Here is a 57,671-nt window from a genome sequence, read left to right as displayed (position 1 = left end):
GGTCACGGGTCTTCCAGCCGTTGCACAGGGTCTGGGCTTCGGGGCCCGCCGCTTCCAACAGGTCGGCGAGCAGAAGACGTTCACGCTTCGCATGGGTCGACATGCCCGCCAGCGTACGACCGCCGCCCCCGGTCCGCCCAGTGGACGGACGACCGGGAGGCCCCGTCCGGCGCGGCACAATGGGCCCATGACCAGCACGCCCGGCTCCACGCCCGCCAGCAATCTCGACCCGGCCGTCGCCGCCCGCCTCAAGCGCGGCCCCGACGGTCTCGTCCCGGCCATCGCCCAGCAGTACGACACGGGCGAGGTGCTCATGCTCGGCTGGATGGACGACGAGGCGCTGCACCGCACCCTCACCACCGGCCGCTGCACCTACTGGTCCCGCAGCCGCCAGGAGTACTGGGTCAAGGGCGACACCTCCGGACACGTCCAGCGGGTGAAGTCCGTCGCCCTGGACTGCGACGCCGACACCGTCCTGGTGAAGGTCGACCAGACGGGTGCCGCCTGCCACACCGGCGACCGCACCTGCTTCGACCAGGACGTCCTCCCGCTCACCGCGCCCCGATAAGGTCAGCCGCCATGGATCTCGACACGTTCCGCAAGCTCGCCGTCGACCGGCGTGTCATCCCCGTCAGCCGCCGGCTCCTCGCGGACGGCGACACCCCGGTCGGGCTCTACCGCAAGCTCGCGGCCGAGCGCACCGGCACGTTCCTCCTCGAATCCGCGGAGAACGGCCGCACCTGGTCCCGCTACTCCTTCATCGGGGTACGCAGCGCCGCCACCCTGACCGCCCTCGACGGACAGGCCCACTGGCTCGGCGCCCCGCCCGTCGGCGTCCCCGTCGACGGGGACCCGCTGCAGGCGCTGCGGGCCACGGTCGAGACCCTGCACACCCCGCGCGACCTGGTCGCCGACGACGGTCTGCCCCCGTTCACCGGCGGCATGGTCGGCTACCTCGGCTACGACGTCGTGCGCCGGCTGGAGCGGATCACCGAGCACGGCGGCGACGACCTGAAGCTCCCCGAACTGACCATGCTGCTCACCTCGGACCTCGCCGTGCTCGACCACGGGAACGGCACCGTCCTGCTGATCGCCAACGCGATCAACCACAACGACCTGGACACCGGGGTCGACGAGGCCTACGCGGACGCGGTCGCCCGGCTCGACGCCATGGAACGCGACCTCTCCCGCCCGGTGGAGAACGCCCCCGCAGCGCTGCCGCCCTCCGAGCTCCCGCCCTACACCGCCCTCTGGGGCGGCCAGGCCTTCATGGACGCCGTCGAGGACGTCAAGGAGCGCATCAGGGCAGGCGAGGCCTTCCAGGTCGTCCCCTCCCAGCGCTTCGAGACGCCGTGCACGGCGAGTGCGCTGGACGTCTACCGGGTCCTGCGGGCCACCAACCCGTCGCCGTACATGTACCTCTTCCGCTTCGACGGTTTCGACGTCGTCGGCTCCAGCCCCGAGGCGCTCGTCAAGGTCGAGGACGGCCGGGCGATGGTCCATCCGATCGCCGGGACGAGGCACCGCGGCGCCACCCCGCAGGAGGACCAGGCGCTCGCCGACGAGCTCCTCGCCGACCCGAAGGAACGCGCCGAGCACCTGATGCTCGTCGACCTCGGCCGCAACGACCTGGGGCGGGTCTGCGAACCCGGCAGCGTCGAGGTCGTCGACTTCATGTCGGTCGAGCGCTACTCGCACGTGATGCACATCGTCTCCACCGTCACCGGACGCGTCGCCGAGGGCCGCGGCGCCTTCGACGTCCTCACCGCCTGCTTCCCCGCCGGCACCCTGTCGGGCGCGCCCAAGCCCCGCGCCCTGCAGATCATCGAGGAGCTCGAACCGTCCCGGCGCGGCCTGTACGGCGGATGCGTGGGCTACCTCGACTTCGCCGGGGACTCCGACACCGCCATCGCCATCCGGACCGCCCTGCTCCGTGACGGCACGGCCTACGTCCAGGCGGGCGCGGGCATCGTCGCGGACTCCGACCCGGTCGCCGAGGACACCGAGTGCCGCAACAAGGCCGCCGCGGTCCTGCGCGCCGTGCACACGGCGAACCGCCTCGGGGCCCACTGAGACGGGTCTCACGCCGCCGCCGGCACCGTGGGGCCCTCCTACCGGCCCCCTTTCGCCGACCGGTCCGGGCCGGTAGGGGATAGTGGGGTACGTGAGTGCTGTCCCCGTACCCCAGCCCCGTTCCCGAGCCGCCTCCGCGCCCGACAGCGCGGCGAGCCGCCGAAGCCTGGCCGCCGGACTGCTCCTCGGGGCGGCCGGCGCCACCGTCGTACTCCTCGCCTCCGGGCAGACCTGGGCGAAGGGCGAGGCGGCCGTCGGCGGCGGCGTCCTGCCGCTGAGCGCCGACGGCCAGGACGTCACCGGCCTCCCGGCGGCCCTGGCCGTCGTCGGCCTGGCCGCCCTCGTCGCCGTCTTCGCCGTCCGCGGCGGCGGACGGCTGGCCGTCGCCGCCCTGCTGGCCCTCAGCGGCCTCGGCGCCGGACTGAGCGCCTGGGCGGGCGCCTCGGACAGCGCGGCCCTCGACGAACGGGCCGCGCAGACCACCGGCGACACCGCGGCCACCGTCGGCGCCCTCAGCCACACCGCGTGGCCCTACGTCACCGCGGCCGGCGGCCTGCTGATCCTGCTCGCCGGGCTGCTCGCCCTGCGCTACGGCAGGCGCTGGCCCGCCATGTCGGGGCGGTACGAACGCGACGGCACCCCCCGCCCCCGCAAGGCCCCCCGCACCGCCCCGGACCCCGAGCGGCCCGAGGAACTGTGGAAGGCACTGGACCGCGGCGAGGACCCGACGCGCGAGGCGTGACCCCCAGCCTCACGTCCACCGGCGCGTACGGGACAATGGCAGCGGGCCTTTCCCACAGCGACACCTTCAGCGCAACACCAACAAGGAGCAACTCATGGCGGGCAGCAGCCACGGACACACCCCGGCCGCCTGGACCGGTGTCATCATCTCCTTCATCGGCTTCTGCATCGCGGGCCTCTTCATGGTCGCGGCGAACACGCTCGGCTTCTGGGCCGGGATCGTCGTCGTCCTCCTCGGGGGTGTCGTCGGTCTCGCCATGAAGCTGGCCGGTCTCGGCATGCCGAAGGAGTCCGAGGAGATGGCGGCCGCCAGGGCCCGCGCCTCGCAGGCCCAGATCACGGCCTGAGGCGGTCCACCGGCAGGTGCCGGACCCCGCACACGACGCGAGGCGCAGCCCGGACCGGGCTGCGCCTCTCCGCGTGAGCGGGGACAATCACCGCGTGGACGCCTCAGCCTCTCCCGCAGCCCCCGGCCCCGGCCCCGTGCCCGGGCTCCCGCCGGCCCCCGCCCGGGCCTCCCTGCTCCGTCGGCTCGCGGTCCCCGCCGGGGTCATGGCCGCCGTCGTCGGGGCCTTCGGCTACGTCGCCGCGGTCGACCCGAACGAGCCGGGTCACTACCCGGTCTGCCCCATGCTCCGGTTCACCGGCGTGTTCTGCCCCGGCTGCGGGGGTCTCCGCAGCGCGTACGCCTTCGCCCACGGGGACCTCACCACCGCGCTCGGCGCCAACGCCCTGGCCGTCGTCGGCTACGCCGTCTTCGCCGCGGTCTGGCTGCTCTGGACGGTCCGCGCGAGCCGGGGCAGGCCGATGCGGATCGGTCTCGCGCCCGTCCACTGGTGGGGCGTCGGCGCCGTCCTGCTGGTGTTCTCCGTGGTCAGGAACCTGCCCTTCGGCTCGGCGCTCGCGCCGTGAATGACCAGGGAGTGGGACGCGAGGCCGCCGGATGCGAGCCCTGAGCCCTCCTGCGGATACCATCGACATGGCTGATCCTGTTCCATCACCGCTTCGGAAGGGGGCCGCTCGCGTGAGTGTGCTCGACGAGATCATTGACGGCGTTCGCGCCGACCTCGCGGAGCGGCAGGCGCGCGTCAGCCTCGACGAGCTGAAGGAACGCGCCGCGCGCGCTCCCCAGGCCAAGGACGGAGTCGCCGCCCTGCGCGGCGAGGGTGTGACCGTCATCTGCGAGGTCAAGCGCTCCAGCCCCTCCAAGGGGGCCCTTGCCGCCATCGCCGACCCGGCCGCGCTCGCCGCGGACTACGAGGCCGGCGGGGCGTCCGTCATCTCGGTGCTCACCGAGGAGCGCCGCTTCGGCGGCTCGCTCGCCGACCTGGAGGCCGTCCGCGCCAAGGTCGACATCCCGGTCCTGCGCAAGGACTTCATCGTCACCTCGTACCAGCTGTGGGAGGCACGGGCCTACGGCGCCGACCTCGCCCTGCTGATCGTCGCCGCCCTCGACCAGGAGGCCCTCGTCTCGCTGATCGAGCGGGCCGAGTCGATCGGCCTCACGCCGATCGTCGAGGCGCACGACGAGGAGGAGGCGGAGCGCGCCGTGGACGCCGGAGCGAAGATCATCGGTGTCAACGCGCGCAACCTCAAGGACCTCAAGGTCGACCGTTCCACCTTCGAACGCGTCGCCCCCGAGATCCCCGACCACATCGTCAAGGTCGCCGAGTCCGGCGTCCGGGGCCCGCACGACCTCATCGCCTACGCCAACGCCGGCGCGGACGCGGTGCTCGTCGGAGAGTCCCTGGTCACCGGCCGCGACCCCCGGGCCGCCGTCGCCGACCTGGTCGCCGCGGGCGCCCACCCGGCGCTCCGGCACGGACGGGGCTGAACCGGCCCGTGTCCGCCGACCGTCCCACCGCCCGCATCCGGCCGGGCCTGCGCCCCGCCGGGGCGAGCGCCCGGGACCCGCACGCGCCGCTGGCGCGCGGCTGTCGCCCCCGCGGCTGCCGCGCGCCCGCCCGGCGTGTGCACGGCCGGCGCGTCCGGTACGTGATCGGCGACGAGCCCGGACAGGTCAACGGCATGCGATGGCGCACGGGGTCCGCGCCGTAGCGAGCCCCGGCCGTCGCCCCCCGTACAGGGGGATCCGCACGACCCACCGCACCGACCGCCCACCGGTCGGCGCGGCGCTCCGCCCACGGCGCATACGGTGACACCACCCGTTGCGATTCGAGGAGCACATCGCATGTCGTCCGACTTCTTCATCCCGGACCCCGAGGGTCTGATCCCCAGCGCCGAGGGGTACTTCGGCGCCTACGGCGGCAAGTTCATCCCGGAGGCGCTCGTCGCCGCCGTGGACGAGGTCGCCGTGGAGTACGACAAGGCCAAGGCGGACCCGGCCTTCGCCGTCGAGCTCAACCACCTCATGGTCGACTACACGGGCCGGCCCAGCGCGCTCACCGAGGTCGCGCGCTTCGCCGAGCACGCGGGGGGCGCCCGCGTCTTCCTCAAGCGCGAGGACCTCAACCACACCGGCTCGCACAAGATCAACAACGTGCTGGGCCAGGCCCTCCTCACCAAGCGCATGGGCAAGACCCGCATCATCGCGGAGACCGGGGCGGGCCAGCACGGCGTCGCCACCGCGACCGCCTGCGCCCTGTTCGGGCTCGAGTGCACCATCTACATGGGTGAGATCGACACCGAGCGGCAGGCCCTGAACGTCGCGCGGATGCGGATGCTCGGCGCCGAGGTCGTGGCCGTGAAGTCCGGCTCCAGGACCCTCAAGGACGCCATCAACGAGGCGTTCCGCGACTGGGTCGCCAACGTGGACCGCACCCACTACCTCTTCGGCACGGTCGCCGGGCCGCACCCCTTCCCGGCGATGGTCCGCGACTTCCACCGGGTGATCGGCGTCGAGGCCCGCCGCCAGATCCTGGAGCGGGCCGGCAGGCTTCCGGACGCCGCGGTCGCCTGTGTCGGCGGCGGATCCAACGCCATCGGACTCTTCCACGCCTTCATCCCCGACGAGGGCGTCCGCCTCATCGGCTGCGAACCGGCCGGCCACGGGGTCGAGACCGGCGAGCACGCGGCGACCCTGACCGCGGGCGAGCCCGGGATCCTGCACGGCTCACGCAGCTACGTCCTCCAGGACGACGAGGGCCAGATCACCGAGCCCTACTCCATCTCCGCGGGGCTCGACTACCCCGGCATCGGCCCGGAGCACGCCTACCTCAAGGACGTCGGCCGCGGCGAGTACCGCGCGGTCACCGACGACGCCGCCATGCAGGCGCTGCGCCTCCTCTCCCGCACCGAGGGGATCATCCCGGCCATCGAGAGCGCGCACGCGCTGGCCGGGGCCCTGGAGGTCGGACGGGAGCTCGGCGAGGACGGCCTGATCCTGATCAACCTGTCCGGCCGCGGCGACAAGGACATGGACACGGCGGCGCGCTACTTCGGGCTGTACGACGGCGCCGACGCCGTCGTCGAGGCCGACGTGGCCGACGGAGAGGAAGAGGTCACCAAGTGAGCGGCAACCGAGAGCTTCTCGAATCGACGCTGGCCCGGGCGGCATCCGAGGACCGGGCGGCGCTCATCGCCTACCTGCCCGGAGGCTTCCCGACCGTCGACGGCGGCATCGAGGCCGTCAAGGCCGCCGTCGCCGGCGGCGCCGACGTCATCGAGGTGGGCCTCCCGCACAGCGACCCGGTGCTCGACGGACCGGTCATCCAGACCGCCGACGACATCGCGCTGCGCGGCGGGGTCAGGATCGCCGACATCATGCGCACGGTCCGGGAGACGCACGAGGCCACCGGCGCGCCGATCCTCGTCATGACGTACTGGAACCCGATCGACCGGTACGGCGTGGAGCGCTTCACCGCCGAGCTCGCCGACGCGGGCGGCGCCGGGTGCATCCTGCCCGACCTGCCCGTCCAGGAGTCGGGACTGTGGAGGGAGCACGCCGAGAAGCACTCCCTCGCCACCGTCTTCGTCGTCGCCCCCAGCAGCCAGGACGCACGCCTCGCCACGATCACCTCGGCGGGCTCCGGCTTCGTCTACGCCTCCTCGCTGATGGGGGTCACCGGCACCCGCGAATCGGTCGGTGAGCAGGCCCAGGACCTGGTGCGGCGCACCAAGGCCACCACGGACCTGCCGGTCTGCGTCGGCATCGGCGTCTCCACCGCCGAGCACGCCCGGCAGGTCGCCGGCTTCGCCGACGGGGTGATCGTCGGTTCCGCCTTCGTCAAGCGGATGCTCGACGCGCCCGACGAGGCCGCGGGTCTCGCCGCCGTCCGCGCCCTCGCGGGCGAACTGGCCGAAGGCGTTCGAAAGCGCTGACAGCCGTCGTCATCCGTACGGGTGGACCTGGGACCGGGGAGGCGCTCACGCACCTCCCCGGTTCGTTTGCGCGGTGTGAGCGAGAAGAACCGAGACCGAAGCAGAGCCGCGCGCGACCGGCTCGTCCAGCAGCGTGAGCAGGACCGGGCGCGCGAGCGCCGCCGCCGCACGCTGATCGTCGCGACCGCCGTGGTGGGGGTGCTGGCGCTCGCCGCCGTGATCGGCGTGATCGCCGCCAACGCCGGGAAGAACGACAAGGACAGCGAGGCCGGGCCCGCCGTCACCCCGTCCGGGGCGATGGGGGAGGACGGCCTCGCCCTCCAGGTCGGGGCCGACGACGCACCGTCCACGCTCACGATCTGGGAGGACTTCCGCTGCCCGGTCTGCGCCCAGTTCGAGAACGCCTTCCGCGACACGATCACGGAGCTCGCGGACAGCGGGCAGCTCAAGGTGGAGTACCACCTGGCCACGATCATCGACGGCAACCTCGGCGGCAGCGGCTCCCTGCGCGCGGCCAACGCGGCCGCCTGCGCCCAGGACGTCGGCAAGTTCGCCCCGTACCACGACGTCCTCTACCGCAACCAGCCCGCCGAGACCGACGACGCCTTCGGCGACAACAGCAAGCTGATCGACCTGGCCGGCAAGGTCGACGGCCTGGACACCCCCGCCTTCCGCAGCTGCGTGGAGGACGGCACGCACGACAGCTGGGTCGAGAAGTCCAACAAGGCGTTCGGCGAGGGCGGCTTCCAGGGGACCCCCACGGCGCTGCTCAACGGCGAGTCGATCTTCCCGAAGAAGGGGAACGAGCAGATCTCCGAGGCCACCATCAAGAAGTGGGTGGCGGAGGCGAACAAGGGCAAGAAGCCGGGCACCGTCGGGGCCACACCGTCGAAGTCCTAGGCGCGGGGACGCACCCCTGCGGGTACTCCGCAGGGGGTCCCGTTACCCAGAAGTTGCCGGACGGCTTGCCGTACGTCCCGTCCGGCAGGGTAGCGTCGACCCCGTCATGAACCTTGCCTTCATTCCCAGCCCGTCGACCGGCGTGATCGAGCTCGGCCCGATCCCGCTCCGCGGCTACGCGTTCTGCATCATCATCGGTGTCTTCGTCGCCGTCTGGTTCGGCAACAAGCGCTGGATCGCCAGGGGCGGCAAAGCCGGCACCGTCGCCGACATCGCCGTCTGGGCCGTGCCCTTCGGCCTGGTCGGCGGCAGGCTCTACCACGTCATCACCGACTACCAGCTGTACTTCAGCGACGGTGAGGACTGGGTGGACGCCTTCAAGATCTGGGAGGGCGGCCTCGGTATCTGGGGCGCGATCGCTCTCGGCGCGGTCGGCGCCTGGATCGGCTGCCGCCGGCGCGGGATCCCGCTCCCGGCCTGGGCGGACGCGCTGGCCCCCGGCATCGCCTTCGCCCAGGCGATCGGGCGCTGGGGCAACTGGTTCAACCAGGAGCTGTACGGCAAGCCGACGGACGTGCCCTGGGCGCTGAAGATCAGCGAGGGCACGAACCGCGTCCAGGGCACCTACCACCCGACGTTCCTGTACGAGTCCCTGTGGTGCGTCGGCGTGGCGCTCCTGGTCATCTGGGCCGACCGCCGCTTCAAGCTCGGACACGGGCGGGCCTTCGCGCTGTACGTCGCGGCGTACTGCGCGGGCCGCGGCTGGATCGAGTACATGCGTGTCGACGAGGCGCACCACGTGCTGGGCCTCCGCCTCAACGTGTGGACCGCGATCGTCGTGTTCGTCCTCGCCGTGACGTACATCGTGATCTCGGCGAAGGTGCGCCCCGGCCGCGAGGAGATCGTCGAACCCGCCGCCGTGGACGCGACCGGGGACGGCGAGAAGACCGGCCCCACCGACGGGACGGCCGAATCCACCGACGAGGCCACCGGCCCCGACACCGACGAGGCCACCGAGGACATCACCCCGGAGGCGGAGGCCCCGGAGGCCGACGGGACCCCGCAGAAGGCCGACCGGAGCTGACACCCCGCAGACCCGCCGAAGGGGCCGCCGGACCACAGAGGTCCGGCGGCCCCTTCGCATGTGCGCCGGCCTCAGCGGCGGCCGGCCAGCGAGAGCGTGCGCCGCGCGGTCGCCACCACAGCCGCGTCGACGAACCGCCCGTCCGGAAGGGCCTGTGCCCCCGCCTCGGCCCGGGACGCCTCCAGGATCTGCTCCGCCGCCTCGACCTCACGCGCCGTGGGACGGAAGGCGCGTTCGATGACCGGCAGCTGCCGGGGGTGGATCGCCGCCCGGCCGAGCAGACCGAGATCCCTCCCGTGGGCGCACGACGACCGGAGCCCCGACAGGTCACGGACGTCGGGGTACACCGACATCACGGGCGGGTCCAGTCCGGCCGCCCGCGCCGCGATCACCACCCGGCTGCGCGGCCAGTCGAGCCCCGCGTCGCCCCGCACCCCCAGATCCGCACGGAGATCCGCCTCGCCCAGCGCGACTCCCCGTACGGCGTGATGTGCCCCGGCGATCGAGTAGGCGTGCTCGATCGCCAGCGCCGACTCCAGCAGCGGATACAGCGGCACCCCGGGCGCCAGGGCCGCGACGTGGTGCACCGACGCGGCATGGGTGATCTTGGGGAGCCGCATCCCGGACAGTCCCGGCAGCCCCGCCAGCGCCTTCACGTCGTCCTCGCCGTGGACCCGGACGTGGACCGGCACCGCCCCGGGGTCCGTGGTGACCGGGTCGGAGAGGAGCTCGGCCGTCGCCGACCGGGCGTACTCCTTGCGGTCCGGGGCGACCGCGTCCTCCAGGTCGACGATCACCACGTGCGCGCCCGAGCCGAGCGCCTTGCGGACCACCCCGGGCCGGTCGCCGGGAACGTACAGCCAGGTCAGCGCGACCGCCGGGCCGGTCACAGCGCGCCCTCGTCCCGCAGTGCCGCGATCACCGGGGCGGTGAGGCCCAGCTCACCCAGGATCTCCTCGGTGTCCGCTCCGTGCGGCCTCCCGGCCCAGCGGATCGCCCCCGGTGTCTCCGAGAGCCGGAAGAGCACGTTCTGCATCCGCAGCGGCCCCAGCTCGGGGTCGTCGACCTCGGTGATCGTGCCCAGCGCCCGGTACTGGGGATCCTCCATCACGTCCCGTACGTCCTGGATCGGAGCGATCGCCGCCTCGGCCTTCTCGAACGCGTCCACCGCCTCCTCCCGGGTGCGCCGGGCGATCCAGTGGCCCACCGCCTCGTCCAGCTCGTCGGCGTGCTCGGCGCGGGTGCTCCCCGCGGAGAACCACGGCTCCTCGATCAGCTCGGGGCGGCCCACCAGCCGCATCACGCGCTCCGCGACCGACTGGGCGGAGGTCGAGACGGCGACCCAGTGGCCGTCCGCGGTCCGGTAGGTGTTGCGCGGGGCGTTGTTGCGGGAGCGGTTGCCGGTCCGCGGCTGGACGTATCCGAGCTGGTCGTACCAGAGCGGCTGCGGTCCCAGCACGGTCAGGATCGGCTCGATGATCGCCATGTCCACCACCTGCCCGCCGCCGGTCCGGTCGCGTCCGGCCAGCGCCGTCATCACCGCGTACGCCGTCGCGAGCGCCGCGATCGAGTCGGCGAGCCCGAACGGCGGCAGGGTCGGCGGCCCGTCCGGCTCCCCGGTCACGGCGGCGAAGCCGCTCATCGCCTCGGCGAGCGTGCCGAAGCCGGGCCGGTGCGCGTAGGGGCCCGACTGGCCGAAGCCCGTGACCCGGGCGAGCACCAGCCGCGGGTTCACGGCGCGCAGCTCCTCCCAGCCCAGCCCCCAGCGCTCCAGCGTGCCGGGCCGGAAGTTCTCGACGATCACGTCGGTCTCCGCGGCCAGCCGCAGCAGCACGTCCCTGCCGCCCGGGGAGGAGAGGTCCAGGGTCAGCGTGCGTTTGTTGCGGCCGAGCAGCTTCCACCACAGGCCGATCCCGTCCTTCGAAGGGCCGTGCCCGCGTGAGGGATCGGGTTTGCGCGGGTGCTCGACCTTGATGACCTCGGCCCCGAAGTCCCCCAGCATGGTGGCCGCGAGCGGCCCGGCGAAGAGGGTGGCGAGGTCCAGGACCCGCAGGCCGGAGAGCGGAGCCGTCGGCCCCGTGGGAGTCGTCGCGGGAGTGCTCATGCGGCATCGATCTCGCTGCGGTAGGGCATGGACGTCGACGCGCCGTGACGCTGCACGCAGAGGGCCGCCGCCGAGGACGCCCAGCCCAGTGCCTCGGGGACGGACCTGCCCTCGCCGAGCGCCACGGCGAGCGTGCCGACGAAGGTGTCACCGGCGCCGGTCGTGTCGACGGCGGTGACCTCGGGTGCCGGGAAGAGGACCGGTGGTTCACCGCCCCGGGCCACGTACAGGCAGCCCTTCCCGCCGAGCGTGATCACGACCTCGGGGACCTGCTGGAGCAGGACCTCCGCGGCCGCGTGCGGTTCCGCCTGCCCGGTGAGCCGGGCGGCCTCGTGCTCGTTCGGGATCAGCAGGTCGACGGAGTCCAGGAGGCCGGGCGGCAGCGGCTGGACGGGGGAGGGGGTGAGGATCGTCCGTACCCCGTGGGCCTTCGCCGTCCGCGCCGCCTCGGTCACCGCCGACAGCGGGAGTTCCAGCTGGAGGAGCAGCAGCCCGGCCGCGGCCACGGCCGCCCTCTCGCCCGGCCCGAGCGCGGTCACCGTGCCGTTCGCGCCGGGAACCACCACGATCGCGTTGGACCCCTCGTCGTCGACGACGATGTGCGCGGTGCCGCTGGGCCCCGCGACGGTGTGCAGCAGATCGGTGTCCACGCCGGCGTGCTCCAGATTCGTCCGGAGCAGCGAGCCGTACTCGTCGGTGCCGACCGCGCCGATCATCACGACCTCGCCCCCCGCGCGGGCCGCGGCGACGGCCTGGTTGGCGCCCTTGCCGCCGGGGACGGTCCTGAACTCCCGTCCGGTGATGGTCTCCCCGCGCCCGGGTGCCCGGTCGACGTAGGCGACCAGGTCCATGTTGGTGCTGCCGAGCACCGCGATCGCTGTCATGGGCGGTGTACCTCCTGATAGGTCAGTTCCGCGAGGGTGTCGAAGCCGACGGAGCCGAAGCCGGCGACGGAGGTGGCGAGACGGTTCTTGAGGGGGGCGGTCCAGCGGTCGGGCAGCGCGGCGGCGCGCCCGGCCAGCAGGCCCGCGAGCGAACCGGCCGTCGCGCCGTTGGAGTCGGTGTCCCAGCCACCGGAGACCGCGCAGCCGATGGAGCGTGAGAAGTCGCCCTCCGCGTGGGTGAGGGCGGCGGCGAGCAGCGCCGCGTTGGGCAGGACGTGCACCCAGTGGTGGGTGGACCCGTAGGTCTCGTGGAGCAGGTCCACCACCGTGTCGAAGTCCCGTCCCGCGCGGGCCGTCCCGATGCCCAGCCGTACCGCCCGCGCGTACCGGGAGCGGGGCGGCACCACACGGAGCCCTGCCGCGAGACAGCCGTGCACATCCGTCGCGCCGCCCGCGGCCTCGGCGAGGGCGGCGGCGGTGAACATCGCCCCGTACACCCCGTTGGCCGTGTGGGTGAGGACCGCGTCCCGGTGGGCCTGCGCGGCGGCGGCCCCCGGGTCGCCCGGGTGCGTCCAGCCGTGCACGTCGGCCCGGATCTGCGCGCCGATCCACTCCCGGAAGGGGTTGCGCCGGCGGGCCGTGGCCGGGGGCTCGACGCCGTCGAGCAGATTGCGGTACGCGACGCGTTCGGCGGTGAAGACACGGCCCGCCGGAAGCTCGTCCAGCCAGAGGCGGGCCACGTCCGACGTGCTGAAGTCCCGGCCGCACCGCTGGAGCAGCAGCACCGTCAGGAGCGGGTAGTTGAGGTCGTCGTCCTCCGGCATCCCGTCGATGTTCTCGGCGAGGGAGGTGGGCGCCGAGCGGCGGTTCCACGGGTGGGCGGCGGCCAGGCCGGCCGGCACGCCCCGGGCGGTGAACCACGTGGTAAGCGGCCAGTTCCCGGTGGCACGGGCCAGGGCACGGATACCCGCCAGCGGCAGCTTCTCGACCGGCTTGCCGAGCAGGCAGCCGGCGGCCCGGCCCAGCCAGGCCGCGTGCAGACGGTCGCTGTCGAGGGACACCGGAGCACCGGGCGGCGCCGGCCAGCGCGGGCAGGCGGCCCGGATCGCGGGCAGTTCCGTCGGCTCGTCCCCCTCCAACGGGCTCTCCAGGATGTCGAGTTCGTCCAGGAGTCGTTCGGCCAGGGCGCGCAGCCGGGCCGGGGCGGCCGGTTCCGAGGCCCCGGCACGCCCGGGGGCCGGGGCGCCGCCCGCCGCGTACCAGCGCTGTCCGATGTCCCCGGTGTCCCGGCCGTCCTGCGCGGCCTGACGCAGCTCGTGACCCACCAGGTCCTCGGGCTGGACCCAGGTCAGGCGGAGGGTCACCGGCCCTCGCCGGCCAGCTCGGCGAACGCCGCCTCGTGCGTGCGCCGCCGCGCGGTGTCCTGCGCGAAGACCTCACGGGCGACCTCCGCCAGGGCCCGTGCCGGGGCGTGCAGATCGAGACGGCTGGCCTCGGCCACCGTCTTCACCCAGTCGACGGGGATGGCCTGCTCGCCGTGGAGCGCGCCCGCGAGCGCCCCGCTCATCGTGGCGATCGAGTCGCAGTCGCGGCCGTAGTTGACCGAGCCGAGCACCGTGCGACGGTAGTCGCCACCCCCGACGAGCAGCATGCCGAGCGCGACCGGCAGCTCCTCGATGGAGTGGAGCCGGGACGGCCGCCGGGCACCCAGCGAGGGGTCCCGGTAGTGGGGTCCCACCGTGTCGAACGGGGCGACGGCGGCGCGCAGCGGCACCAGGGCGGACTCGAAGTCGCTGTGGCGGGAGGCCACTTCGCACACCGACTCGATTGCCGACCGGGTGCCGTCCTTGGCCAGGGCCAGAGCCGCTTCGACGACGGAACCGGGCGTGGCGCCCGGGACGCACGCGGCGGCGACGGCGCCGGCCAGCACCCCCGCCGCCTCCCTGCCGTACGAGGACTGGTGCGCCCCCGCCACGTCCAGCGCCTCCGCGTACGCGGCCTCCGGGTGGGCGGCGTTCACCAGGCCGACCGGGGCCATGTACATCGCGGCCCCGCAGTTGACGACGTTCCCCGAACCCGCCTCGCGGGGGTCGGCGTGCCCGTAGTGCAGCCGTGTGACGATCCACTTCTCGGCGAGGAAGATCCGCTGCAGGGGGAGCGCCTCGGCCTCCAGCTCCGGGATCCAGCGGGGGCGTGACATCAGGTCGGGTACGAGGTGGTCGGCCACCGCGTACGCGTCGAGATGGCCACGTACGGTCTCGTAGACCCGGACCAGGGCATGGGTCATCAGGGTGTCGTCGGTGACGTGCCCGTCGCCCTTGTGGTACGGGGCGATCGGGCGTGCCGTGCGCCAGTCGTCGCCGTACCAGGGGCCGACGACGCCGGTCACCCGGCCGCCGTGGCGCTCCGTGATCTGCTCGGGCGTCCAGCCCTCGACGGGACCGCCGAGCGCGTCCCCGACGGCCGCGCCGACGAGCGCTCCGGTGACGCGTTCATCCAGGGTGAGCGTCGTGGTGGTCGTGCCGGCCGCGAGCGGTTCGGATGTTTTGTGTGCCATGCCGGAATTGTCCACCCGGGGTGGCCGGTTCCGTGGCTGCGAGCAGCCCGGCGAGTTCGATGAGATCCGTCCCGGCGAGCCGGGGCAGCGCGCACCCGGCCAGCGTGCGGCAGGCCTCCCGCCAGCCCGCCGGCACGGTCACCGAACCACCCAGTGCACCGGTCAGCGCCCCGGCCAGGGCGGGCGCGGAGTCCGCGACCCGGGAGAGACAGGCCGCGGCGGGGACGGCCTGCGCGATCTCGCCCCGGGCGGCCGTCGCCAACGCCAGGGCCACCGGCACGGTCTCGGCGGCGGCGATCCCGTAGCTGTAGACGTGGTCGACGATCTGGTGCTCCAGCACGGGGACGAGCGCGAAGGCGCCCGCCGCCTCACCGGCGAACTCGCGGGCCAGCCGCACGGCGTGGACCGCGTTCCGGGCGATCTCCGTGCCGTCGGGCAGCTGGGCGAGCGCGGCGTCCACCGCCGCGTCCACGTCCGCGCCCGCCAGCGCCTCGGAGACCGCGGCGGCGACGGCGCGCGCGCCGTGCACCCCGTCACCGTCCTGGGTGTACCGGGCGTCGAACTCGGCGAGCCCGGCCGCGGCCGCCGGGTCGCCCGGGTGCACGACCGCGAGCACGGCGGCCCGCACGCAGGCCGCGTCGTCGAAGTAGTGCGGATTGTCGTGGCCGGTGGCGGGCGGGCGCAGCCCGGCGGCGAGATTGCCGAGCCCGGCGCGCACGGAGATCCGGGCCCGGAGCGGGAGGACGGCCGACTCGACCTCGGGAGCCCTGGCGCTCGCCGCCGCCACCTTCGCGGCCAGCGCGTTCCACGCCCGGTCGACCGCGTCCCGCATCCGGTGGCCGGGGGAGAGGTCCGGCGCGTGGTCGGCGGCGGCGGCCAGCACCGTGCGTGCGGCGAACGCCGCCCATTCGGCGTCGTCGGACGGGCCGAGCCGCAGCGGTTCCGGCGGCTGGTTGAGCGCGATCGGCACGGGCAGCGTCGTCGTCGCGTTCTGCTCCGCGAAGGTGTCCAGCTCCCGGGTCAGCCGCCTCGTCCATTCGGGCATCCGCGCGGCCCGGTGGCGCGCGGCCGGCCACCCGGCGGCGTCGCCGGCCGCCAGCCCGAGCAGCAGGCCCTCGATCCTGGTCCGCCTGTCCAGGGTGTCGCGGCCACCGGCGGCAGGTTCCGCCGTGATCCGGATGGCCAGGTGCGGGGCGGGTTCCGCCGGTGCGGTGGGCGCGCCCCGGGAGGCGCGGTCACCGGTCACCGGGCGTCCTGCCGTGCGCCGGACACGGGGGTGCCGGCGGCGGGCCCGGTGCGGGCAGGCGCGTGCCAGGCGGGTGGCTGCCCGCCGGACGGCTGCCCGCCGGACGGCGGACCGGACATCTCGTGCCGCGGGGAGCAGGGCGCGGCGGCGGGCTCCCGGCCCGTCACCGGCGGGGTGCCCGGTGGCTCCTCCCCGTCGTCCGGGGTCAGGAGCTCCGCGATGTCCAGGACGTGGTAGCCCCGCATCGACGGCAGGCAACTGCCCCGCACCGGGCCGATCGCCGCCGCCCACTCCCGGGGGATCGCCGCCGCCCCGTGCAGGGCGCCGGCCAGTGCCCCCGCCACGGCCGCGGTCGTGTCGGCGTCCCGGCCCATGTTCACGGCCGTGAGCACCGCCGCGCGGAAGTCGCCGCGCGCCACCGTGAGCGCGCCGAAGGCCAGGCCCACCGCCTCCGGCGCCAGATCCGTCCAGGGGTAGCCGCCGATCACCACGGCGGAGCGGACCGCGCGCTCCGCCGTCAGCCGGTCCGGGTACGAGCGCTGCGCGGCGGAGACCGCGCGGCGCAGGGATCGGGCCGTCCAGGAGTCCATCGGCACGACCGAGAGCGCGGCGGCGATCACGGAGGCGAGCCCCGCCCCCACCATCGCGGCCGCCACCCCCGCCGCGACCGCCTGGCCGCCGTAGATGCCCTCGCCGTCATGGCTGACCCGCCCGTCCACGGCCACCAGACGGGCGGCCTCCGCGGGCCGGCCCGCGGCGAACACCCCGAAGGGTGCCGCCCGCATCGCGAGACCGTCGCTCCAGGCGTGCCGGTGCTGGGCCGAGATCGGTGCGGCGAGACCGCGCCGCAGGTTCTCCAGGGTGCCGCGCTCGCTGAAACCGGCACCCCGGAAGGGGCCCTCGTCGAGATCGGCGATCCAGTGGTGCCAGGCCCGTTCGACATGCGAGACGGTGAGCGCCGAACCGTGCCTGGCCAGCAGCAGCCCGGAGAAGATCGCGTACTCGGTGTCGTCGGTCCCCGCCGGATCGTCGCTGACGAAGCCCTCGATGCGGCCCCAGCGGCGGCGGATCTCGGAGGGGCGCAGGTTCTCGGCCGGGGCGCCGAGGGCGTCCCCCACCGCGAGCCCCAGCAACGCCCCCCGCGCCCGGTCACCCGTGTCCGCCGCCGGGCTGTCCGCCATGAGCTCCATCGTCTCGACCCTTCGCTCCCACCCGGAACAACCGGATGTGCGAGGTTTCCCCGATCGGGACGAAGAGAGGCCCCTATTTCGTACAAATCGTCCGGCCGGGTGAGGCTCCGGCAGTAGGTAAGTTCGGCCTTCCTTGCTGGCGGGAGCCGTTTTTCGTGCGTACTTTCGACGGTGCGGGGCGGGAGAAGTCCACGGGGTCCGCTCCCGGAAATGGGGAGAGCTGTGTCCATCATCGAGACCGACGCCGTCCTGCACGAGGCCCACCGCGACAACCACACCCACCGTGACGTCAACGGCGGCTGGCTGCGGCCCGCGGTGTTCGGCGCCATGGACGGCCTCGTCTCCAACCTCGCCCTGATGACCGGCGTCGCCGGGGGCTCGGTCTCCCAGCAGACCATCGTCATCACGGGCCTGGCCGGGCTGGCCGCCGGAGCGTTCTCCATGGCCGCCGGGGAGTACACCTCCGTCGCCTCGCAGCGTGAGCTCGTCGAGGCCGAGCTCGACGTCGAGCGACGTGAGCTGCGCAAACACCCCAAGGACGAGATGGAGGAGCTCGCCGCGCTCTACGAGTCCCGCGGCGTCGAGCCCGCCCTCGCCCGGGAGGTCGCCCGGCAGCTCTCCACGGACCCGGAGCAGGCCCTGGAGATACACGCCCGCGAGGAGCTGGGCATCGACCCGTCCGACCTGCCCTCACCGCTCGTCGCCGCCGTGTCCTCCTTCGGCGCCTTCGCGCTCGGCGCCCTGCTGCCCGTCCTGCCCTACCTGCTCGGCGCCGACGCGATGTGGCCCGCCGTGCTGCTCGCCCTGGCCGGCCTGTTCGGCTGCGGCGCGGTGGTCGCCCGGGTGACGGCACGCACCTGGTGGTTCAGCGGACTGCGGCAGCTCGTGCTCGGCGGGGCAGCGGCCGCGATCACGTACGCTCTGGGCACGCTCTTCGGCGTCGCCGCAGGCTGAGGCCCCGACAGGGCGTCCGCGGCGCCCCGGCCCCGGCGGCCGGGACTTCCCGGGCGCCCCGCGGTGTTGCACGGGTGTGACGTACGTCTTGACGCACGTCACTGGGCCTACGGGGTAGGCCCGCCGTAAAGTGAGACGCTATGCAGCGCTACACATAAGTAGCCGTTACTCGGCGGTTTCGATTCCATGACCGCCGGGCAAGAGCCGTAGACACTCGCGGGCAACGACGCCTGCACTCTGCGGTCTCCCCCGGGCAGTGATCCACACGGGTCCTTCCGATCGTGACCCACCGCACCACGACTCCGTGGTGTCCGCATGGTGGAACGGACTATTCGCTTTTTGAGAAGCGTTCCATCATGTAACCTGCACGAAATTTCGCAGAGGGCCAGCGTCGTCCCTCGGCACAGCACATGCCACGACGACGACGGGAGAGCCGATGCGTTCCGACGCCTGGTCGCCCATGGACGGTCGCCCTGTCCAGCAGGGGATGTACGACCCCCGTAACGAGCACGACGCCTGTGGCGTCGGGTTCGTGGCCACTCTGACCGGTGTGGCCAGCCATGAGCTGGTCGAGCAGGCGCTGACCGTACTGCGCAACCTCGAACACCGCGGCGCCACAGGATCCGAGCCCGACTCGGGTGACGGCGCCGGCATTCTCCTGCAGGTCCCGGACGCCTTCCTCCGTGAAGAGGTCGCGTTCGAGCTCCCCGAGGCCGGCTCCTACGCCGTCGGCATCGCCTTCCTGCCCGCGGACGACTCCACCGACTCCGTGAAGCAGATCGAGAAGATCGCCGCCGAAGAGGGCCTCGACGTCCTCGGCTGGCGCCAGGTCCCGGTCACGCCGGACATCCTCGGCAACGGCGCCCGCGCCGTCATGCCCGAGTTCCGCCAGCTGATCGTCGCCGACGGCACCAGCACCGGCATCGCGCTGGACCGCAAGGCCTTCGTCCTGCGCAAGCGCGCCGAGCGTGAGGCCGGCGTGTACTTCCCGTCGCTCTCCGCACGCACGATCGTCTACAAGGGCATGCTCACCACCGGGCAGCTGGAGCCGTTCTTCCCGGACCTCTCCGACCGCCGCTTCGCCACCACGGTCGCCCTGGTCCACTCCCGCTTCTCCACCAATACCTTCCCCAGCTGGCCGCTCGCCCACCCGTACCGCTTCGTCGCGCACAACGGCGAGATCAACACGGTCAAGGGCAACCGCAACTGGATGAAGGCCCGCGAGTCCCAGCTCGCGTCCAGCCTCTTCGGCGACGCACAGCTCGACCGGATCTTCCCCGTCTGCACCCCGGACGCCTCCGACTCCGCCTCCTTCGACGAGGTCCTGGAGCTGCTCCACCTCGGCGGCCGCTCGCTGCCGCACTCGGTGCTGATGATGGTCCCCGAGGCGTGGGAGAACCACGCGTCCATGGACCCCGCCCGCCGCGCCTTCTACCAGTACCACTCCACGATGATGGAGCCCTGGGACGGCCCGGCCTGCGTCACCTTCACCGACGGCACCCAGGTCGGCGCGGTCCTCGACCGCAACGGTCTGCGCCCCGGCCGCTACTGGGTCACCGACGACGGCCTCGTCGTCCTCTCCTCCGAGGTCGGCGTCCTGGACATCGACCCCGCCAAGGTCGTCCGCAAGGGCCGCCTCCAGCCCGGCAAGATGTTCCTCGTCGACACCGCCGAGCACCGCATCGTCGAGGACGACGAGATCAAGGCGTCCCTGGCCGCCGAGAACCCGTACCAGGAGTGGCTGGAAACCGGCGAGATCGAGCTCGAGGACCTCCCCGAGCGCGAGCACATCGTCCACACCCACGCCTCGGTCACCCGCCGCCAGCAGACCTTCGGCTACACCGAGGAAGAGCTCCGCGTCCTCCTCGCCCCGATGGCCCGCACCGCCGGCGAGCCCCTCGGCTCCATGGGCACCGACTCGCCGATCGCCGCGCTCTCCGAGCGCCCCCGGCTGCTCTTCGACTACTTCACCCAGCTGTTCGCCCAGGTCACCAACCCGCCGCTGGACGCCATCCGCGAGGAGCTCGTCACCTCGCTGCGCTCCACCCTCGGCCCCCAGGGCAACATCCTGGAGCCGTCGCCGGCCGCGTGCCGCGCCGTCACGCTGCCCTTCCCGGTGATCGACAACGACGAGCTGGCCAAGCTCATACACATCAACGCCGACGGCGACATGCCGGGAATGAAGGCCGCCACCCTGGCCGGCCTCTACCGCGTCAGCGGCGGCGGCGAGGCCCTCGCGGCCCGCATCGAGCAGATCTGCACCGAGGTAGACGCCGCCATAGAGGACGGCGCCCGCCTCATCGTCCTGTCCGACCGGCACTCCGACGCCGAGCACGCGCCGATCCCGTCGCTGCTGCTCACCTCGGCCGTCCACCACCACCTCATCCGCACCAAGCAGCGCACCCAGGTGGGCCTGCTGGTCGAGGCCGGAGACGTCCGCGAGGTCCACCACGTCGCGCTCCTCATCGGTTACGGCGCCGCCGCCGTCAACCCGTACCTCGCCATGGAGTCCGTCGAGGACCTCGTCCGCGCCGGTACGTTCATCGAGGGCATCGACGCCGAGCTGGCCATCCGCAACCTGATCTACGCCCTCGGCAAGGGCGTCCTGAAGGTCATGTCCAAGATGGGCATCTCGACCGTCGCGTCCTACCGCGGCGCCCAGGTCTTCGAGGCCGTCGGCCTGGACGAGGCCTTCGTCGCCCAGTACTTCAACGGCACCGCCACCAAGATCGGCGGCGCCGGACTCGACGTCGTCGCCAAGGAGGTCGCCGCCCGGCACACCAAGGCGTACCCCGCCTCCGGCATCTCCGCCTCGCACCGCGCGCTGGAGATCGGCGGCGAGTACCAGTGGCGCCGCGAGGGCGAGCCGCACCTCTTCGACCCCGAGACGGTCTTCCGCCTCCAGCACGCCACCCGCAACCGCCGGTACGACATCTTCAAGAAGTACACCGGCCGGGTCAACGAGCAGTCCGAGCGCCTCATGACGCTCCGCGGCCTGTTCGGCTTCAAGAGCGGCCGCGAGCCGATCTCCATCGACGAGGTCGAGTCCGCAGCCGACATCGTCAAGCGCTTCTCCACCGGCGCCATGTCGTACGGCTCCATCTCCCAGGAGGCGCACGAGACCCTCGCCATCGCCATGAACCAGCTGGGCGGCAAGTCCAACACCGGTGAGGGCGGTGAGGACGCCGAGCGTCTCTACGACCCGGCACGCCGCTCGTCCATCAAGCAGGTCGCCTCCGGCCGCTTCGGTGTGACCAGCGAGTACCTGGTCAACGCGGACGACATCCAGATCAAGATGGCCCAGGGCGCGAAGCCCGGCGAGGGCGGCCAGCTGCCCGGCCACAAGGTCTACCCGTGGGTCGCCAAGACCCGGCACTCCACCCCGGGTGTCGGCCTGATCTCGCCCCCGCCGCACCACGACATCTACTCCATCGAGGACCTGGCTCAGCTGATCCACGACCTCAAGAACGCCAACCCGGCGGCCCGCATCCACGTGAAGCTGGTCTCCGAGGTCGGCGTGGGCACGGTCGCCGCGGGTGTCTCCAAGGCCCACGCGGACGTCGTCCTCATCTCCGGCCACGACGGCGGAACGGGCGCCTCGCCGCTCACCTCGCTCAAGCACGCGGGCGGCCCCTGGGAGCTCGGCCTCGCCGAGACCCAGCAGACCCTGCTGCTCAACGGCCTGCGCGACCGCATCGTCGTCCAGACCGACGGCCAGCTCAAGACCGGCCGCGACGTCGTCATCGCCGCACTGCTGGGCGCCGAGGAGTTCGGTTTCGCTACCGCGCCGCTCGTCGTCTCCGGCTGCGTCATGATGCGCGTCTGCCACCTCGACACCTGCCCGGTCGGCATCGCCACCCAGAACCCCGTCCTGCGCGAGCGGTTCTCCGGCAAGGCCGAGTACATCGTCAACTTCTTCGAGTTCATCGCCGAAGAGGTCCGCGAGATCCTCGCCGAGCTCGGCTTCCGCACGATCGAGGAGGCCGTCGGCCACGCCGAACTCCTCGACACCGAGCGGGCCGTCACCCACTGGAAGGCACAGGGCCTCGACCTCGCGCCCCTCTTCTACGTGCCCGAGCTCGCCGACGACGCGGTGCGCCACCGCGTCAACGAGCAGGACCACGGACTGGCCAAGGCCCTCGACAACGAGCTGATCAAGCTCGCCGCCGACGCCCTGGACGCCGACAGCGCCGAGGCGGCCCAGCCCGTCCGCGCGCAGATCGCCATCCGCAACATCAACCGGACCGTCGGCACCATGCTCGGTCACGAGGTGACCAAGAAGTTCGGCGGCGCGGGCCTGCCCGACGACACCATCGACATCACCTTCACCGGCTCCGCGGGCCAGTCGTTCGGCGCGTTCGTGCCGCGCGGCGTGACGCTGCGCCTCGAGGGCGACGCCAACGACTACGTCGGCAAGGGCCTCTCCGGCGGCCGCGTCATCGTCCGCCCGGACCGCGGCGCCGACCACCTCGCCGAGTACTCCACCATCGCCGGCAACACCATCGGCTACGGTGCGACCGGCGGCGAGCTGTTCCTCCGCGGCCGGACCGGCGAGCGCTTCTGCGTCCGCAACTCCGGTGCCACGGTCGTCTCGGAAGGCGTGGGCGACCACGGCTGCGAGTACATGACCGGCGGTCACGCGGTCGTCCTCGGCGAGACCGGGCGCAACTTCGCCGCGGGCATGTCCGGCGGCATCGCGTACGTCATCGACCTCGACCTCGACAACGTCAACACCGGCAACGTCGGCGCCGTCGAGACCCTCGACGACACCGACAAGCAGTGGCTGCACGACGTCGTGCGCCGCCACCAGGAGGAGACCGGATCCACGGTCGCCGAGAAGCTGCTGACCGACTGGGACACCGCGGTCGCCCGCTTCAGCAAGATCATCCCGTCCACCTACAAGGCAGTGCTCGCCGCCAAGGACGCCGCTGAGCTCGCCGGTCTCTCCGAGCAGGAGACCACCGAGAAGATGATGGAGGCGGCGACCAATGGCTGACCCCAAGGGCTTCCTGACCACCGGACGCGAGGTCGCCCAGACCCGCCCCGTCGGTGAGCGCGTCAAGGACTGGAACGAGGTCTACGTTCCGGGCTCGCTGCTCCCGATCATCAGCAAGCAGGCCGGCCGCTGCATGGACTGCGGCATCCCGTTCTGCCACAACGGCTGTCCGCTCGGAAACCTCATCCCCGAGTGGAACGACTACGCCTACCGCGAGGACTGGTCGGCGGCGTCCGAGCGCCTGCACGCCACGAACAACTTCCCGGAGTTCACGGGCCGCCTGTGCCCCGCTCCGTGCGAGTCGGCGTGCGTCCTCGGCATCAACCAGCCGGCCGTCACCATCAAGAACGTCGAAGTCAGCATCATCGACAAGGCGTGGGACAGCGGCGACGTCACCCCGCAGCCGCCCGAGCGGCTCTCCGGCAAGACCGTCGCCGTCATCGGCTCGGGCCCGGCGGGTCTCGCCGCCGCCCAGCAGCTGACCCGGGCCGGCCACACCGTCGCCGTCTTCGAGCGCGCGGACCGCATCGGAGGACTCCTCCGCTACGGCATCCCCGAGTTCAAGATGGAGAAGTCCCACATCAACCGCCGCATCGAGCAGATGCGCGCGGAAGGCACCAAGTTCCGCACGGAGGTGGAGATCGGCAAGGACATCGACGCCGCCAAGCTCCGCCGCCGCTACGACGCGGTCGTCATCGCCGCCGGTGCCACCGTCTCCCGCGACCTGCCCGCCCCGGGCCGTGAGCTGAACGGCATCCACTTCGCCATGGAGTACCTGCCGCTCGCCAACAAGGTGCAGGAGGGCGACCTGACGGTCTCCCCGATCACCGCCGAGGGCAAGCACGTCGTCGTCATCGGCGGCGGCGACACCGGCGCCGACTGCGTCGGCACCGCCCACCGGCAGGGCGCGGCCTCCGTCACCCAGCTGGAGATCATGCCGCAGCCGGGCGCGGACCGTAACGCCAACCAGCCCTGGCCGACCTTCCCCATGCTCTACAAGGTCACCTCCGCGCACGAGGAGGGCGGCGAGCGGCTCTACTCCGTCTCCACCACCCACTTCGAGGGCGACGAGGACGGCAACGTCCAGTCGCTCCACCTCATCGAGGTGGAGTTCAAGGACGGCAAGCTGGAGCAGAAGGCCGGCACCGAGCGGGTCATCCCGGCCCAGCTCGTCACCCTGGCCATGGGCTTCACCGGCACCGACCAGGCCAACGGCCTCGTCCAGCAGTTCGGCCTCGACCTCGACGAGCGCGGCAACATCGCGCGCGACGAGAACTACGCGACCAACGTCGACGGCGTCTACGTCGCCGGTGACGCGGGCCGCGGCCAGTCCCTCATCGTCTGGGCCATCGCCGAGGGCCGCTCCGCGGCACGCGGCGTGGACCGCTTCCTGACCGGGACCAGTGCCCTGCACGCCCCGATCCGCCCGACGGACCGTTCCCTGATGGTCTGACCACGGCACACAGACGTCCCGTACAACGGCGTACGGAACTGAACGCGGCGCTCGCCCCGTCCCCGACCGGACAAGGCGAGCGCCGCGGCGCGTCCGGGCCCGCGACGGCCCCCGCGCCCGGTCAGCCGACCAGCGCCAGCGCGCACACCGCGGCCAGGGTGCCCGTCACCGCGAGCACCAGACCGGTCCCCATGAACCGGCCCAACGCGATCCGCGTCCCCTGCCAGCGGCACCGCTCGAACCACAGCAGCGTCGCCAGCGACGCCCACGGAGTGACGAGCGGCCCCACATTGACGCCGACCAGCAGCGCCAGCAACTGCTGCTGATTCCCCACCGGCACGACCGCCTCGCCCGCCAGATACGCCGGCAGGTTGTTCAGGACGTTCGACAGCCCCGCCCCCACCGCCGCCGTCCGCAGCATCCCCACGAACCCGTCGTCCGTCCCGAGCAACGACTCCAGCAGCTCGTGCAGCCCGTGCGCGTCGACCGTCTCCACCACCAGGAACATCCCCGGGACCAGGACCAGCAGCCGCCACGGCACCAGCGACAGCCGCAGCTCCCGCCCGCGCCGCACCGCGAACGCCACCACGACCACCACCATCGCCGTCAGCGACGCAGACCAGAGCGGAACGTCCGCGACCAGGATCGCCAGCAGGAAGCCGGCACAGGCCACCGCGCAGATCCGCAGCAGCACCGGATCCTCGGGCACCGGAGCGCCCGGCGGGGTGTACCGGTCGGTGCCGCGCCGGCCGCGCCGCCAGTAGAAGACCCACAGGCACGCCGCCGTCACGGCGATCGCCGCCAGCTGGGGCAGCCACATCACCGCGGCGAGGCCGGACGGCGAGAGCGCCACCCGGTCCGCAGCCAGGAGATTGGTCAGATTCGAGACGGGCAGCAGCAGACTCGCGGTGTTGGCGAGCCACACCGTCGTCATCGCCAGCGGCACCGCGGCGATCCCCACCCGGCCGGCCAGCGCCAGCATCACCGGGGTCAGGAGCACCGCCGTGGTGTCCAGGTTCAGCGTGATCGTGGTGAGCGACGCGAACAGCACACAGAGGCCGAAGAGCAGCGGATACCGCCCCCGCCCCGCGCGCGCCACCCAGGCCGCCACCACGTCGAAGACCTGCGCACGGCCCGTCAGTTCGGCCATCACGATCACGGTGCCCAGGAACACCAGCAGCGGCCCGACGCGCCGCATCTCCGCGGCGGCGGGCTCCGGCGGCAGCAGCCCGGTCACCACCGCGAGCAGCCCCAGGACCAGCAGGACGCCCGCCAGCCAGTCGAGCGGGTGCAGCCGCCGGAGAAGGCCGCGCGGTCCCTCACCGGGCCCGCCGGCCCCGGGTTCCCCTGCCGGGAGATCTCTTGCCATGGGACGAATGATCCCAGAAGGCGGACTCACGCCGTGGACCGGCGAGTTCGCCGTCCCCCTCCCGGGAACGGAGGGGGACGGGGCCGGGCTCCGGGGCCTCAGCCGTCGGACAGTGTGCCTCCCAGGAGGGGCAGCAGGCGGTCCCAGTGACGCCGCAGCGCGGCAGGGTCGAAGGCGTCGGTGTCGGACATGGTGAAGCCGTGCACCGTGCCGGGGTAGACCTCGGAGGTCCAGTCGGCACCCGTCTTCTCCAGGGCCCGGTCGAGCTCGCCGAGGGACTCGGGCGTCATGTCGCCCTCGGCGTGCCCGAAGTGGACCTGGGCGGTCAGCCCGGCCAGGCCGCCGGGCCCGTCGGCGCCCACGGGAGCGTGGAACGCGGCGACGGCGGCCACCCGCCCGGGGTGGGCCGCGGCCGTGCGCACCGCGCAGAGCCCGCCGATGCAGTAGCCCGTCACCCCGACCGGTCCGCCGCCGACCTCGGGAAGGGCGTCGAGGAACCCGAGGTATGCCTCGGCATCGCTCAGGGTGCGTTCCGCCGTGTGCGCCTCGATCAAGGGCATCAGCCGGGCGAAGAGCGCCGGCCTGGCCTCCTTCCCGATGTGCTCGGGGAGCTCGACCACCGGTGCCGGGCCCTGCCGGTGGAAGAGGTTCGGGACGAGCACGTGGTACCCGTGTCCCGCCAGCTCGCGGGCCATGTCCCGCACCACGGGCCGGAGGCCGAAGCCGTCCGGGTACATCAGTACCCCCGGGTGCCGCTCACCGTCGTCGGGGAAGGCGGCGAAGGCGTCGGCCCGGCCGTCCGCGGTGGGAATGTGCAGGGTCCGTGTCTCGGTGCGCATGAGTTCTCCTGTCGTGGTCGACGTGTCGAGCTGGGGTCAGCACGACAGGAGGCGGAGCCCGCGCGGCGGCGTCGGGCCCTCGGTCACGGCGCGGGCCGGCGCGGGACCCTTCGTCACGGTGCGGGCCGGCGTCGGCCCGTACGGCGCTCAGGGGAGTGCCGGGTCACCGATCCGTGTGTGGCGCGAGGCCGTCCCGGTAGTCATCGCGCCACAACGTAGTCCACCGGTCAGGACCCGTGCCACCCCCGAAGTTCCCTCGGGCGCGATGCCCTTGTCAGGCCGCACCCGTCAGGGAGGCCGTCCGCGCGGCCACCACCGCGGCCAGCAGCACGACCAGGACCACCCCGCCGGCCAGCTGGGCCCCGGACGTCCGCAGCCTCGCCGGGGCGTACGCGAGCCCGTACGTCACCAGGCCGCCGGTCACCAGCCCGCCGAGGTGCCCCTCCCACGAGGTGAACACGGCGGAGATCACCATCCAGAGCAGGAACCCCGCCATGAAACGGTTGACCGGCCCCATGTCCCGGCCCAGACGACGGTTGATGACGTAGAAGGACGCCGCCAGGCCGAAGACCGCCCCCGACGCGCCGACCGCCGGTGTCTCCGGCGAGAGCAGGTACACCAGCACCGAACCGCCCACCGCGGACAGCAGGTACAGCGCGAGGTACCGCACCCGGCCGAGCTGGCCCTCCACGATCCGGCCCAGATTCCACAGGGCGAGCATGTTGAAGACCAGGTGCATCACGCCCAACGACGCGTCGGGCGGGAGATGCAGGAAGGCGCCCGTCAGCAGCCGGTACCACTCCCCGTCGGCCACCCCCGTCAGCTCGTAGCCGGGCGACGTCCAGCCGTCGTACACGTACAGCTTGCCGTTCCGCCCGACCAGCGCCGCCCCGAGCATCCCGAACCGGTCGACCGTCCCGGACCGCACGACCTCGACGACGTACGCCACGATGTTCAACGCCATCAGCACATACGTCACCACCGGCGTCGCGGCGTTCGGCACCTCGCCGCCGAACAGCGAGCGGGCCCGGCGGACCGAACGCTGACCCTCCTTCACGCACTCCACGCAGTGGTGCCCGACCGACGCCTCACGCATGCAGTCGGGACAGATGTACCGGTCGCAGCGCGTGCAGCGCACATACGCCTCGTACGAAGGGTGGCGATAACACGTGGTGGCGGCGGCCTCCATGGCCGGCTCCTTCATTCGTGGGCGGGGAGGAGGGCCGCCGGGGGCGGCGGCGCTCAAGATAGCGAACGCCCGCCGTGAGCGGCACACCCGGGTGCCGGGGCGTCCTGTGCCCGAAACCCCCACGCGACCAGGGCAGAAGCGACCCGCCCGGACCCCCGGGGGCCGGCCGAGCGCCCCGTCGGTGACGCGGGCTCCCTCCGCGCCGGGCCCCACTGATCGCCACAGGACGCCGCCCGATCCGGTGACGCCCCACGCATCACGACAGAAGGTGTCGTGATTACGGGGTTCGATGGGTCCCATGACACCGAACGTGACACCGAGCGCGTGGCAGGACTTCCACGCGGCGGAGCCCGCCCTCGCCGACACCGTGCGGAAGCGCTTCCAGCAGTACAAGCACCACGTCCTCGCGACCCTGCGCGCCGACGGCTCCCCCCGGGTCACCGGCCTGGAGGTGGAGTTCCGGATGGACGCGATGTGGTTCGGCATGATGCCGCACTCCCGCAAGGCGCTCGACCTGCGGCGCGACCCCCGCTTCGCGATCCAGGCCAACCCGGGGCCCGACGCGGAGATGGCCGACGGAGACATCCGTGTCTCCGGACGGGCCGTGGAGATCACCGACCCCGACGTGCTGGCCCGCTTCGTCGAGGAGGTGACACCGCCCGAGCCCTTCCTCCTCTTCCGCGCCGACCCCGCCGAGGTGGTCCGCACCGGGATCGACGGCGACGACCTCGTCGTGCAGGTCTGGCGGCCCGGCCACCCGGTGCGCACCCTGCGCCGGGGAGCCGACGACAGCCCCGTCCGCGAGGTCTGACGCCCTGACCTGGGGCCACGCGGTGCCCGGTGCCGCGTGGCCGGACGGACAATGGGGGAGTGCCTACCAAGAAGAAGCCCACGGCGACCTCCCGTCCCGGGCGCCGCCCCGAGCTGCTGGCCATCGCCGCAGAGGTCTTCGCCGCACAGGGGTACGACGCCACCACCGTCCGCGGGATCGCGGACGAGGCCGGGATGCTCGCCGGCAGCCTCTACCACCACTTCGATTCGAAGGAATCGATGGTCGACGAGATCCTCTCCGACTTCCTGGCCGGGCTGCGCACCGCGTACGACACCGTGCTCGACGCCGGACTCGGCCCCAGGGAGACCCTCGAAGCGCTGGTCACCGCGTCCCTCCACCACATCGGGCGCCACCGCGCCGCCGCCGCGATCTACCGCACGGAGGCCCCGCGCCTCGCCACCCGGCCCGGATTCCAGCACCTCGCCGACGCGCAGCCGGTGTTCGAGCGGGCCCTGACGCGCACGCTGGAGCGCGGCGTCGCCGACAAGGAGTTCCGCGCCGATCTGGACACCGGGCCCGCCGGGCGCCTCGTCCACGACGCGGTCTGGGGCACCGCCACCTGGCACCGGCCGGAAGGCGGGCCGGGCACGGGGGACGCACCGGATCCTGGGGAGGCACCCGACCCGGGGGACCTCGCACGCCCGTACCTCGCCCTCCTGCTGGACGGCCTCGCGCCCCGCGCCTGACCTCCGCACGGGTGGCCGGGGCCGGGCGGGGTGGCCGACGGGGCGGGGCCCGCCCGGCGGCACCTGATCGGCGTAACGCTGCCAGGAATCCGACCCCCCTCCGGGCAGGCATCCCGGGCCGGCGCCACTACGGCATCCGGGTGAAACGGACTCCCGAACGGCGGCGCCCGACACCAGGACGGCAGGCCCCGTGCCCTCCGCGGAAGATGAGATTCCGGCGCCCGTCGGGGCGGGCACGACCCTTGGGGGAACAGAGCGGGAAGCATCCGCGAACGATTTCGGAACCCGCCGTGAACAGCCTCCGCCACCACCCCGCCCGGCAGACTTTCCGGCGCGCCGACGCCGGTCCGATCTGCCGCCCGCCGACAGAACGTGCTACGGTTGCCGAGTTGCAGTTTTGGTACCCATGAACTTTATGTGCGCCTGACGGGAACCCTCCTCAGGCGCTTTATTGTTTTCCGGCTTTCTCCGGATGGGGCTCAATGCGGCGACTTGGAATTCGTAAAGTGCGGATTTCCGGCACTGCACCTCTTTTAGGAGAATGACATGGCTACTGGAACCGTGAAGTGGTTCAACTCGGAAAAGGGCTTCGGCTTCATCGAGCAGGACGGCGGCGGCGCCGACGTCTTCGCCCACTACTCCAACATCGCCACCCAGGGCTTCCGTGAGCTCCAGGAGGGCCAGAAGGTCTCCTTCGACGTCACGCAGGGCCAGAAGGGCCCGCAGGCGGAGAACATCGTCCCGGCCTAATTGCCGGACGCGTACCTCGCAGCCGGGGCCCGCACCGTGAAGGTGCGGGCCCCGGTTTGTGCTGTTTCCGGCTCGTCCCGTCCTCGGTCCGGCTCCGCCACCGGGACATCTGCTCTGTGCTTGCATCCTGGGGCGCACACCAGCAGACCTCAGCAGTCGGCAGTAACCCCAGGAATCCCCCAGGAGGGCAATTCCGTATGACCCGCTCCGAACGCCAGGACCGTCCGACCCGCAACCGCCCGATAAAGGGCCGCGGCACGGACCGGGCACAGGCGACCAACCGAGGATCCGGCAAGGCACCGGCCCGACGCAGGCCCGCACCCGCCCAGGGCGGCGAATTCGCCCTGCCGGAGACCCTCACCCCCGCACTGCCCGCCGTCGACGCGTTCGCCGAGCTGGACATGCCCGCCGCGCTGCTGAAGACCCTCGCCGCACAGGGTGTGACCGACCCCTTCCCCATCCAGGGCGCCACCCTGCCGAACTCGCTGGCCGGCCGGGACATCCTCGGCCGCGGCCGCACCGGCTCGGGCAAGACCCTCGCCTTCGGCCTGGCGCTGCTCGCCCGCACCGCGGGACGCCGCTCCGAGCCGACCGCCCCGCTCGCGCTCGTCCTCGTACCGACCCGCGAGCTCGCCCAGCAGGTCACCGACGCGCTCACCCCGTACGCCACCTCCGTGAACCTGCGGGTCGCCACCGTCGTCGGCGGCATGTCGATCAGCAGGCAGTCCGGCGCGCTGCGCCGTGGCGCCGAGGTGCTCGTCGCGACGCCCGGCCGCCTCAAGGACCTCATCGAGCGCGGTGACTGCCGGCTCGACGAGGTCGCGATCACCGTCCTCGACGAGGCCGACCAGATGGCCGACATGGGCTTCATGCCGCAGGTCGTCGCGCTGCTCAAGCAGGTCGAGCCCGACGGACAGCGGATGCTGTTCTCCGCGACCCTCGACAAGAACATCGACCGCCTGGTCAAGATGTTCCTCACCGACCCGGTCGTGCACTCCGTCGACCCGTCCGCCGGCGCCGTCACGACGATGGAGCACCACGTGCTCCACGTCCTGGACGAGACGGACAAGAAGGCCGTCGCCACGAAGATCGCCGCCCGCGAGGGCCGGGTGATCATGTTCGTCGACACCAAGCGCGCCGCCGACCGCTTCGCCAAGCGGCTCCTCGCCAGCGGCGTACGGGCCGCCGCCCTGCACGGCGGGCGGTCCCAGCCGCAGCGCAACCGCACGCTCGACCAGTTCAAGAACGGCCAGGTCACCGCCCTCGTCGCGACGAACGTGGCAGCCCGCGGCATCCACATCGACGACCTCGACCTCGTCGTCAACGTGGACCCGCCGACCGACCACAAGGACTACCTCCACCGAGGCGGGCGCACGGCGCGCGCCGGGGAGTCGGGCAGCGTCGTCACGCTCGTGCTGCCCGAGGAGAAGCGCGACATGACCCGGCTGATGCAGGACGCGGGCATCGCGCCCCGCACCACCCGGATCAAGTCCGGCGACGAGGAGCTCAGCCGGATCACGGGCGCCCGTGAACCCTCCGGCGTCGCCATCGTCATCGAGGTGCCGGAGCCGGTGCAGCCCAAGCCGCGCACGCGCGGCGGCGGCCAGGGCTCCGGCGCGGCGGCCGGCGGGTCCTTCCGCTCGGGCAGCCGCGGCCGCGGCCGGCGCGGCGGGACGGGCGCGGGCCAGGGCGCCGCTCAGGGCGGCGCCGGCGGCGCTTCCCGCGGTGGCGGCACGGGCGGCGGCGCACGGGGCGGCGCCGGCGGCGGCGCGGCTCGTGGTGGTGCCGGCGGTGGCGCTTCCCGCGGTGGTGCCGGCGGCGCGGGCGGATCCGCCCGCGGGGCCGGGGCCGGCCGGGCCGCGGGCACGGGACGCGGCAGCGCCCCCGGCCGCGGACGCCGGGCAGCGTGACCACCGGGCGCGGTGACCGGCTCCGGCCGGTCACCGCGCCCGTTCTCATTCCGCGGGCGCGTCCTCGTACCCACCGAGCGCCCGCGCCGCCGCTTCGGCGGCGACCGGGGCCCCGGCCCGGGCCAGCTCCCGCAGCAGCGGGACCGCCCGCGCGGCGAACGGCCTGGCGCCGGCACGGAATCCGAGCCGCGCCAGCACGTCCGCACCGAACGCCTGCCGCAGCGGATCCCCGCTCGCCGTCCAGGCCACCGCCGCCTGGAACGTCTCCTCGTCGCCCCGCAGCCGGAGCGTCTCCGCCGCCACCAGCCAGTTGTCCAGGCCGGGGTCCCCGCCCCGCAGGGCCCGGACGGCCAGCTCCTCGAACGGGGCCCGCACACCCAGCTCGTTCTCCAGCAGCGTCGCGATCGCCCCGTGCCCCGTCTGCAGGTCCTGCGACGCGAACGGCTCCCCGCCCCGCAGCAGCTCGACGGTGACGGTCACCCCGCCGTCCACCCGCGCGCGGCGTACCGCACTCGCGTGGCCCTCGTCCCCGTACGCCCTCCGCAACGCGGCGCGCAACTCCTGCTCGACGTCCAGCGTCAGCATCCGCCTCGCCTCCTCCAGCGCGGGGGAGTGGCCGCGGGCGCCCCGGAGCAGCAGCGCCCGTACGGTGTGCGCCGATCCCCTCCGTGCCGCCACCACCAGCGGGACCTCGCCCTGAGGGCCGGGAAGGTCCGGGTCGGCACCTTGGGCCAGCAGGGTCTCCGCGACCCGCGCATGACCGAGGCCCGCCGCCCAGCGCAGCGCGGTGAAGCCGAACTCCTCGCTCAGATCCGGGTCGGCCCCGGCCGACAGGAGCGCTTCGGCGACCTCGGTGTGGCCGCCGCACGCCGCCCCGCACAGCGGCAGGTCGCCGGCCTCCGGCCCGCTCGCCCTGTCCGGATCCGCGCCCGCCGCGAGCAGCAGCCGGACCGCACCGGGCAGATCCTGCACCGACGCCAGATACAGCGCCGTCGTCCCCTCCTCGTCGCTCGACTCGGCGGAGGCGCCCGCACGCAGCGCTCTCACCACGGCGTTCTCATCCTCGTACAACGCCTCGAAAAGGGCCCTCGCACCCCCAAACTGACCGTTTGTCATACACCGACCCTACGGCCACCCCGGTGCGGGCTCCTCAGGTGTCGCACTCCAGGACCGTGCGGCACAGTCCGCACCGGGCCCGGGTCCGCCCCCGGACCGGGACCCGCACGCGCTGGTGGCAGGTGGGGCACGCGAACGAGACGCGGAGCCCGTCCGCTCCGCTCTCGAAGGCGTACGGGACGGACGGGTCGGCGGCGGACCCCGGGTGGTCCCCGGCATGGCGGCGGTCCCTGGCATAGCGGCGCCTGCCCGCCCGCCCCGCGGCCGTGAGCGGCGGCCGTTGCAGGTCGCGCAGCGCCTCGGCGCGGCCCTTGGTGTAAGCCGTGTACGCCTGGGGGCTGGTGAACCACACGGACGGATCCTCACCGAACACGAACGCCCGCTTGGCGAGTACGTACCCGAACTCCTCGGGTGTGAGGTAGCCGAGCTTCTGGCTGGAGAGGGCGTCCTGGCGGAAGGCGTCCAGCAGCAGCCAGCCCGCGCCGAGATAGGCGGTCACCGTGTCCGTGAGGATCTCGTTGTCACGGGTGCCGGGGAGTTCGAGCCCCAGCCGGTGCAGCAGCACATGGGTGATCTCGTGGGCCAGCGCGGCCCCGATGTCCCTGCGGTGCGTGCGGAAGCGGTCGTTGAGCTCGATGAAGTACTCCGGGCCGGCGGTCAGTTCGACGCTCGCGGCGTGTTCCATCCGCCGGAAGCCCACGACGACACGGGCCTGCGGCAGCCGCAGGTGGTGCACGAGGGCGCCCGCCACCCGCTGGGCACCGAGGTGCAGGTCGTCCACGTCGGAGAAGGCGGCGTCCACCGGGGCGAGGCTCGTCGCGTACGCCCGCACACCGTCGGGGGAGACCCGCCGGTAGAGCGCGGTGATCGCGGACCGCACGGCGTCGAGATGCGGGAAGCCGTGGACGACCGGACCGCCTCCGCCGCTTCCGACGTCGCTCACATCGCTCACGTCGCTCACGTCAGGACCCCCATCCATGGCGCTCAACGGACCTTCACTCTAAGCCGGTCCGAGGGAAACCGGCCGGGATATGGCGGCCGATCTTGGCCGGAATCCCTGTCTTGTGACAGCGGTGATCGCTTCCCGATAATCGGAGCGTTCTTGTCGAGGGCATGCCGAAAATTGACCATCCCGTGCCCCTGACCAGGACACGCACGCCCGCACGCCTGCACCCGCACCCCCCATCACCCCCCACCGAAAGCAGGCACAGCCCGTGAAGCAGCTGCTGCGCACCCTCAAGAGATGCTCCGTCATCGCCGCGGTCGCCCTCGCCACCCTCAGCCTCCAGCCGTCCGGCGCCTCCGCGGCCCCCGCACCCGTCGTCGGCGGAACCCGCGCCGCCCAGGGCGAATTCCCCTTCATGGTCCGGCTCTCCATGGGCTGCGGCGGCGCCCTCTACAGCCCGACCGTCGTCCTCACCGCCGCCCACTGCGTCAGCGGATCCGGCAACAACACCTCCATCACCGCCACCGCCGGCACCGTCGACCTCCAGTCGTCCTCCGCCGTCAAGGTCCGCTCCACCAAGGTCCTCCAGGCACCCGGCTACAACGGCGTCGGCAAGGACTGGGCACTGATCAAGCTCGCCCAGCCCATCAACCAGCCCACCCTCAAGATCGCCACCACCACCGCCTACGACACCGGCACCTTCACCATCGCCGGCTGGGGCGCCGCCACCGAGGGCGGCGGCCAGCAGCGCTACCTCCTCAAGGCCACCGTCCCCTACGTCTCCGACGCCACCTGCCAGCAGGCCTACGGCAGCGACCTCGTGCCCAGCCAGGAGATCTGCGCCGGATACGTCAGCACCGGCGGCGTCGACACCTGCCAGGGCGACTCCGGCGGCCCCATGTTCCGCAAGGACAACGCCGGAGCATGGATCCAGGTCGGCATCGTCAGCTGGGGCGAGGGCTGCGCACGGCCCGGCTACCCCGGCGTCTACACCCAGGTCTCGACGTTCGCCTCCGCGATCGCCTCGGCCGCCTCGACCCTCTGACCCACCTCCTGACCGCCCGGGGGCACCCGTCGTCCTGACGGGTGCCCCCGGAGCCGTGGGAGCGCTGCCAGGTGGGAGAAGAGCCAGGTGGGAAGAGCTCCCTGCACCCCTCCGTCGGGCGGCTCACGACCGGTGCGTCTAAGCTCGTCGACCATGACCACGAGCGACATCGACGAGTACGTCACCGCCGAACTGAACCGGCTGCGCGAGAGCATCGACAACATCGATGCCGCAGTCGTCCACATGCTCGCGGAGCGTTTCAAGGCCACCCAGCAGGTGGGCCACCTCAAGGCCGAGCACCACCTGCCGCCCGCCGACCCGGCCCGCGAGGCCCGCCAGATCGCCCGGCTCCGCCAGCTCGCCGAGAGCGCCAGGCTGGACCCCGCCTTCGCCGAGAAGCTGCTGAACTTCATCGTGGCCGAGGTCATCCGCCACCACGAACGCATCGCGGAGGAATCCGCGACCCCCGACGCCTGACACTCGACGCCTGCCCCCTGACGCCTGACCCCCGACGCGTGCCCTCCGGCGCCTGACCCCCACCGCCCGCGCCGGGAGCCGCCCGGGCCTGGGCCGCGCAGCCCCTGTCGGCTCCGGACCCGGGCCCCCGCGGCCGCGCAGCCGCTTCGGGCCGCGCACCCCGGGCGTCCCCTCGGGACCCACGCACCACGGCCCACCCGGACCCCCGGCCGGACACCCCCGCCGCCCCGCGTCAGCCCTGCGAGAACCCCACTGCACAGCCCCGGACCCGTACGGCAGCATGGGCGCCATGTCCGTACTGACGCGCAACGAAGCGCAGACCCGCGCCCAGCTCCTCGACGTGCACCGCTACACCGTCGACCTCGACCTCACCACCGGTGACGAGACCTTCGGTTCCCGCACCGCCATCCGGTTCACCGCCCGCACGGCCGGAGACACCTTCGTCGAGATCAAGCCGGAAACCCTGCGCTCACTCAGCCTCGACGGACACCCCCTCGACCCCGAACGCCTCGACGGCAACCGCTACCCCCTGGACCGCCTCACCGCCGGCCCCCACGAACTCACCGTCGACGCCACCATGCACTACTCCCGCACGGGCGAGGGCATGCACCGCTTCACCGACCCCGCCGACAGCCGGACCTACGTCTACACCCAGCTCTTCATGGACGACGTCCAACGCGTCTTCGCCGCCTTCGACCAGCCCGACCTCAAGTCCGTGTTCGACGTCACCGTCACCGCCCCCACCGGCTGGACCGTCCTCGGCAACGGCACCACCACCCAGGCCGGCGAAGGCCGCTGGACCATCGCCCCCACCCCACCCATCTCCACCTACCTCGTCGCCGTCGCCGCAGGCCCCTGGCACTCGGTCACCACCACCCACGCCGGCCTCCCCTTCGGCATCCACTGCCGCCGCTCCCTCGCCCCCCACCTCGACGCCGACGCCGACGAGATCCTCGACATCACCCGCGCCTGCTACGACCGCTACCACGAGAAGTTCGACGAGCCCTACCCCTTCGACTCCTACGACCAGGCCTTCGTCCCCGAATTCAACGCCGGCGCCATGGAGAACCCCGGACTCGTCACCTTCCGCGACGAATTCATCTACCGCTCCGCCGTCACCGACACCGAACGCCAGACCCGCGCCATGGTCATCGCCCACGAGATGGCCCACATGTGGTTCGGCGACCTCGTCACCCTCACCTGGTGGGACGACATCTGGCTCAACGAGTCCTTCGCCGAGTACATGGGCTACCAGACCCTCACCGAAGCCACACGCTTCACCGACACCTGGACCGACTTCGGCGTCGCCCGCAAGGGCTGGGGCTACGACGCCGACCAGCGCCCCACCACCCACCCCGTCGCCCCCGACCCCGACGCCGTCCCCGACACCGCCTCCGCCCTCCTCAACTTCGACGGCATCTCCTACGCCAAGGGCGCCTCCGCACTCCGCCAGCTCGTCGCCTGGCTCGGCGAGAAGGACTTCCTCGCCGGCATCAACACCCACTTCGCCCGCCATAAATTCGCCAACGCCACCCTCGCCGACTTCATCGACAACCTCGCCACCGCCACCGACCGCGACGTCCACACCTGGGCCGCCGCCTGGCTCCGCACCACCGGCATCGACACCCTCACCGCCCACGTCGAGAACACCGGCCACAGCTGGAACCTCACCGTCGACCACGCCGGCAACCGCCCCCACCGCATCGCCGTCGGCACCTACGACCACAGCCTCGACACCCAGACCGGCACCGAACAACTCGTCCTGCGCGACCGCTTCGAACTCGACATCCCCCAGAACGGCACCCCCGCCACCCAGCCCGGAAGCCGCCCCGACCTCGTCGTCCTCAACGACAACGACCTCACCTACGCCAAGATCCGCCTCGACCCCGACTCCTGGAACACCGCCCTCACCCACCTCTCCGGCATCCCCGACGCCCTCACCCGCGCCCTCCTCTGGAACACCGCCCGCGACCTGGTCCGCGACGGCCTGCTCCACCCCACCGCCCACCTCACCGCCGCCCGCACCCACCTCCCCTACGAAACCGACCTCGCCCTCGTCCAAGGCGTCCTCGGCTTCGCCGCCACCCACATCGCCGACCGCTACCTCCCACCCCAGGACCGCCCCACCGCCCTCGCCACCCTCACCTCCCTCTGCCGCGACCTCCTGCGCCGCACCGAAGGACTCACCGCCAAGGACTGGGAACAAGGCCCCGCCACCACCACACCCGGCAGCCCCGACCCCGGCCTCCGCCTCACCGCCGTACGCCACTTCATCGACGCCGCCACCCAGCCCGACACCATCCAGGACTGGCTCGGCGAAGGCACCGTCCCCGGCGGACCCGAACTCGACCCCGAACTCCGCTGGCGCATCCTCACCCGCCTCGCCGTCCTCGGCGCCACCGACGAGACCGCCATCGCCCGCGAACTCGACCACGACCCCAGCGCCACCGGACAGGAAGGCGCCGCCCGCTGCCGCGCCGCCCTCCCCACCCCCGAAGCCAAAGCAGCCGCCTGGCACGCCATGTTCACCGGCGACACCCTGTCCAACTACCTCTTCACCGCCACCGCCCAAGGCTTCTGGCAACCCGAGCAGGCCGAACTCCTCCACCCCTACACCGCCCGCTACTACCCCGACGCCATCGCACTCGCCGCACGCCGCGGCCCCGCCATCGCCGAAGCCGCCGGACGGTACGCCTTCCCCGTCCACGCCGTCGACCAGGACAGCATCCGCCTCGGAGAAAAAGCCCTCGACAACCCGGCGCTCACCCCCGCCCTGCGCCGCAAGCTCACCGACCAGATCGACGACCTCCGCCGCGCCCTCGCCGTACGCGACACCCTCTGACCGAGGGGCGAACCCCGCGCCCTCGCCGTACGCGACACCCTCTGACCGAGGGGCGAACCCCGCGCCCTCGCCGTACGCGACACCCTCCGACCGAGGCGCGCACCACCCGCCGGGACCCTCACCCCGCAGCCCCACCACCCGTCACCACCGTGCCCGGCCCCCTCACCGAAGGAGGCCGGGCACAGCCATGCGAACAACGAACGCCTATACCAGGCCCACAACCCCCCACACCCCCGCACCGCACCGCAGTACCCCTTTCGGGTTCAGATCGTTGGGCTCTTCGGCCGCCCCCTCCGCAATCCGGACAAGCTGGCACGACCGCCCCCGCGCACCCGAAGGACCACACCACCCATGCCCACCCCGCCCCTCGCCGGAGGCACCGCAGGCCCCACCCACCTGCGCCCCCTCCTCGACACCGTCCTCGCCGCCCTCCACGACGGCGCCACCCGCCGAGGCGGCCCCCTCCCCGCCGGCGGACCCGACACCACCACCCGCCACCTCCACCACACCACCGGCCCCCTCCTCCCCGACCACGGCACCGGCGCCCACCACGCCCTCCGCACCCTCGTCACCGCACTCGCCGAAGGCGCCGCCGACCCCGCACACCCCCACTGCGCCGCCCACCTCCACACCCCACCCCTCGCCCTCGCCGCAGCAGCCGACCTCGCCGCCTCAGCCCTCAACCCCTCCATGGACTCCTGGGACCAGGCCCCCGCCGCCTCCGCCCTCGAAGCCGCCCTCACCACCGCACTCGCCGCCGAGATCTACCCCCACACCCAGAACCCCGACGCCCTCGTCACCACCGGCGGCACCGAAGCCAACCAACTCGCCCTCCTCCTCGCCCGCGAACGCCACGGCCCCGTCCAGACCATCTGCGCCGCCAACGCCCACCACAGCATCACCCGCGCCGCCTGGCTCCTCGGCCTCCCCCGACCCGTCGTCATCCCCGCCCCCACCGGCGTCATGGACACCCACGCCCTCCGCGACGCCCTCACCCGCCACCACGGCCCCCTCCTCGTCACCGCCACCGCAGGCACCACCGACACCGGCCAGATCGACCCCCTCACCGACATCGCCGACCTCACCACCACCCACAACGCCGAACTCCACATCGACGCCGCATACGGCGGCCCCCTCCTCTTCAGCCCCACCCACCGCCACGCCCTACGCAGCCTCCACCGCGCCCACAGCGTCACCCTCGACCTGCACAAACTCGGCTGGCAACCCGCATCCGCAGGCATCCTCGCCGTCCCCCACCACCACGACCTCGACGCCCTCCACCACCACGCCCCCTACCTCAACGCCGACGACGACACCGACGCCGGCCTCCCCGACCTCCTCGGCCGCTCCCTGCGCACCACCCGCCGCCCCGACGCCCTCAAGATCGCCGTCACCCTCCAAGCACTCGGCCGCGACGGACTCGCCGACCTCATCGACCGCACCATCGCCACCGCCCACCACCTCGCCGACCTCATCGACCAGAACCCCGACCTCCAGCTCTACGACCGCCCCACCATCAGCACCGTCCTCTTCCGCCCCACCCACACCGACGACACCACCGTCGCCACCATCCGCCGCACCCTCCTCACCCAAGGACACGCCGTCCTCGGCCGCGCCCGCACCCACGACGGCCTCTGGCTCAAAGCCACCCTCCTCAACCCCCACACCACCCCCGACGACCTCCGCCGCCTCCTCACCCTCGTCACCCACGCCCACGCAGACGCCACCACGGAAGGCAGCACCCTCCGATGACCGACCGGACCACCCCCGAAGGCGACCGGACCCACGACCTCATCGGCATCGGCCTGGGCCCCTTCAACCTCTCCCTCGCCGCCCTCGCCCACGGCATCCCCACCACCCACGGCCAACCCCTCACCACCGCCTTCTACGAACAACGCCCCGCCTTCCACTGGCACCCCGGCCTCCTCATCGACGGCGCCACCCTCCAAGTCCCCTTCCTCGCCGACCTCACCACCCTCGCCGACCCCACCAGCCCCTGGACCTTCCTCAACTACCTCCGCACCCGCGACCGCCTCTACCCCTTCTACTTCGCCGAGCAATTCCACATCCACCGCGCCGAATACGACGCCTACTGCCGCTGGGTCAGCGAACAACTCCCCACCATCCACTTCAACCACCAGGTCGACGCCATCCGCTGGAACACCGACCGCTCCCTCTTCGAGGTCGACCACACCCAACTCGGCCCCGACGGCGAAGCCCGGACACTCCGCCGCACCCACACCCGCCACATCGCCCTCGGCGTCGGCACCGCACCCTTCATCCCCGAACCCCTCCGCCCCCTCGCCGAAGCCCCCGCCGTCCCCGTCATCCACTCCGCCGACTACCTCCACCACCGCGAAGAGATCCTCCAGGCCGAACACATCACCGTCATCGGCTCAGGCCAGTCCGGCGCCGAGATCTTCCTCGACCTCCTCCGCGCCCGCCCCCGCGGCATCGAAAAGATCCACTGGCTCGCCCGCACCCAGGCCTTCGCACCCATGGAGTACTCAAAACTCGGCCTCGAACACTTCACCCCCGACTACACCCACTACTTCCACGCACTCCCCGAACACGTCCGCGACACCCTCGTCCCCCAGCAATGGCAACTCCACAAAGGCATCGACACCGACACCATCGCCGCCATCCACGACGAGCTCTACCGCCGCACCCTCCACGGCGGCTGGCCCGACGCCACCCTCACCCCCGGCGTCAGCGTCCGCACCGCAGGCCGCCTCTCCGGCAGCGGCAACCGCATCGAACTCCACCTCGAACACACCCAGCAAGCCACCCGCAGCCGCCTCACCACCGACGCAGTCGTCCTCGCCACCGGCTACCGCGAACGCCCCCTCGACACCCTCCTCACCGGCATCGCCCCCCACATCCGCCGCGACACCCAAGGACGCCCCCGCATCCACAACGACTTCCGCCTCGACCTCGACCCCACCCTCACCGGCAACATCTACGTACAGAACGCCGAACGCCACACCCACGGAGTCGGCGCCCCCGACCTCGGCCTCGCCGCCTGGCGCAGCGCCACCATCCTCAACAACCTCACCGGCACCACCCCCTACCCCCTCCCCCAACGCACCGCCTTCACCACCTTCGGCCTCACCCCCCACACCACCCCCGCCGTCCCCGGACAAGGCAGCCCACTCACCCCCCTCGTACAGGGCAACTGACACGACAGAGGCGGCCGCCCCCACCCGAAGGAAAGGAACGGCCGCCGAAGGCACCCCGCGCGCCAGGACGTCAGTCCGTGATCTGAAGACTCCCGTCGTCGACCACCTCCGCGTGACAGCCGAACCTCCCGCCCAGACCGAGACACCCCTCAAACCGCGACCACGTGATCGAAACGGCATACACCCTCATGACGCGAAGGAAGAGCCGGTACCCGAGATCCGGATCGACATCGGAGACCAACCGCTCCAGCGACGGCACCACCTCCGGGACGCTCCGGTAAGGAACGCGGGCCACCGCCACGCGCACCGCAGGGGCCGCCTCCTCGATCCGCGCCAGCACCTCACCCTCCAGCGCCCCGTACACGGAGAGACCCGGCAGCGCAGGCACGAAGGACGGGTCATCCCGCCGCACACGCTCCACACAGACGTCCACGATCTCCCGCAGCAACCTCCGCCCGTCGACGCCAGGCCCGTACCCCCGGCTCACCGCAGCGCACAGCAGGATCTCCACCGTCCGGTCGGACAGCGGCGCATGCAGCGCCCGAAGAGCATCATCGAGAAGGAGCGGCGCGAGACCGCCACCGCCCCGGTCCGCGACATCGACGATCATCTCGTGCCGGCTCGCACCCCACGGAACACCGAACCATTTCGTCAGACCGCTGAGCCCTGGATCCACCCAGATCCCATGACGCCGCAGACCCACGACCGCCCCTCCCACCAGGCCCTTCCCCTCGGCGCTCGGCGCTCGGCACCACAGCACCTGCACCGCACCGCGCAAGCCGTCGGCCTACCCGGCCACCGCCGCGAAAGCATCGACACCCGTCAGCTCGGCCGACAACGCCCACAGACGCGCAGCCTCCCCGACGTCCGTCGCATGCGCGTGCACCCCACCCTCCACACCTTCGACCGCCGGCTCAGCCACGTCGCAGTCCTCGCAGTACACCCCGCCCATCCCCACCAGCTGAGGAGACACCGCCGCCCACACCTCCGTCGCCGCGCCCTGCCCGGGCGTCTTGAACGTCGGATCGGTCAGGTTGCCCGCCTCATCGATCCACCCGGCGCCCACCATGTCCGCCTTCGCGAGATGCCGCTGCAGCGGCGTGAGAATACTGCCCGGATGCACCGCGAACGCCCTGACCCCCGCACCACGGCCGAGCACATCGAGCCGCACCGCGAACAGCACGTTCGCCGCCTTCGCCTGCCCGTACGCCTGCCACCTGTCGTAGCCACCCTCGAACTGCACATCGTCCCACCGCACACCCGTGATCCCGTGGGCACCGGAAGACACCGCGACCACACGGCCACCACCACGCGCGATCGCAGGCCACAACCGGTTGACCAACGCGAAGTGACCGAGGTGATTCGTCGCGAACTGCGCCTCCCACCCCGGACCGACCCTCGTCTCCGGACACGCCATGATCCCCGCGTTGTTGATCATGATGTCGACCGCCCGGCCCGAGGCCAGGAACCGCTCTGCGAAACCCCGGACACTCTCCAGGTCGGACAGGTCCAGGTCGTCGGTCTCCACACCGTCGATACCCCCGAGAGCCTCCTCGGCGACCGACCGCCGCCGCGCCGGCACCACCACCCGCGCCCCGGCACCCACCAGCGCACGCGTCGCCTCCAGACCGAGCCCCGAATACCCACCCGTCACGATCGCCGTCCTCCCGGACAGATCGATCCCGCTCAAGACATCGTCCACCGAGCTCCGGGCACCGAAACCCGAACCGATCCTGCGCTGAGGTGTCGTCATGACCGAGACGCTAGGCGCTGGACCGCACTCCAGGACAAGCACGGCTTCCAGCCAGGTCCCCGACCACACGGCTGAAACCCACCACCACAGACCACCGAAGTCACCAGCCGCGGCAGCCCGCACACGGCCAGACCCCGGAATCACCATCACCCTGGCAGGACTCACCCAGCCGGGGCCCAGCACGATCCCGGCAACCGCCTGCCCCCGCCAGGCACCACGAAGACGGCGGCCGCCCTCCCCAAGGAGAACGGCCGCCCCACACCGACCAGCAGACCGCGAACCGGTCAGAACACCGGCACACCATCCCGCGTCAGACGCCAGTCCACCGACGCGAACTCCGCCGGATCCACCGAACCCTTCGCCTGCACCCACCCGATGATCGTGTTCCGGATCTCATCCGAATTCGCCCACAACTGCTTCGCACCCGGCACATGCGGGAAATTACCCCCACCACTCGCCCGGTAATTGTTCACCGCGAACACGAACTGCGCCGCCGGATCCACCGGCGCCCCCTCGAACGACAACCCCACGATCCGCGAACCCACCGGCTTCGCGATATCGATGTCGTACGACACCCCCGACACCACGTCATAGTTGTAATCCGGAATGTTCTCCGCATTCGTCAACTTCGACGTATCCACCGGCGACCCCGCAGCCGTCTGCACGTAATACTTCGCCGAATACTCCAGATAATCCTTCAACTGCGCACCCGTCAGAAGCCTCGCCTCCAACGTGTTCTCGAACGGATACAACCCCGCCGCATCCTTGATCGTCACCTCACCCGCAGGAATCGCCGCCGTACGCGAGAAACACGCCGCCTGCGACAGCACAGGCAACGCCCCGTACTCCCCACCCGCGAGCGCCCCCTTCACCGTCTCCGCCTGCACCAGATTGATCAGATCGATGACCGGCTCGTCCTTCCACGGCGCATCCACCGTCGACATCGCCGCCACCGACGTACCGATCACCTGATTCACATACGCCACGACCTTCGCATGCTCATCCCCGAGCATCGACGTGATCCGCGGGTCCTCCGGCACGGCGTTCGAGTTCAGCACCGAAGCACCGACCTTCTCGACCACCCAACGACCCTTCTCCCACACCAGATCAAAATCGAACAGCGTCAACCGCTGCCCCCACTTCAACGGCTCCGAGAGAACGACCCGCTTCCCCGTCTCCTTGTTCGTCACGAAGTACTCAGGAATCTCCGAGTGCGCGTGACCCACCAGAATCGCGTCGATCCCCGGCACCTGCTCCGCCACCAGACCCGCCGCGTTCTCCACGTACGGCAACTGATCCCCGTACGACGACGTACCCGACGAACCCGAATGCGCCGACACGATCACCACATCCGCACCCATCGAACGAAGCTTCGGCACCCACTTCGCCGCCTGCTCCTCCAGACCCGGGAACACCATCTTCCCGCCCACATTCGCCTTGTCCCAGATCGCGATCCCCGGATTCGTCAACCCCAGCACCGCCACCCGCACATCACGACCGTGCGGCGTACGCACCCGCTTGATCACATACGGCGCGAACGCCGGCCGCAACGTCTTCGCATCCAGCGCATTCGCCCCCAGCAGCGGAAAATCACACTGCTCCTCGAACTTCCGCAACACCGGAATCCCGTAGTTGAACTCGTGATTCCCCAACGCCGCGGCGTCATAGCCGATCTTGTTCATCGCCTGCGCCATCGGATGCACCGGCCCACGCTTCGCCGTGATCGGATCGATCTTCGCGTAGTAGTACGACAGCTGCGTGCCCTGGATCGTGTCACCCGCATCGATCAGCAACGTGTTACTCCGGCCCCGGTCCTCCCGGATCTCGTTCACCAGCGTCGAGATCTTCGCCAGACCGACGTCGTTGTGCGCCTTGTCGTCGAACTCCTTGTCCGTGAAGTAGTCCCAGTTGAAGACGTTCCCGTGCAGATCCGTCGTCCCCATCACCGTGAACGAGTACCGCTTCGGCGGACGCCCATGACCGTGACCCTGCGACCCCGAGGCCACCGCCGGCCCCGCCCCGACCCCTCCCGCCAGCGCCACACCCGCACCGGCGACAGCCGAACGGCCCAGAAACGTCCTACGGTTCAACGGCATCCTTGACTCCTCGTTCGAGCGAACAACGCGCGTAGATTCTGACCCGCCCGACCCCACCCGCAACACCCCACGCAGGTTTCGATCTGGTGACCAGCACCCCCGCACCCCGCACCCGACCGACCCGGCGCACGCTCATCGGAGCGCGCCGCCGCACAATTCAACAGTTGTCAATAACCCTTCACCCAAAGGCTGTTGGTCAGTCACGCAGAGACAATTACCTACCCGCAGGTAAGGTCTAGGCTCGAACCATGCGCCGAGCAAAAATCGTTTGTACCCTGGGCCCCGCAACCGACACATACGAGCAGATCAAGGCACTCGTCGAAGCGGGAATGGACATCGCCCGCCTCAACCTCAGCCACGGCACCTACGCCGAACACGAAGAGCGCTACCACCGCGTACGCAAAGCATCCGAAGAAACCGGCCGCAGCGTAGGAATCCTCGCCGACCTTCAAGGCCCGAAGATCCGCCTCGGCCGCTTCGCCGAAGGCCCCGTACTCCTTGAACGCGGCGACGACTTCACCATCACCGTCGAACCCATGGAAGGCGACCGCACCACCTGCGGCACCACCTACGACGGACTCGCCGCCGACGTCACCGCCGGCGAACGCATCCTCATCGACGACGGCCGCGTCACCCTCGAAGTCACCGACGTCGACGGACCCCGCGTCCACACCACCGTCATCGAAGGCGGCATGGTCTCCGACCACAAAGGACTCAACCTCCCCGGAGTCGCCGTCTCCGTCCCCGCCCTCTCCGAAAAGGACATCGACGACCTCCGCTGGGCCCTCCGCACCGGCGCCGACGTCATCGCCCTCTCCTTCGTCCGCAGCGGACGCGACATCGACGACGTCCACCGCATCATGGACGAGGAGGACCGCCGCCTCCCCGTCATCGCCAAGGTCGAGAAGCCCCAGGCCGTCGACAACATCGACGACATCGTCGCCGCCTTCGACGGCATCATGGTCGCCCGCGGCGACCTCGGCGTCGAAATGCCCCTCGAACAGGTCCCCATCGTCCAGAAGCGCGCCATCAAGCTCGCCAAGCGCAACGCCAAGCCGGTCATCGTCGCCACCCAGATGCTCGACTCGATGATCGACAACTCCCGACCCACCCGCGCCGAGGCCTCCGACGTCGCCAACGCCGTCATCGACGGCACGGACGCCGTGATGCTCTCCGGCGAGACCAGCGTCGGCAAATACCCCGTCGAGACCGTCCGCACCATGGCCCGCATCGTCGAAGCCGCCGAGGAGGACATCCTCGCCAAGGGCCTCCCGCCCCTCACCGACCGCAACAAGCCCCGCACCCAGGGCGGCGCGGTCGCCCGCGCGGCAGCTGAGATGGGCGACTTCCTCGGCGCCAAGTTCCTGGTGGCCTTCACCCAGAGCGGCGACACCGTCAAGCGCCTCTCCCGCTACCGCTCCCCGATCCCGCTCCTCGCCTTCACCCCGGACCCGGCCACCCGCGCGCAGCTGAACCTCACGTGGGGCGTCGAGACGTTCCTGGGACCGCACGTGGAGTCGACGGACGCGATGGTGGCGCAGGTCGACGAGGAACTGCTGCGGATCGGCCGCTGCCAGAAGGGCGACATCGTCGTCATCACGGCCGGTTCCCCGCCCGGGGTCGCGGGCTCGACGAACCTGGTACGGGTACACCACATCGGCGAGGACGACAGCCCGAAGTAACGGTCGTCAGTACTTCGGCCCGACGTGAGCGTCCATGAGGGCGACGGACGCCCGTCGGGCTACGGAGATGTTGTACTCCTTGCCCGCGCGGGTGCAGTGCGTCCACTCGATACCGAGCTTGTCCAAGGTGTCGGTGTAGAGCCGGCGGATGTCGTCGGAGACGTTGGTGAACCAGTACCGGGGGTACTCGTAGCGCTTACGGATTCCGCCGACCATGCGGGTGGTCCAGTTGGTGATACGGCAACCGTCGGAGTGGATGAGTCCACGAACGAAGGCCCAGGGGTTCGCATCGACGAGCTCCTGTTGCCAGGCCTCCAGCGCGATCTCACGCTCGTGCTTCCTGCCTGGACCGTGCTGCGGGAACAGGCACAGAAGGTGCTTGGAGTAGACCTTGATGTTGTGGCAGCCGGGCTTGCGTACCCGGCACGTGGCGTTGTCGGGGAATACCCCGCGGAGTGCCGCCTCTGCCTCGTCCTGGATGCCCGGCCAGCAGTCGTCAAGAGTGATCATCAGGTTCGGCGTCCGGTGCTGGGCGTGCTGGCTGATGTGGCCGTCTCCCAGGTATAGGCCCAAGAGGTAGATGTAGGCGGACTCGGCGAGCCCGACGCCGTCGCACCGGTGGCAAGAAGGTGTCCGGGCACCCGGGCAAGTGCCCCGCTTGGAGCGCTCCATATGGAGCCAGTACGAGACCGTGCCGCGCGGCACATTTAGTCGGCGAGCGACTTCAGCGCCCGGCGTGCCGGTATTGAGAAGGTCGAGCGCCTTCTGGCGCACTTCCATTCCATGGAAGATCATGCCGCCACTCTGTGTGACATCACGACGCGATGGGCAGCAGAATGCGGATGTTCACGAGAACGTGAGCATCCGCATTCATGATGTGCCGGGTATGGGATTCGAACCCACATGCCCTTTCGGGCAGAGGTGTTTGAGACCTCCGCGTCCGCCAATTGCGCCAACCCGGCTCGCTAGCCGGACAGAAGTGTACCTGGTGACCGTAGGGCATGGCAGGTAGGTAGGCTGCTCCGCAGCAGTACATGCCCCATACCAAGGAGCCCCGTGACCACGCCCGAGTCGCCCCAGCCCGTAGACGCCGTCGACGACGACAAGTCGCACGTCCCGCCGCTGACGACCCGCGTCGTCATCGCCGAGGACGAGGCGCTGATCCGCCTCGACCTCAAAGAGATGCTGGAGGAAGAGGGCTACTCGGTCGTCGGCGAGGCCGGGGACGGGCAGCAGGCCGTCGAGCTGGCCCGGGAGCACCGTCCCGACCTCGTGATCCTCGATGTGAAGATGCCGGTCCTCGACGGGATCTCCGCCGCCGAGAAGATCACCGAGGAGTCGATCGCCCCGGTTCTGATGCTGACGGCGTTCTCGCAGCGGGATCTGGTCGAGCGGGCCCGGGACGCCGGGGCGATGGCGTATCTGGTGAAGCCGTTCAGCAAGAGCGATGTGGTTCCGGCCATCGAGATGGCCGTGTCCCGGTTCGCGGAGCTGAAGGCGCTGGAGAGCGAGATCGCGGACCTGTCGCAGCGGCTGGAGACCCGGAAGCTGGTGGACCGGGCGAAGAGCATTCTGCAGACGGACTACGGGCTGTCGGAGCCGGCCGCGTTCCGCTGGATCCAGAAGACGTCGATGGACCGGCGGATGTCGATGCAGCAGCTGGCCGAGGCGCTGATCGAGGACGCCGACGAGAAGAAGAAGGCCGCCGAGTAGGCAGCCGCGCAGCCGTACAGGAGAAGGGCCCGCTCCCGGGACGTTCCGGGAGCGGGCCCTTCTCGTGGGGCGTGGGGTGGTGCTCAGTCCTCGCCGAGGTAGGCCTTGCGGACCGACTCGTCGTGGAGCAGGTCGGCGCCGGTGCCGGAGAGGACGACCTTGCCGACCTCCATGACGTGGCCCTGGTCCGCGAGGGAGAGGGCGGCCTGGGCGTTCTGCTCGACGAGCAGGATCGTCGTGCCCGATGCCTTGAGCTCGACGATGGTCTCCATGATCTTCTGCATCATGATCGGGGAGAGGCCCATGGAGGGTTCGTCGAGCATGAGGAGCTTGGGCTGGGACATGAGCGCGCGTCCCATGGCGAGCATCTGCTGCTCGCCGCCCGAGAGGGTTCCGGCGGCCTGCTTGCGTCGTTCCCCGAGGATGGGGAAGAGGTCGTAGGCGCGCTGGATGTCCTTCTCGATGCCCGCTTTGTCGGTGCGGAGGAACGCTCCGAGCTGGAGGTTCTCCGTGATGCTGAGGCGGGGGAAGATGTGGCGGCCCTCGGGGGAGTGGGCGAGGCCCAGTGCCACGATCTTGTGGGCGGGGATCCCGCTGAGGGGTTTCCCGTCGAAGAGGATCCGGCCGCCGGAGGGCTTGAGGAGGCCGGAGAGGGTGCGCAGGGTGGTGGTCTTGCCGGCGCCGTTGGTGCCGATGAGGGTGACGACCTGCCCGGCTTCGACGGTGAAGGAGATTCCCTTGACGGCTTCGATCTTGCCGTAGGCGACCCTGAGGTCCTCGACCTCGAGCAGTGCGGTCACTGGCCTTCCCCTTCTGTGCTGGTGGTGCGTTCCGCCTTGTCCGTTCCGGGGGCTTCGGCTTCCGGTGCGGTGCCGGTCGCGGGGGCCGGCTGCGGCTCGGGTGCGTCGGCCTTCGCGGGTGCGTCGGTCTGCTTCGGGGAGTCCCCTTCGAAGGGGGTGCCGAGGTAGGCGGCGATGACGCGTTCGTCGCTCTGGACGACGGAGGGGGTGCCCTCGACGAGTTTCTCGCCCTGCACGAGGCAGGCGACGCGGTCGCAGAGGTTGAAGATGAAGCGCATGTCGTGCTCGATGACGAGTACGGCGATGCCCATGTCGCGGATGGCGAAGATGAGTTCTTCGGTGACGCGGGTTTCCTGCGGGTTCATGCCGGCGGTGGGCTCGTCCAGGAGGAGGAGGCCGGGGTCGCTGGCGAGGGCGCGGGCGATCTCCAGTTTGCGCTGGTCTCCGTAGGGGAGGTTGCGCGCGAGGTGGTCGGCCTTGTCCTGGAGGCCGATGAACTCGAGGAGTTCCATGGCGCGTGCGTGGGAGGCGGCTTCGGCCTTCTTGAATCCGGGTCCGCGCAGGAGGGCGGACCAGAGGCCTTCCTTGGTCCTGGTGTGGCGTCCGACGAGGACGTTCTCCAGGACGGTCATGTTGGCGAAGAGCCGGATGTTCTGGAAGGTGCGGGCGATGCCTGCCTGGGTGACGAGGTGGGGCTTGGGGGGCAGGACGGTGCCCTTGTACCGGACTTTGCCCTCGGTGGGGACGTAGAGGCCGGTGAGGCAGTTGAAGAAGGTGGTCTTGCCGGCGCCGTTGGGGCCGATGAGGCCGACGATCTCGCCTGCGTTGACGGTGAGGTCGACGTCGCGTACGGCGGTGAGGCCGCCGAAGCGCATGGTGACGCCGCTTGCGTCGAGGACGGGCGTGGTGGTTTCGGTGGTGGTCGTCATGGTGTTCACGCCCCCGCCTTCACGGTGCCGACGCCGGATTCGGGCAGGGTGCCCTCGGGTGTGTCGAGTTGGCCGGTCTCGTGGAATTCGAGCTGGGCGCGCCGGTTGGCGATGAGGCCTTCGGGGCGGAAGCGCATCAGCAGGATGAGTGCGAGGCCGAAGCCGAGGAGCTGGTAGTCCTGGAGGAACTGCAGCTTCGCGGGGATCATGTACAGGAGGGTGGCGCCGATGAGGGGTCCGCTGATGGTTCCCATGCCGCCGAGGATGACTGCGGCGAGGAGGAAGGCGGAGTTGGGCGGCACGGGTCCGGCGAAGACGTACATCTCCGGGACGACGGTGCTCTGTACGTGGGCCTGGACGGTGCCGGCGAGGCCGGCGAGGGTGGCGCCGAGGGCGAAGGCGATGAGTTTGACGCGGAAGCCGTTGATGCCCATGGCGGTGGCGGCGGTCTCGTCCTCGCGGATGGCGACCCAGGCGCGGCCGATGCGGGAGCTGCCTGCGCGGCTGAAGACGAGGACCACGAGGATCATCGCGAGGAGCATGAGTAGGTAGTAGTTGGCGTATCCGCCGAGTTCGAAGCCGAGGACGGTGTGGGATTCGCCGAAGTCGTATCCGAAGAAGACGAGGTCGGGGATGTTGGGTACGCCGTTGGGGCCGTTGGTGACCTGGGGTCCGGAGACGCCGTCGAGGTTGCCGACGGTGATGCGGAAGATCTCGCCGAAGCCGAGGGTGACGATGGCGAGGTAGTCGCCGCGGAGGCGGAGGGTGGGGGCGCCGATGACGACGCCGAAGATGAGGGAGACGGCTGCGCCGGTGAGGACCGCTGCCCAGAAGGGGAAGTGGACGTCGAAGGCGGAGGCGGTGGTGCCGGAGACGAGGGCTGCGGTGTAGGCGCCGACGCCGAGGAAGGCGACGTATCCGAGGTCGAGGAGTCCGGCGAGGCCGACGACGATGTTCAGTCCGAGTGCGACGGTCGCGAAGATGAGGATGTTGACCGCGATGAGGGTGAACTGGTCGGTGCTCTGGGTGAAGGGGAATGCTGCGGCGGCGACGAAGGCGGCGGCGACGGCGATGGAGCGGTACTTGGTGGTGAGTGCCGAGAGCCGGGCCATGAGGCCGGATTTGAAGAGGGCGCCGACGGCGAAGCCGGCGGTGATCATGTAGCCGGTGAAGAGTTCGGCGTATTCGGTGTCGATGCCGTAGGTGACGACGAAGAGGCCGGTGCCGAAGGCGGCGACGATGATGAGGATCTCGGCCCAGGAGGGGAGTTCCTTGGGGCGTGCTGCTTTGTGGGTGTCGTCGGGGAGGAGGAACGCGGCGAGCGGGATGGCGGAGGCCACTGCTGCGACGAAGCCGCCGGGTTCGAGGTTGACGACGCCGCCGAGTTCGACGGTGATGGCGATGACGGTGAACCAGGTGGTGCCGAAGGCGCCGAGGGCGAGGAGCTGGAGGGCTCTGGTGGTGCCGGTGGGTGCGATCCAGCGGGTGCCGCGGATGCCGAGGGCGGCGACTGCGTACAGGAGTACGAGGATGCCCGCGGTGAGGGTGAGGACCTGGAGGCCGCCGGGGTAGCCGTAGACGGTGAGGTCGCCGGGGAACTTGTCGGTGTAGGTCCAGGACATGAAGGTGCTGGCGATGGTGGCGATGCCGCCGAGGGCGGTGAGGCCGCGCAGTGCCGTGGTCCGGGATTCGGTGGTGGCCGGGGTGGCGGCGGCGGTTGTGGTGGTGTCGGTTGTCATGGCTCTCACGCCCGATCCGCGACGCGCTCACCGAGCAGGCCTTGTGGCCTGACGAGGAGGACGACGATGAGAAGTACGAATGCCCAGACGTTGGCCCAGGCGCCGCCGCCGAGCTGCTGCATGCCGGGGATTTCTTCGATGTAGGCGATGGAGAGGGCTTCGGCGAGGCCGAGGACGACTCCGCCGACCATGGCTCCGTAGATGTTGCCGATGCCGCCGAGTACGGCGGCGGTGAAGGCTTTGAGTCCGAGGAGGAAGCCCATCTCGAAGTTGATCTGGCCCTTGTCGAGTCCGTAGGCGACGGCTGCGATGGCGGCGAACGCGGCTCCGATGGCGAAGGCCATCACGATGATGCGGTCGGTGTTGATGCCCATGAGCTTGGCCGTGTCGGGGTCCTGTGCGGTGGCCTGCATGGCGCGGCCGCTGCGGCTCTTGGCGACGAACATGCCGAGGGCGAGCATGCACAGGGGGGCGAGGACGAGGATGAAGGCGTCGGCGCGCTGGAGGTAGAGGTTGTCGAAGATCTTGAACGACTCGCCCTTGAACTCGGGGAAGCTGCGCGGCTTCTTGGCGTCGGGGTAGAAGCCCCAGACAAGCTGCTGGAGGACGATCGAGAGGCCGATCGCGGTGATGAGGGGTGCCAGCCGTGGTGCGCCTCGTAGGGGGCGGTAGGCGAAGCGTTCTGCGGCTGTCGCCACGGCGACGGAGGCGATGGCACCTCCGATGATCATGAGGGGTATGACCACCATGAGCGAGGTTCCGCTGGGGAGCGCGAGGTAGGTGGTGAGGGCGCCGAAGCCCCCGATCATGAAGATCTCGCCGTGGGCGAAATTGATGAGCTGGACGATGCCGTACACCATGGTGTACCCGATGGCTATGAGGCCATAGAGCGCGCCGAGTGCGAGACCGTTGGCCAGCTGTTGCGGCAGTTCGTTCACCGCAGTGCCTCCGATGAGCTTGTCGGATATGACACCGCGCGAGGGCGCTGTTTGCGCCCTCGCGCGGTCAGGAGCATGTGCTGTGGGTGTGCTGGGTGATCAGTCCTCGAACGTGGCGCTCTTGACGTCCTTCCAGGCGCCCTTCTGGACCTCGTAGACGGTGAGCTGCTTGTTGGTGGTGTCACCGAACTCGTCGAAGGAGACCTTGCCGGTCACGCCGTCGAAGGAGACCTTGGCCATGGCCTCGGTGACCTTGGCGCGGGCGTCCTCGGGGAGCTTGCCGTCGTTCTCGGCGACGACGGCCTTGACGGCCTGGATGATGGCCCAGCCGGCGTCGTAGGAGTAGCCGCCGTATGCGGCGAAGGGGTCCTTGTAGCCGCCGGCCTTGTAGTCCGCGATGAACTGCTTGGCGGTCGGGAGGGCCTCGACGGGGTAGCCGACGGAGGTGGCGTAGTCGCCGTCGTTGGCCTCACCGGAGGCGCTGATGAAGGCGGGGTCGTAGATGCCGTCGCCGCCCATGGTGGGGATCTTGGCGCCGGTCTTCTTGATCTGGTCGGAGAGCAGGCCGCCCTCGGGGTACTGGCCGCCGTAGTAGACGGAGTCGGCGCCGGAGCTCTTGACCTTGTCGGCGGTGCTGGAGAAGTCGGTCTCCTTCACCGTGACGTGGTCGGTGCCGACGACCTTGCCGCCGAGGCGCTTGAATTCCGCGGAGAAGATCGCGGCGAGGCCGGCGCCGTAGGTCTGCTTGTCGTCGACGACGTAGACCTTCTTCTTCTTGGCGTCGTTGAACAGGTACTGGGCGGCGAACTTGCCCTGGACGACGTCGGTGGCGCAGGTGCGGAAGTACGTCTTGAAGACGCGCTTGGAGTCGCCCTTGCCCCAGTTGTCGCCCTGGCTGAGGGCGGGGTTGGTGTTGGCGGGGGAGACCTGGGCGAGGCCGGCCTTCTCGAAGACGCCCTGCATGGACTGGGCGACGCCGGAGTTGAGGGGGCCGACGGCTCCGAGGACTTCCTTCATGCCGACGAGCTTGGTGGCGTTGGCCTGTCCGGAGGCGGGGACGGCCTGGTCGTCGAGGCCTTCGATCTTGAACTCGATGCCGGGGACCTCGTTGTTCTTGTTCGCGGTCTTGGCCGCGAGGTCCACGGAGTTCTTGATGCCCTGGCCGAGTGCGGAGAGGGAGCCGGTGAGCGGGGCGTCGACACCGATGACGACGGTGGTCTTGCCGCCGCTGGCGCTCTTGTCCTTGCTGTCGTCGTCGCGCGATCCGCAGGCGGTGAGGGTGAGTGCACCGGTGGTGAGCACGGTGGTGAGGATGATCAAAGAACGGTGTCGCACGAAAGGTCCTTTCCCTGGCGCGGCCTCCTCTGCGTGAGGTGCCGTGACTACGCCGGGCTGTACTGGTGGATACAGGGCCGTGCAGCAGACACGCCCGGCGGCGCGGTGACTGGCCGTGACTCTATGGGCAGGTGAGGGGGTGCGGGATGGGTCCGGTGATGATGTGACTGTCTTGTTATGCCGTGGGGAAGACTTGTTGGCCGCAGTGTGGAGATGTAGGGCATTTGCCCGGGCGGTGAGATGACCGCATGGTGAGAACCCGCAGCTCTGCTAAGGGGCTTGGGGTGATCTTGGTGCTGTCGCGCGAATCGGGGCGCAACGGGCGCGGGGGTGGTCGGCCGGGTGGGTGGGGCCGGGGCGCGCGGCGTTTTGCGTGTATTGCACACGTGTTACGCAGTGTTACATCCGTGCGAAGGGTTTGATGCGGCGCGGGGGTGGTGTCGCAGTTGAAGTGGCTCATGGAACGGGAGCGGGGGTCAAGGGTGTTGACCGTGCGTGTCCGTCAACTTCGGTGAAAAGTTTCGGATATGGGTCTGCCCGGTCCGGAATGCGGTGTGCTTTCCGGCCGGGCAGTGGGGTGTTGGGCGGGGTGGTCAGCCTCCGGCGGGGCCGGCGGCGTCGCGGAGCAGGCAGGTGAGGCGGGCGGTGCAGACCCGCTTGTCGTGCTCGTCCGTGATGACGATCTCGTACGTGGCGGTGGAGCGGCCGCGGTGGACGGGGGTGGCGGTGCCGGTGACGAGGCCGCTGCGGGCGCCGCGGTGGTGGGTGCAGTTCAGGTCGACGCCGACGGCGATCTTGGTGGCGCCGCCGTGGAGCATGGAGCCGATGGAGCCCAGGGTCTCGGCGAGGACGGCGGAGGCGCCGCCGTGGAGCAGTCCGTAGGGCTGGGTGTTGCCCTCGACGGGCATGGTGCCCACGACGCGGTCGGCGGAGGCCTCGACGATCGTGACGCCCATGCGTTCGCCGAGGTGTCCGGCGGAGAAGAGTGCCGGGAGGTCGACGCCGAGTGCCGCGTACTCGTCGATGATCTCCTGCGGGAACGTGGGTGCGGTGTGCTCGCCCATGGGGTCCGGCTCCGATCGTGTGCGGTCGTTCGTTGCTGTGTGCACTGTTCTTATCAGACGGCTGAGCGTGCGCTTAGTGCTCAGGTGGTCTCGAAGCGGACGACGACCGACTTGCTGGCCGGGGTGTTGCTGGTGTCCGCGGTGGCGTCGAGGGGGACGAGGACGTTGGTCTCCGGGTAGTACGCGGCGGCGCAGCCCCGGGCGGTGGGGTAGTGGACGACGCGGAAGCCGGGGGCGCGGCGTTCGACGCCGTCCTTCCATTCGCTGACGAGGTCGGTGTAGGAGCCGTCGGCGAGGCCGAGGGCGTGGGCGTCCTCGGGGTTGACCATGACGATGCGGCGGCCGCCCTTGATGCCGCGGTAGCGGTCGTCGAGGCCGTAGATCGTGGTGTTGTACTGGTCGTGGGAGCGCAGGGTCTGGAGCAGCAGCCGGCCTGCGGGGAGTTCGGGGTACTCGACGGGCGCGGCGGTGAAGTTGGCTTTGCCGGTGGCGGTGGGGAAGCGGCGTTCGTCGCGGGGGGCGTGGGGGAGGGTGAAGCCGCCGGGGCGGGCGACGCGGGTGTTGAAGTCCTCGAAGCCGGGGACGACGCGGGCTATGCGGTCGCGGATCGTGCCGTAGTCCTTCTCGAACTCCTCCCAGGGGGTGGTGGAGGCGGGTCCGAGGACGGCGCGGGCGAGGCGGGCGACGATGGCGGGTTCGGAGAGCAGGTGGGGGCTCGCGGGGGTGAGGTTGCCGCGGGAGGAGTGGACCATGCCCATGGAGTCCTCGACGGTGACGAACTGTTTCCCGCCGGCCTGGACGTCCTTGTCGGTGCGGCCGAGGGTGGGCAGGATCAGGGCGCGGGTGCCGGTGACGGCGTGCGAGCGGTTGAGTTTGGTGGAGACGTGCACGGTGAGGCGGGCGCGGCGCATGGCGGCTTCGGTGACGGCGGTGTCGGGGGTGGCGCCGACGAAGTTGCCGCCCATGGCGAAGAAGACCTTGGCGTCGCCGTCGCGGAGCGCCTGGATGGACCGTACGACGTCGTAGCCGTGGTGGCGTGGTGACGTGATGCCGAATTCCCGGTCGAGGGCGTCGAGGAAGGCGGGGGCGGGGCGTTCGAAGATGCCCATGGTGCGGTCGCCCTGGACGTTGGAGTGGCCGCGTACGGGGCAGACTCCGGCGCCGGGCCTGCCGATGTTGCCGCGCAGGAGGAGGAGGTTGACGACTTCGCGGATGGTCGGCACGGAGTGCTTGTGCTGGGTGAGGCCCATGGCCCAACAGACGATGGTGCGCTCCGAGGCGAGGATCATGGCGAGCGCCTGCTCGATGGTGTCGCGGTCGAGGCCGGTGGCGGTGAGGGTCTCGTCCCAGTCGGCGTCGCGGGCGGCCTGGGCGAATGCTTCGTAGCCGTGGGTGTGCTCGGTGACGAAGCCGGTGTCGACGGCTCCGTCGGTCTCGATGATCATCTTGTTGAGCAGGCGGAAGAGTGCCTGGTCGCCGCCGATGCGTATCTGGAGGAAGAGGTCGGTGAGGGCGGTGCCCTTGAGCATGCCGCGGGCCGTCTGGGGATTCTTGAACCGTTCGAGGCCGGCCTCGGGCAGCGGATTCACCGAGATGATCTTCGCTCCGGCGGACTTGGCCTGTTCGAGGGCGGAGAGCATCCGGGGGTGGTTGGTGCCGGGGTTCTGTCCGGCGACGATGATCAGGTCGGCCCGGTGGAGGTCTTCGAGGCTGACGCTGCCCTTGCCTATTCCTATGGTCTCGGTGAGTGCGGAGCCGGAGGACTCGTGGCACATGTTGGAGCAGTCGGGCAGGTTGTTGGTGCCGAACTCCCGGGCGAGGAGCTGGAGGAGGAAGGCGGCCTCGTTGCTGGTGCGGCCGGAGGTGTAGAAGAGCGCCTCGTCCGGTGAGGCGAGGGCGGTGAGCTCCTCGGCGACGATCTCGAAGGCGCGCTCCCAGGTCACGGCCTCGTACCGGTCGGCGCCCTCGGGCAGATACAC

The 57,671-nt window shown here is 71.2% G+C and carries 49 protein-coding genes and 1 tRNA gene (2 of these 50 only partly in view); 25 read left to right on the top strand and 25 right to left on the bottom strand.

The window, feature by feature from the left end; all coding sequences use genetic code 11:
- Positions 1-103: the beginning of a TIGR03085 family metal-binding protein gene (locus OG488_RS09440; RefSeq protein WP_329227714.1), read on the bottom strand. The gene continues 530 nt to the left of window position 1, outside the view; only the first 103 of its 633 coding nucleotides appear in the window; it begins with the start codon at positions 101-103; its stop codon lies off the left edge, out of view.
- An 84-nt stretch (positions 104-187) separates the two neighbouring features.
- Here OG488_RS09440 and hisI point away from each other — a divergent pair, with 84 nt between their 5' ends.
- The 11 genes from hisI to lgt all read left to right on the top strand — a co-directional run bounded on the left by hisI (position 188) and on the right by lgt (position 9,079).
- Complete coding sequence (gene hisI / locus OG488_RS09435) at positions 188-568, top strand: phosphoribosyl-AMP cyclohydrolase (RefSeq protein ID WP_329227712.1); 381 nt, start codon at positions 188-190, stop codon at positions 566-568.
- 11 nt (positions 569-579) lie between these two features.
- A complete protein-coding gene (locus tag OG488_RS09430) occupies positions 580-2,073 on the top strand; it encodes an anthranilate synthase component I (protein ID WP_329227709.1) in 1,494 nt (497 codons plus the stop codon).
- Positions 2,074-2,155: 82 nt separating this feature from the next.
- Positions 2,156-2,815, top strand: coding sequence for a TIGR02234 family membrane protein (locus OG488_RS09425; protein WP_329227707.1), 660 nt, complete (start codon positions 2,156-2,158; stop codon positions 2,813-2,815).
- A gap of 94 nt (positions 2,816-2,909) precedes the next feature.
- Positions 2,910-3,161: an HGxxPAAW family protein gene (locus OG488_RS09420; RefSeq protein ID WP_329227705.1), complete on the top strand. Its 252-nt coding sequence runs from the start codon at positions 2,910-2,912 to the stop codon at positions 3,159-3,161.
- 94 nt (positions 3,162-3,255) lie between these two features.
- The gene (locus tag OG488_RS09415; protein ID WP_329227704.1) at positions 3,256-3,726 is read left to right on the top strand and encodes a DUF2752 domain-containing protein; all 471 of its coding nucleotides are present in this window, start codon (positions 3,256-3,258) and stop codon (positions 3,724-3,726) included.
- A gap of 112 nt (positions 3,727-3,838) precedes the next feature.
- Positions 3,839-4,648 carry an indole-3-glycerol phosphate synthase TrpC gene (gene trpC, locus OG488_RS09410; protein ID WP_277334476.1) on the top strand — a complete coding sequence of 270 codons (810 nt, stop codon included), beginning with the start codon at positions 3,839-3,841 and terminating at the stop codon, positions 4,646-4,648.
- 8 nt (positions 4,649-4,656) lie between these two features.
- The gene (gene trpM / locus OG488_RS09405) at positions 4,657-4,872 is read left to right on the top strand and encodes a tryptophan biosynthesis modulator TrpM (protein ID WP_403911404.1); all 216 of its coding nucleotides are present in this window, start codon (positions 4,657-4,659) and stop codon (positions 4,870-4,872) included.
- A 133-nt stretch (positions 4,873-5,005) separates the two neighbouring features.
- Positions 5,006-6,286, top strand: a complete 1,281-nt coding sequence (gene trpB, locus OG488_RS09400) for a tryptophan synthase subunit beta (RefSeq protein ID WP_329227702.1) — start codon at positions 5,006-5,008, stop codon at positions 6,284-6,286.
- Positions 6,283-7,095 (top strand): tryptophan synthase subunit alpha, encoded by an 813-nt coding sequence (gene trpA, locus OG488_RS09395; protein ID WP_329227699.1) that lies wholly within the window; start codon positions 6,283-6,285, stop codon positions 7,093-7,095. The genes trpB and trpA overlap by 4 nt, the downstream gene beginning before the upstream one ends.
- Before the next feature lie 75 nt (positions 7,096-7,170).
- Positions 7,171-7,995 (top strand): DsbA family protein, encoded by an 825-nt coding sequence (locus tag OG488_RS09390; protein ID WP_329227697.1) that lies wholly within the window; start codon positions 7,171-7,173, stop codon positions 7,993-7,995.
- A gap of 106 nt (positions 7,996-8,101) precedes the next feature.
- A complete protein-coding gene (gene lgt / locus OG488_RS09385) occupies positions 8,102-9,079 on the top strand; it encodes a prolipoprotein diacylglyceryl transferase (RefSeq protein WP_329227694.1) in 978 nt (325 codons plus the stop codon).
- Between the two features lie 71 nt (positions 9,080-9,150).
- On the opposite strand, the gene OG488_RS09380 is transcribed toward lgt, so the two are convergent.
- Genes OG488_RS09380 through OG488_RS09350 form a run of 7 tightly spaced genes read right to left on the bottom strand, consistent with a single transcriptional unit; the run spans position 9,151 to position 17,060 of the window.
- On the bottom strand, positions 9,151-9,969 hold the full coding sequence (locus tag OG488_RS09380; protein WP_329227692.1) for an HpcH/HpaI aldolase/citrate lyase family protein: 819 nt from the start codon (positions 9,967-9,969) through the stop codon (positions 9,151-9,153).
- Positions 9,966-11,183 (bottom strand): CaiB/BaiF CoA transferase family protein, encoded by a 1,218-nt coding sequence (locus OG488_RS09375; protein WP_329227690.1) that lies wholly within the window; start codon positions 11,181-11,183, stop codon positions 9,966-9,968. Before OG488_RS09375 ends, OG488_RS09380 begins: the two co-directional genes overlap by 4 nt.
- A complete protein-coding gene (rbsK, locus tag OG488_RS09370) occupies positions 11,180-12,067 on the bottom strand; it encodes a ribokinase (RefSeq protein WP_329227687.1) in 888 nt (295 codons plus the stop codon). The genes OG488_RS09375 and rbsK overlap by 4 nt, the downstream gene beginning before the upstream one ends.
- Complete coding sequence (locus tag OG488_RS09365; protein WP_329227685.1) at positions 12,064-13,431, bottom strand: ADP-ribosylglycohydrolase family protein; 1,368 nt, start codon at positions 13,429-13,431, stop codon at positions 12,064-12,066. Before OG488_RS09365 ends, rbsK begins: the two co-directional genes overlap by 4 nt.
- Positions 13,428-14,624 carry an ADP-ribosylglycohydrolase family protein gene (locus OG488_RS09360; protein ID WP_329227683.1) on the bottom strand — a complete coding sequence of 399 codons (1,197 nt, stop codon included), beginning with the start codon at positions 14,622-14,624 and terminating at the stop codon, positions 13,428-13,430. Before OG488_RS09360 ends, OG488_RS09365 begins: the two co-directional genes overlap by 4 nt.
- Positions 14,560-15,870, bottom strand: coding sequence for an ADP-ribosylglycohydrolase family protein (locus OG488_RS09355; RefSeq protein ID WP_405695651.1), 1,311 nt, complete (start codon positions 15,868-15,870; stop codon positions 14,560-14,562). The genes OG488_RS09360 and OG488_RS09355 overlap by 65 nt, the downstream gene beginning before the upstream one ends.
- Complete coding sequence (locus OG488_RS09350) at positions 15,867-17,060, bottom strand: ADP-ribosylglycohydrolase family protein (protein ID WP_329227681.1); 1,194 nt, start codon at positions 17,058-17,060, stop codon at positions 15,867-15,869. The genes OG488_RS09355 and OG488_RS09350 overlap by 4 nt, the downstream gene beginning before the upstream one ends.
- Before the next feature lie 222 nt (positions 17,061-17,282).
- Here OG488_RS09350 and OG488_RS09345 point away from each other — a divergent pair, with 222 nt between their 5' ends.
- From OG488_RS09345 to OG488_RS09335, 3 genes are all read left to right on the top strand, one after another.
- Positions 17,283-18,014: a VIT1/CCC1 transporter family protein gene (locus tag OG488_RS09345; protein WP_329227680.1), complete on the top strand. Its 732-nt coding sequence runs from the start codon at positions 17,283-17,285 to the stop codon at positions 18,012-18,014.
- A gap of 436 nt (positions 18,015-18,450) precedes the next feature.
- Positions 18,451-23,010: a glutamate synthase large subunit gene (gltB, locus tag OG488_RS09340; protein WP_329227679.1), complete on the top strand. Its 4,560-nt coding sequence runs from the start codon at positions 18,451-18,453 to the stop codon at positions 23,008-23,010.
- Complete coding sequence (locus OG488_RS09335) at positions 23,003-24,463, top strand: glutamate synthase subunit beta (protein ID WP_329227677.1); 1,461 nt, start codon at positions 23,003-23,005, stop codon at positions 24,461-24,463. Before gltB ends, OG488_RS09335 begins: the two co-directional genes overlap by 8 nt.
- Positions 24,464-24,584: 121 nt before the next feature.
- Here the strand turns inward: OG488_RS09335 and OG488_RS09330 are convergent, their stop codons facing one another.
- The 3 genes from OG488_RS09330 to OG488_RS09320 form a co-directional block, all read right to left on the bottom strand.
- Entirely contained in the window at positions 24,585-25,832 is a 1,248-nt protein-coding gene (locus OG488_RS09330; protein ID WP_329227675.1) for an SLC13 family permease, read from the bottom strand.
- A gap of 98 nt (positions 25,833-25,930) precedes the next feature.
- Positions 25,931-26,671 carry a dienelactone hydrolase family protein gene (locus tag OG488_RS09325; RefSeq protein ID WP_329227673.1) on the bottom strand — a complete coding sequence of 247 codons (741 nt, stop codon included), beginning with the start codon at positions 26,669-26,671 and terminating at the stop codon, positions 25,931-25,933.
- Between the two features lie 274 nt (positions 26,672-26,945).
- On the bottom strand, positions 26,946-27,860 hold the full coding sequence (locus OG488_RS09320; protein ID WP_329227671.1) for a rhomboid family intramembrane serine protease: 915 nt from the start codon (positions 27,858-27,860) through the stop codon (positions 26,946-26,948).
- 298 nt (positions 27,861-28,158) lie between these two features.
- On the opposite strand from OG488_RS09320, the gene OG488_RS09315 reads away from it, so the two are divergent.
- From OG488_RS09315 to OG488_RS09300, 4 genes are all read left to right on the top strand, one after another.
- The gene (locus tag OG488_RS09315) at positions 28,159-28,671 is read left to right on the top strand and encodes a pyridoxamine 5'-phosphate oxidase family protein (protein ID WP_329227668.1); all 513 of its coding nucleotides are present in this window, start codon (positions 28,159-28,161) and stop codon (positions 28,669-28,671) included.
- Between the two features lie 59 nt (positions 28,672-28,730).
- On the top strand, positions 28,731-29,378 hold the full coding sequence (locus OG488_RS09310) for a TetR/AcrR family transcriptional regulator (protein WP_329227667.1): 648 nt from the start codon (positions 28,731-28,733) through the stop codon (positions 29,376-29,378).
- A 546-nt stretch (positions 29,379-29,924) separates the two neighbouring features.
- A complete protein-coding gene (locus OG488_RS09305; protein WP_015607926.1) occupies positions 29,925-30,128 on the top strand; it encodes a cold-shock protein in 204 nt (67 codons plus the stop codon).
- A gap of 197 nt (positions 30,129-30,325) precedes the next feature.
- A complete protein-coding gene (locus OG488_RS09300; protein ID WP_329227665.1) occupies positions 30,326-32,038 on the top strand; it encodes a DEAD/DEAH box helicase in 1,713 nt (570 codons plus the stop codon).
- A 45-nt stretch (positions 32,039-32,083) separates the two neighbouring features.
- On the opposite strand, the gene OG488_RS09295 is transcribed toward OG488_RS09300, so the two are convergent.
- Both OG488_RS09295 and OG488_RS09290 read right to left on the bottom strand, forming a co-directional pair.
- On the bottom strand, positions 32,084-33,088 hold the full coding sequence (locus OG488_RS09295) for an ankyrin repeat domain-containing protein (protein WP_329227663.1): 1,005 nt from the start codon (positions 33,086-33,088) through the stop codon (positions 32,084-32,086).
- Positions 33,089-33,188: 100 nt separating this feature from the next.
- Positions 33,189-34,097, bottom strand: coding sequence for a hypothetical protein (locus OG488_RS09290; protein ID WP_329238540.1), 909 nt, complete (start codon positions 34,095-34,097; stop codon positions 33,189-33,191).
- Positions 34,098-34,368: 271 nt separating this feature from the next.
- On the opposite strand from OG488_RS09290, the gene OG488_RS09285 reads away from it, so the two are divergent.
- From OG488_RS09285 to OG488_RS09265, 5 genes are all read left to right on the top strand, one after another.
- Positions 34,369-35,145: a S1 family peptidase gene (locus OG488_RS09285; protein WP_329227661.1), complete on the top strand. Its 777-nt coding sequence runs from the start codon at positions 34,369-34,371 to the stop codon at positions 35,143-35,145.
- Between the two features lie 153 nt (positions 35,146-35,298).
- Entirely contained in the window at positions 35,299-35,622 is a 324-nt protein-coding gene (locus tag OG488_RS09280; RefSeq protein ID WP_329227659.1) for a chorismate mutase, read from the top strand.
- Positions 35,623-35,911: 289 nt separating this feature from the next.
- Positions 35,912-38,464, top strand: a complete 2,553-nt coding sequence (pepN, locus tag OG488_RS09275; RefSeq protein ID WP_329227657.1) for an aminopeptidase N — start codon at positions 35,912-35,914, stop codon at positions 38,462-38,464.
- Between the two features lie 351 nt (positions 38,465-38,815).
- The gene (locus OG488_RS09270) at positions 38,816-40,216 is read left to right on the top strand and encodes a pyridoxal phosphate-dependent decarboxylase family protein (protein WP_329227655.1); all 1,401 of its coding nucleotides are present in this window, start codon (positions 38,816-38,818) and stop codon (positions 40,214-40,216) included.
- Complete coding sequence (locus OG488_RS09265) at positions 40,213-41,643, top strand: lysine N(6)-hydroxylase/L-ornithine N(5)-oxygenase family protein (protein ID WP_329227654.1); 1,431 nt, start codon at positions 40,213-40,215, stop codon at positions 41,641-41,643. Before OG488_RS09270 ends, OG488_RS09265 begins: the two co-directional genes overlap by 4 nt.
- Before the next feature lie 70 nt (positions 41,644-41,713).
- Here OG488_RS09265 and OG488_RS09260 read toward each other — a convergent pair whose 3' ends face one another.
- From OG488_RS09260 to OG488_RS09250, 3 genes are all read right to left on the bottom strand, one after another.
- On the bottom strand, positions 41,714-42,253 hold the full coding sequence (locus tag OG488_RS09260; RefSeq protein WP_329227653.1) for a hypothetical protein: 540 nt from the start codon (positions 42,251-42,253) through the stop codon (positions 41,714-41,716).
- 177 nt (positions 42,254-42,430) lie between these two features.
- Positions 42,431-43,396, bottom strand: coding sequence for an SDR family NAD(P)-dependent oxidoreductase (locus OG488_RS09255; RefSeq protein WP_329238538.1), 966 nt, complete (start codon positions 43,394-43,396; stop codon positions 42,431-42,433).
- Positions 43,397-43,680: 284 nt separating this feature from the next.
- Positions 43,681-45,492: a bifunctional metallophosphatase/5'-nucleotidase gene (locus tag OG488_RS09250; protein ID WP_329227651.1), complete on the bottom strand. Its 1,812-nt coding sequence runs from the start codon at positions 45,490-45,492 to the stop codon at positions 43,681-43,683.
- A 248-nt stretch (positions 45,493-45,740) separates the two neighbouring features.
- On the opposite strand from OG488_RS09250, the gene pyk reads away from it, so the two are divergent.
- Complete coding sequence (gene pyk / locus OG488_RS09245) at positions 45,741-47,174, top strand: pyruvate kinase (RefSeq protein WP_329227649.1); 1,434 nt, start codon at positions 45,741-45,743, stop codon at positions 47,172-47,174.
- A gap of 6 nt (positions 47,175-47,180) precedes the next feature.
- Here pyk and OG488_RS09240 read toward each other — a convergent pair whose 3' ends face one another.
- Both OG488_RS09240 and OG488_RS09235 read right to left on the bottom strand, forming a co-directional pair.
- Positions 47,181-47,969, bottom strand: coding sequence for a helix-turn-helix domain-containing protein (locus tag OG488_RS09240; protein WP_329227647.1), 789 nt, complete (start codon positions 47,967-47,969; stop codon positions 47,181-47,183).
- Positions 47,970-48,052: 83 nt separating this feature from the next.
- A tRNA-Leu gene (locus OG488_RS09235) sits at positions 48,053-48,136 on the bottom strand.
- 94 nt (positions 48,137-48,230) lie between these two features.
- Here OG488_RS09235 and OG488_RS09230 point away from each other — a divergent pair.
- On the top strand, positions 48,231-48,887 hold the full coding sequence (locus OG488_RS09230) for an ANTAR domain-containing response regulator (protein ID WP_103516878.1): 657 nt from the start codon (positions 48,231-48,233) through the stop codon (positions 48,885-48,887).
- Between the two features lie 83 nt (positions 48,888-48,970).
- Here the strand turns inward: OG488_RS09230 and OG488_RS09225 are convergent, their stop codons facing one another.
- From OG488_RS09225 to OG488_RS09195, 7 genes are all read right to left on the bottom strand, one after another.
- Positions 48,971-49,687: an ABC transporter ATP-binding protein gene (locus OG488_RS09225; RefSeq protein ID WP_329227643.1), complete on the bottom strand. Its 717-nt coding sequence runs from the start codon at positions 49,685-49,687 to the stop codon at positions 48,971-48,973.
- Positions 49,684-50,616 (bottom strand): ABC transporter ATP-binding protein, encoded by a 933-nt coding sequence (locus OG488_RS09220; RefSeq protein WP_329238535.1) that lies wholly within the window; start codon positions 50,614-50,616, stop codon positions 49,684-49,686. The genes OG488_RS09225 and OG488_RS09220 overlap by 4 nt, the downstream gene beginning before the upstream one ends.
- Before the next feature lie 5 nt (positions 50,617-50,621).
- Positions 50,622-52,355 carry a branched-chain amino acid ABC transporter permease gene (locus tag OG488_RS09215; protein WP_329238533.1) on the bottom strand — a complete coding sequence of 578 codons (1,734 nt, stop codon included), beginning with the start codon at positions 52,353-52,355 and terminating at the stop codon, positions 50,622-50,624.
- 5 nt (positions 52,356-52,360) lie between these two features.
- Positions 52,361-53,293, bottom strand: a complete 933-nt coding sequence (locus tag OG488_RS09210; protein ID WP_014156835.1) for a branched-chain amino acid ABC transporter permease — start codon at positions 53,291-53,293, stop codon at positions 52,361-52,363.
- A gap of 99 nt (positions 53,294-53,392) precedes the next feature.
- A complete protein-coding gene (locus OG488_RS09205) occupies positions 53,393-54,628 on the bottom strand; it encodes a branched-chain amino acid ABC transporter substrate-binding protein (RefSeq protein WP_329227641.1) in 1,236 nt (411 codons plus the stop codon).
- A gap of 593 nt (positions 54,629-55,221) precedes the next feature.
- Positions 55,222-55,692, bottom strand: a complete 471-nt coding sequence (locus tag OG488_RS09200; RefSeq protein ID WP_329227639.1) for a PaaI family thioesterase — start codon at positions 55,690-55,692, stop codon at positions 55,222-55,224.
- Positions 55,693-55,772: 80 nt separating this feature from the next.
- Positions 55,773-57,671, bottom strand: partial view of an FdhF/YdeP family oxidoreductase gene (locus OG488_RS09195; protein WP_329227637.1) — the 3' portion only. 372 nt of this gene lie beyond the right edge of the window; the window shows 1,899 of its 2,271 coding nt (coding positions 373-2,271); the start codon falls outside the window, past its right edge; its stop codon occupies positions 55,773-55,775.

Source organism: Streptomyces sp. NBC_01460, from assembly GCF_036227405.1.
In the GTDB taxonomy this organism is placed as follows: domain Bacteria; phylum Actinomycetota; class Actinomycetes; order Streptomycetales; family Streptomycetaceae; genus Streptomyces.
The sequence above is the reverse complement of the archived record's forward strand: the minus strand, read 5'-3'. Positions and strand labels throughout refer to the sequence as shown.

Coding starts and splice junctions, on each gene's coding strand:
- hisI (WP_329227712.1), top strand. CDS start 188: ATGACCAGCACGCCCGGCTCCACGCCCGCCAGCAATCTCGACCCGGCC.
- OG488_RS09430 (WP_329227709.1), top strand. CDS start 580: ATGGATCTCGACACGTTCCGCAAGCTCGCCGTCGACCGGCGTGTCATC.
- OG488_RS09420 (WP_329227705.1), top strand. CDS start 2,910: ATGGCGGGCAGCAGCCACGGACACACCCCGGCCGCCTGGACCGGTGTC.
- trpB (WP_329227702.1), top strand. CDS start 5,006: ATGTCGTCCGACTTCTTCATCCCGGACCCCGAGGGTCTGATCCCCAGC.
- lgt (WP_329227694.1), top strand. CDS start 8,102: ATGAACCTTGCCTTCATTCCCAGCCCGTCGACCGGCGTGATCGAGCTC.
- OG488_RS09375 (WP_329227690.1), bottom strand. CDS start 11,183: ATGAGCACTCCCGCGACGACTCCCACGGGGCCGACGGCTCCGCTCTCC.
- rbsK (WP_329227687.1), bottom strand. CDS start 12,067: ATGACAGCGATCGCGGTGCTCGGCAGCACCAACATGGACCTGGTCGCC.
- OG488_RS09360 (WP_329227683.1), bottom strand. CDS start 14,624: ATGGCACACAAAACATCCGAACCGCTCGCGGCCGGCACGACCACCACG.
- OG488_RS09350 (WP_329227681.1), bottom strand. CDS start 17,060: ATGGAGCTCATGGCGGACAGCCCGGCGGCGGACACGGGTGACCGGGCG.
- gltB (WP_329227679.1), top strand. CDS start 18,451: ATGCGTTCCGACGCCTGGTCGCCCATGGACGGTCGCCCTGTCCAGCAG.
- OG488_RS09335 (WP_329227677.1), top strand. CDS start 23,003: ATGGCTGACCCCAAGGGCTTCCTGACCACCGGACGCGAGGTCGCCCAG.
- OG488_RS09330 (WP_329227675.1), bottom strand. CDS start 25,832: ATGGCAAGAGATCTCCCGGCAGGGGAACCCGGGGCCGGCGGGCCCGGT.
- OG488_RS09325 (WP_329227673.1), bottom strand. CDS start 26,671: ATGCGCACCGAGACACGGACCCTGCACATTCCCACCGCGGACGGCCGG.
- OG488_RS09320 (WP_329227671.1), bottom strand. CDS start 27,860: ATGGAGGCCGCCGCCACCACGTGTTATCGCCACCCTTCGTACGAGGCG.
- OG488_RS09315 (WP_329227668.1), top strand. CDS start 28,159: ATGACACCGAACGTGACACCGAGCGCGTGGCAGGACTTCCACGCGGCG.
- OG488_RS09305 (WP_015607926.1), top strand. CDS start 29,925: ATGGCTACTGGAACCGTGAAGTGGTTCAACTCGGAAAAGGGCTTCGGC.
- OG488_RS09300 (WP_329227665.1), top strand. CDS start 30,326: ATGACCCGCTCCGAACGCCAGGACCGTCCGACCCGCAACCGCCCGATA.
- OG488_RS09280 (WP_329227659.1), top strand. CDS start 35,299: ATGACCACGAGCGACATCGACGAGTACGTCACCGCCGAACTGAACCGG.
- pepN (WP_329227657.1), top strand. CDS start 35,912: ATGTCCGTACTGACGCGCAACGAAGCGCAGACCCGCGCCCAGCTCCTC.
- OG488_RS09270 (WP_329227655.1), top strand. CDS start 38,816: ATGCCCACCCCGCCCCTCGCCGGAGGCACCGCAGGCCCCACCCACCTG.
- OG488_RS09265 (WP_329227654.1), top strand. CDS start 40,213: ATGACCGACCGGACCACCCCCGAAGGCGACCGGACCCACGACCTCATC.
- OG488_RS09260 (WP_329227653.1), bottom strand. CDS start 42,253: ATGATCGTCGATGTCGCGGACCGGGGCGGTGGCGGTCTCGCGCCGCTC.
- OG488_RS09255 (WP_329238538.1), bottom strand. CDS start 43,396: ATGACGACACCTCAGCGCAGGATCGGTTCGGGTTTCGGTGCCCGGAGC.
- OG488_RS09250 (WP_329227651.1), bottom strand. CDS start 45,492: ATGCCGTTGAACCGTAGGACGTTTCTGGGCCGTTCGGCTGTCGCCGGT.
- pyk (WP_329227649.1), top strand. CDS start 45,741: ATGCGCCGAGCAAAAATCGTTTGTACCCTGGGCCCCGCAACCGACACA.
- OG488_RS09240 (WP_329227647.1), bottom strand. CDS start 47,969: ATGATCTTCCATGGAATGGAAGTGCGCCAGAAGGCGCTCGACCTTCTC.
- OG488_RS09220 (WP_329238535.1), bottom strand. CDS start 50,616: ATGACGACCACCACCGAAACCACCACGCCCGTCCTCGACGCAAGCGGC.
- OG488_RS09215 (WP_329238533.1), bottom strand. CDS start 52,355: ATGACAACCGACACCACCACAACCGCCGCCGCCACCCCGGCCACCACC.
- OG488_RS09200 (WP_329227639.1), bottom strand. CDS start 55,692: ATGGGCGAGCACACCGCACCCACGTTCCCGCAGGAGATCATCGACGAG.